Source organism: Limnospira sp. PMC 289.06 (assembly GCF_032350395.1).
Classification (GTDB): domain Bacteria; phylum Cyanobacteriota; class Cyanobacteriia; order Cyanobacteriales; family Microcoleaceae; genus Limnospira; species Limnospira platensis.
This window is the reverse complement of record NZ_JARPLC010000018.1, coordinates 1-55,767: the sequence shown is the minus strand read 5'-3', so window position 1 is coordinate 55,767 and position 55,767 is coordinate 1. Positions and strand designations below refer to the sequence as shown.

Here is a 55,767-nt window from a genome sequence, read left to right as displayed (position 1 = left end):
ACTATTCATCCCCTCCCTGCAAGCGAGGAAGGGGAATTCCGCAACATTTTGTTAAAATAACTAATCCACTATACTCGGATAATCTCGATGGCACAGACTCTACTTTTTAATGCACTGCGTCAAGCCACTGACGAAGAAATGGCTCGCGATCCTGCTGTATTGGTTCTAGGGGAAGATGTAGGTCACTATGGTGGTTCCTACAAAGTGACCAAAGACTTGCATAAGAAATATGGGGATCTGCGAGTTCTCGATACCCCCATTGCAGAAAATAGTTTTACAGGGATGGCCGTTGGTGCGGCTATGACCGGACTGCGACCCATCATCGAAGGGATGAACATGGGATTCCTGCTGCTCGCTTTCAACCAAATTGCTAATAATGGTGGAATGCTGCGCTACACTTCCGGGGGTAACTTTAAAATGCCTTTGGTAATTCGTGGACCCGGCGGGGTGGGTCGTCAATTGGGAGCGGAACACTCTCAACGCCTAGAGTCCTATTTCCAAGCGGTTCCCGGTCTCAAAATTGTCGCCTGTTCCACTCCCTATAATGCTAAGGGTCTGCTCAAGTCCGCAATTCGGGATGATAACCCGGTTTTGTTCTTTGAGCACGTGCTGCTGTATAACCTCAAGGAAGATCTACCGGAAGAGGAATATTTGGTTCCTCTTGACCAGGCGGACATTGTGCGATCGGGTAAGGATGTGACGATTCTTACCTACTCTCGGATGCGACATCATGTGATGCAGGCAGTCCCGGCTATGGTGAAACAGGGTTTTGACCCGGAAGTGATTGATTTAATTTCCCTCAAGCCTTTAGACCTGAATACCATTGGCGAGTCGATTCGGAAAACTCACCGCGTGATTATTGTGGAAGAGTGCATGAAAACCGGGGGAATTGGGGCGGAACTGACTGCCTCGATTAATGATAATTTCTTTGATGAACTTGATGCTCCTGTGTTGCGACTTTCCTCCCAGGATATCCCTACGCCCTATAATGGGATGTTGGAAAGGTTGACTATTGTACAGCCGGAACAGATTCTCGAAGCGGTTCAGAATATGTTATCCCATCAGGTGTAGCTCCATGGGTTCCGCGTCTGGACTTCTGGGTTGGGTTGGGTGCAGTTCCATAGCTTTCCTGGTAGTTCGACGTGGGATCAGGTTTTAATGGTAAAATGAGTCGTTAATCTTTCCCGATTTTGAATTCAGTATGCGAAAACAGCGATCGCTCCTTTTCCTGATCTTGCTCCTGGTTATCACTTCCCTGATTATCTTGGTCCGGGTTCCTATTCGCCTGGGACTAGACTTGCGGGGTGGTTCTCAACTCACGATTCAGTTGCAAACCTCTGATGAGGTGCCACGCATTGATGAGCGGGTTTTGGAGGGAGTTCAGAGTGTCATCGAAAACCGTGTAAACGGCTTGGGTGTTTCGGAAGCTGTCGTGCAAACTGTAGGAGAGGATCAGATTCTGGTGCAACTCCCTGGTGTCAGTGACCCAGAACAAGCGGAACGGGTTCTGGGAGGGACTGCTCAGTTGGATTTCCGGGAACAAAGACCGGGGACGGAGGGAGAGCTGTTTGCAGAAATACAGGTGAATCGAGCATTAGATGCTGAGTTAAGACAGGCGATCGCCACCGGAGACGATGCTAGACTCGAAGAACTCCTCCAACAACTCAATGAAAGTAATCAGGCGATCGCCTCGTTATATCAAGAACCTATAATTCGCGGTCAGCAGCTACAGGATGCCTTCCCACAACCTACTCAGGGCGGCAATGGTTGGGAAATTGTCCTGCGCTTTAATAATGAAGGTGGCCGAAATTTTGCCGAACTGACCAAAAATTTGGCAGGGACAGGACGCACTATTGGCATCTTTTTAGATGACAGTCTGTTAAGTTCTCCCACCGTTTCCGTGGAATTTGCCGATACCGGAATTACCGGGGGAAGTGCCGTAATTACAGGCAATTTTACCGCCGCCGAAGCTAACGATCTCGCCGTACAACTGCGAGGGGGAGCCCTTCCGGTTCCGGTGGAAATTGTCGAAAACCGCACCGTTGGCGCAACTCTGGGACGTGATAGCATTCAGCGCAGCATTTATGCCGGCAGTGGTGGCCTGATTTTGGTGCTAATTTTTATGGTGGCTTATTATCGCCTACCAGGGGCGATCGCTGATGTCGCTTTGGTGGTTTACGCCTTATTTACCCTAGCCATTTTTGCCCTCTTGGGAGTTACCCTCACCCTACCCGGAATTGCTGGGTTTATCCTTAGTATCGGTATGGCTGTTGATGCTAACGTCCTGATTTTTGAACGCACCCGCGAAGAACTCCGGGCTGGAAAAACTCTCTATCGTTCCGTAGAATCTGGTTTTTATCGGGCTTTTGGCAGTATCCTGGATGGAAATGTTACCACTGGTATTGCTTGTGTGGCTCTGTTCTGGCTGGGAACTGGACTCGTCAAGGGATTTGCTCTGACTCTGGGCTTGGGGGTGGCAGTGAGTATGTTTACCGCTGTTACCTTTAGCCGCACTCTCATGTTTACGGTGATTAGTTTACCTGAGTTCCGCAAGCCTGAATTATTTTGTCCAAATATTCCCAAGACTAATTAGGTTTGATGGTTTTTCTTAACTCTTGTGTTGCTCCTAAATTGTGGCTTGATCTGGAACTATGACTTTTAGTGTGACAAAACGGCGATCGCTTTGGTGGATAATTTCGGCGGCGGTTATCCTCACCGGAATAGTGGGGATGTTACTTTCCTGGACTAATCCTGATATTGGCGCACCAATACGCCCAGGACTCGACTTTGTGGGAGGAACTCGCCTCCAGTTGGAACTTGATTGCACTGTTGCTGGTAATTGCGATGGCCCCATTGAGATTAATCAGGTGCGGGAAGTTTTGCAGGCTCAGGACTTGGGTAGCAGTTCCATTCAACTTTTGGATAAAGACCCCATTCAACGCGATCGCCAAATTGTTTCCGTTCGTACTAAAAACCTCAATGTTGATGAACGAACTCAGCTAGAAGCAGCCTTACGAGAGGCGATCGGAGTTTTTGACCCCCTCGCTACCCAAATCGACACAGTAGGACCAACTCTCGGCCGTCAAATCTTTACTTCTGGACTCAAAGCCTTACTGGTCGCCTTTGCTGGAATTACCCTCTATCTAACTTTCCGGTTCCAGTTTGACTATGCAGTATTTGCATTTGTCGCCCTATTCCATGATGTTATTCTGACTATGGGGGTATTCTCCATTTTCGGTCTCGTTTTTGGCTTAGAAGCCGATACCCTCTTTTTAGTAGCCCTCTTGACAATTATCGGGTTTTCTGTTAATGACACCGTGGTAATTTACGATCGCATCCGGGAAATCTTGAAACAAATGCCTGATGCTTCTACCGGGGAAGTGGTGGATAATGCCGTTAATCAGACCTTGGCGCGATCTATCAATACCACAGTTACCACCATACTACCCCTGTTTTGTATTTTCCTGTTTGGCGGGGAAACTCTCAAATATTTCGCCCTCACCCTGATTATAGGCTTTATTGCAGGTTCCTACTCTAGTATTTTTATTGCTAGTACCCTCCTGGGTTGGTGGCGCGATCGCCAAGCCTCTAAATCAACCATTGTCCCTAATGATGAACCTCAGCCAGTGTCCAGGGAAAAATAAATAATTACAGTCCCATGTCCTATCCTGAACCCTCATTAGATGATCCAGTCCTGAAAAATCAAATGAAACGACTCCACGAGTTGATAGTTTGGAGTCGCTGGCTGGTGATTATCCTATTATGGTTAGTTATTGGCTCACTGAGTTTGTGGGGAATGCGATCGGACATTTCCCTACTCATGGAACATTTTACCTGGGCTACAGTCCGCCATGGCCTATTTCATAATCGCCTATCTGCGATCGGTTTAGGTATATGCTTAGGAATGACTACCAGCACCTTACTTTGGCAAAGTCGCAACATTCTCATCGGTTTCCCCCCCAGTTATCGCCAACGCCTAGAAAGACAAGTCCTCAAAATTCGCCAACAGGGTTCAACTCATCCTCTGTGGCGGTGGGTAATTAATAATTATTAATAATTAGCCCCAATAACTCAGCAGATCAACTACCACCACAAGACTCTCTGAGAATTATTTGCCATCAGTTTGTATAAATTATTACAATTAACCATTTTTGTCAAGTTATGCTTCAGTTAGTTAAGAGATTTGTAAATCATGTGAAATCTTGTGTAATTTGATGGTTGATAGGGTGAGTTTGAGTTATGGTTAACAGTATAAAGAAAAAATAAAGGCGGCCACCACAAATTTAAAATTAGTGTGAACAGGCTGCATATCTAAGACGCTCACCCACTCCCGGTTTTGGGGAGAAAATGAACAAACCATAAGGAGGTCTTATGACTCCAACAATGCTCCGTCAACTTTGGTCTTTAGTTGAAAATACCCAACCTTCACAGTTAGTAAGCCTGGATGATGATAGCCTGGTTCAGTGCTTGATAGGTCGCCTAAAGAGTCAGTCAGGCATCAATGGTCATGATTGGGATATGTTGGATGAGTATATCAACTCTCGTATATCTCTAATTCGTGACCTAGCCGAGGCTCGTCTGTCTGGAGAATCAATGGCTTAATATTCGATTAGGGACGGAGTATGGTGTGCGATCGCTCTATATATTACCCCCCCACAATTTCCCCGAAGATCGCGATATATAGCCAATTTATGTCAAACTCCCTTGAAATTGTCCACGAACGATATCGCCAAATTAAGGTAAGTTTATGAAAATTGTCAACTCCCTTCTCAGGCTGTTGTAAGATAGTCCTGTCCTCGGGTTGCCAATTAATTGGGCTCTCCCTCTTCTCCTAAGTCTCCCTGATAGGTGCAAACCTTAATAGTGGGTGGCTTAGTGGCGATATGTAAACCGATTCAAAGACAATTCAAAAACTATGGGTAAACGAGGTTTTCTATTATTGGTAAGTTGCTTGTCAGCCTTATCACTCACAGCTTGTGAACCCGGAGGATCTCCAGGTTCTGACGGACTAGCCGCCGGAGGCAGCGGTCAAAGTCGCCTAAATGTTGTCAAAAACCGAGGAGTCCTCATTTGTGGGGTAGATGGTGGTATTCCTGGCTTCAGTTTTGTTGATCAGAGTGGCGAATACTCTGGCTTAGATGTAGATGTCTGTAAAGCCGTAGCAGCAGCCTTATTTGATGACCCTAATGCAGTTCAGTATCGGAACTTAGATTCCACAGAACGTTTTGAAGCCATGAGAGCCGGGGAAGTAGATATGCTTTCGCGCAATACTACCTGGACTCTCAGCCGTGATACATCTGTAGGGATGGAATTTGCCCCTACCACATTCCATGATGGTCAGGGTATGATGGTTCGCGCAGATAGTGGAATTACCAGCTTAGAAGATTTTCAGGATCGCGCCGTCTGTGTAGAAGCGGGAACTACCACCGAACTTAATCTTACTGATAATATGCGCGAACGGGGTATCACCTTTGAGACCGTGACATTCCAACAGGCTGACCCCGCCTATGCGGCTTATGCTGAGGGTCGTTGTGAAGGTATGACCTCTGATAAATCTCAACTCCTCGCTCGTCGCAGCACCCTTCCCAACCCCAATGATCATATTATCCTGGATGTTACTATGTCTAAGGAACCCCTCGGACCTGTAACCCTCAATAATGACTCAGCTTGGTTTGATACCGTCAAATGGGTGACATTTGCTTTGTTTGAAGCCGAAGAACTAGGAATTACTCAAGCTAATGTCGAAGAAATTGCCCAAACTAGCGAGAATCCTACCATTCGCCGTTTTCTTGGCGTGGAAGGGGATTTAGGTACAGGAATGGGTTTAACTAATGATTTTGCTGCTAGGGTGATTAGGCACGTCGGAAACTATGCGGAAGTTTACGATCGCAATTTAGGTGCAGGTTCCCAGTTTAATCTTCCTCGCAATGAAAATGAGCTATGGACTAATGGGGGTTTACTCTTTTCTCCACCATTCCGTTAATGACAAAAATTAGGTGAAGGGTAGGATCTTATTAGTTGAGGCGGTTTTTTCGACTACCAAAACTGATCCACCTTTCATCTATCATGGTCAAGCTGAATAACATCACAGCAGCTTATGGGGACATATCAAGATGAAATTTGTGGATGAGTATCGGGATTTGGAATTGTCCCAAAAATACGCTCAGGCGATCGCATCTATTACTAGCCAACCCTGGACAATCATGGAAATTTGTGGGGGACAAACCCACTCCATTGTTAAATATGGCATTGACAAGTTATTACCTGAACAAATTACTTTAATTCATGGCCCTGGATGTCCCGTCTGTGTGACTCCCATTCACATGATTGATCGCGCTGTTGAAATAGCCACCCTTCCTAATACTATTCTCTGTTCCTTTGGGGATATGTTACGAGTCCCTGGAACCGAAAAAGACTTGCTTTCAGTTAAGGCTATGGGGGGAGATATTCGCATCGTTTATTCCCCTTTAGATAGTTTAAAAATTGCTCAGAATAACCCCGACAAACAGGTGGTATTTTTGGCGGTCGGCTTTGAAACTACAGCACCCGCTACAGCTATGGCGGTTTATCAAGCCAAAGAACTCTCAATTGAGAATTTTTCGATGCTGGTTTCTCATGTGTTAGTTCCTCCGGCGATCGCGGCTATTTTATCTAGTTATAACTGTCTAGTACAGGGGTTTTTAGCGGCTGGTCATGTTTGCACAGTGATGGGATACACTGAATATGAGCCGATTGTAAAAAAATATAATATTCCCATTGTTGTGACTGGTTTTGAACCTGTAGATATTCTTCAGGGGATTTATCTATGTATTAAACAGCTAGAAGAGGGACAAGCTACATTAGAAAATCAATACACTCGTTCGGTACAAAGAGAGGGAAATAAGACGGCACAAACCATTATATCACAAGTATTTGAAGTAGTCAATCGTCAATGGCGCGGCATAGGAGAAATTTCCGAAAGTGGTTTAGGGTTGCGATCGCCCTACGCGGAATTTGACGCAGAAAATCGGTTTAATTTGTCACCGCCACAACCGGATAATTATAGCGAATGTATCAGCGGTGAAATTATGCAGGGAATCAAAAAACCCCATCAGTGTCCCGCCTTTGGAAGCCGCTGTAAACCAGAACATCCCCTCGGTGCGCCCATGGTTTCTTCGGAAGGCGCTTGCGCCGCCTATTATCGTTACCGCCACCAGGGAGAAACCGAGTTATTACAGTAGGGTGCGTCAGACACCAGAAACCATCAGAAAAACCCGATAATTTATTTCTGACGCACCAGAATACTTGTTCGGAAATAGCTTAAAATATTACCCTCACCCTAAATCAGAATTAATTAATAATTAATAATTAATAATTAATAATTAATTATTGTAGGGGCGGGTTCTGCTGTCAATTCTCAATTCCCCACGACGATATTAATAAACCCGCCCTACCCCACGGGGGAATTACTTGGAAAGGTATTAGATTATTAGACCAATTATATAGTAGGGTGCGTCAGACAGGGAAAACCAGGAGAAAAACCCGATAATTGATGACTGACGCACCAGACCAATTATAAAGTGAGGATTAAAATTTTAATTGATAGGTAAAATGTCTATCAGGTGTTCCCCTGGAAATAAGTCAATTCCTAAAGCTGATTTGATTAAATATAGCAGCAGAAATATGATAGCACTAATCATCAGGTTTAAGCCGATGAGCAATAAGGAAGCGGCTATGATATTAGCAATTTTATGGGCTTGGGTAAAGAAAGGCGATCGCTTTTTTTGTCGGCGTTCCTTACCCACGAAAACCACCACATAAAACCGATCTATAATCAAATCGACAGTAAATCTCAGATCGACAATTTTCGAGGAAGGTTGGGGTATAGCTGCATCTAAAGTTTGCCGAATTTCTGCCAGTTGTTGGGGGTTAAAACTTGCCAAAACTTCGGGAGTCATTTTTTGTAAATATTCATCAGCATTTGGGGGTTGAATCCGAGGTAAATTTCTCGGATATTGTTGAGATTTCCTGTTCATATTAAATCATCCAACCTAAGCGAAAAATTACCGAACCGACTATGAAAGCGACCCCCGGGATACCCAGTAGTATATAAAAAAGGCGATCGTCATTTAAACCCACCGTAGATAGGATAGTGCGACCCCATGCTAAAGCCATAATTAGCAGTATAGAAAAAGCCCATAATCCCATTAAAATCATCGCCCAAAGGGGTGCATTTTGGAATGGTAAATCTGGCAGCCACACCGTTGGCCATGTCTTGAGAATAGTGCCAATAAACATAATCAACACTAGCCAAGCATTCGCCAAAACAATAGCTTCTTCCCCGACCTTAGCCAAATGTAGGATAACCGCGAAAGTGATTAACCACACCAACCAGGGAACCTCAAACGCCGCCAGGAACCACCCAGCCACAGTATAGCCCAAAAATAAAGTGATAGTATAGATCCAAAATCGGGGATAGCTGTAAAATTTATCAGCCACAGTGTCTTTAACAGTTATCACGATATTGTATATTATACAAGAACATCTGAGCAACAGCAAATTTCAGCCAATTAATTAACCCATGGAAAGCAACCCCGACTTTAATTTAACCTGTCCTATTCCCATTGACAACTATCCCCAAGTTTTATTAGCCCACGGTGGTGGTGGACGATTAATGAATCAATTAATTGAGCAAATGTTTCGTCCCGCCTTCGGCACATCATCAGATATTCCCCATGATGCAACCACCCTGACTTTAACGGGCAAAAAAATCGCAATGACCACAGATTCTTATGTGGTTAATCCCCTATTTTTTCCAGGGGGAGATATCGGTTCAATGGCAATTTATGGAACTGTGAATGATTTAGCTATGGCGGGGGCGCGTCCTTTATATCTTAGCGTGGGATTTATCCTCGAAGAAGGACTACCCATGACCACTTTATGGCAAATCATTCAAAGGATGCAAATGGCAGCTAAAGGGGCTGATATTCAGATTGTTACCGGGGACACCAAAGTAGTAGATCGCGGCAAGGGAGATGGCATATTTATTAATACAGCAGGAATTGGAATTATTGAACATGAATTAAGGATTTGTCCTGAGTCTGTACAGCCAGGTGATATCATCTTAGTTAGTGGTGATTTAGGTCGTCATGGTATTGCTATTATGGCAGTGCGTGAAGGGTTGGAATTTGAAACCACAATTGAGAGTGATTCTGCACCAGTGGCTGACCTGGTTTTAGAATTATTAAATGCAGGGGTAGAAATTCACTGTTTGCGGGATTTAACTAGAGGTGGTTTAGCTAGTGCTTTACATGAAATAGCGACAGCCAGTAACTTACAAATGGAAATAGACGAGAATCAACTACCCATCCGGGAAGATGTCCAAGGAGCCTGTGAAATTCTGGGTTTTGACCCTATTTATGTAGCGAATGAAGGTCGTTTTGTGGCTTTTATACCTGCTAAGGATGTTGAAAAAACCTGCTCAATTTTAACTGCCAAAAATCCCCAAGCGTCTGTGATTGGTCAAGTTCAAGACAAAGCTGGGGGATTAGTGACTATGCGAAGTAAAATCGGATCGACTCGCATTGTTGACTTACTCAGTGGGGAACAACTACCCCGCATCTGTTAAGTTAAACTCTTTCATGGCTGGAATAAAGTTGGCGTTTTCATGGTTAGAACGACTGAGTTTAATCAATGCAAAACGCTGGATAGGTGTGAGTTTTTCCCACTGTTCTACAGAAATTTGTAAATGGGTTTCGGCGGCTTTATTTTGGACGGCTTCAGGAACTTGACTAGCATCTAACCAAGCTGGCTGTGAATCAACTGGCAAATCTTTTAGGGGTATATCTGTATATTTACTCGCGAAATCTTGCAGTAAATTACGATAGGTATTAATATCGTCTTGGGTTTCGGTTGGCTGTTGTACTAATTGTTGACGCACCGACAGGGGAAATTGATTCCAGTGGGCTAGTTTTAATTTAACCCCACAGGTATCGAGTTTGTAGCGAACCGCCATAGGAATACAGCGTAGAGAAGAGACAAAATCATCCTCAAATTTAAACAAGTGACTCATTATTTACCTATTAGAAGTTGACCTACAAAAAATTGACTTCTGCGCCAACAGATTGACTTTGGATAAAATCAGCTAACCACCGTCTAACGTGATAGGTAGCGCGACAATCATCTTCATTATAACGAACGATCGCATCTAATAAAGTGCGATCGCCTGTTTTTAACCATTCCTCATACCAACAAACACATTGCGCGCCATTAGCCTTAGCATCTCGCCACTCAAAACCCATCCAGCGTGCGATCGATTTTAAGGCGTAGCTTTCCACAGGTAATGTGACGGTTTCTACAATTTGATAATGAACATCAACTAAGCGTTTAATCAAAGGTCGCCACAAATAAGATGGAGTCTGATACAGTTTAGCCAAACGGCTAATAGTTTTGGCTTCATAGTCGCAAAAGTGGAAAATTGGCGCAATGGGATATCGCCACACGAGGGTTAAAAAATGCTCCCAGGCTATTTGTTCATCGGCGGTAGTTTCGGCTAATAAGGGATAGAATTTTTCCCTTTGCGATCGCCTATCAACTACCAACACACCATGAAGATAATCTAAGTTTAGATCCGGCTGTGCTTCAATATCAAAATATAGTTCTACAGGTGATTGTAACCAAAAGGGATCTGGCAGATATTTATGGCTGGTTTTTGTCGATAGTTTAACATTAATAATATCATCAATATTTTGCTTGAGAATGGCTTGATTTTTCCAAACAGATTCAGCTTGCCTAATTACTTGGACAGCGACACCATTATCAAACTCTGGATAAGTTTGGAGGATTTCGGGTTGAGTTTGTGCGAGAGACTCAACACTGGTCAAATTTAAACTATTAAGGCGAGTTTGACGAATGGGGGTAATTCCTGGTAATAAACAGATATTTTTTTGGGATTTAGCAATATCATGGCAGTTAGTATACCATTGACAGAGACTGCATTTTTGGCGACTGATAAAAATATCCGGTTCCTGAGCGTTTTTGATCAGAGTCAGATAATCCTGGACAATTTCCCGCATTTGAGGAAGTCGCTGTTTTAGGTCTACGGAATAAGCACCGCGATCGCGTAATAGTAGGATGACTTCTTCTGGCATTACCCCTTGAATAGCCGCCAATATTTCCCCATGAAATACGGCCACAATTTGATAATCAAGTTTGGGACGTTTTCCCAGGCGGATATCTTGGGGAATATACAGCCAATCACCAAACTGAGAAACTCCGGGTTTTTTGACTAATAAATCTGGGCGACTGAGATAAGTTACCTGTTCAGGAAGTTGGTCAAAAAAGGAGCGATCGCCATAATCCGCAGCCGGGGAGGAATGGCTATGATATAACAACACCCCACGGTAAATATAATCTACACCCTGCCGCATCAATTCTAGGGTAGCTTGCATTCCGGCTTCCCAGTCTTGTGGGGGATATTTAGGCTGTGAATAAATGCGATCGGCAATGATAGTTTTTCGATAGGAGACGCTATCAGCTATCAATTTACGGAGAAAATCGCTAATGGGTTCTTTTTGACTCTGATCGCCGTAGACATCCAAAAAGGCCCGTCGATCGCAACGTTGGTAAAATAGAAGCTGTTGATCTTCGATCAGCATTAATATTGGTGAGGATGGGCAAGGTAAATTTATGATTATAGGCTATGGTAGCACCAATTCCGATAGAGATGGGTTAGTTGTTGAAAATTCATGGTAAAAGTGGAACTACAGGCGATATCTGATAGAAATGAACAAGCGATTAGAAACCCACCGACAAAATTTTCCAGCTCTGGAGAATAAGGCATATTTTAACTATGGGGGACAGGGACCCTTGCCGCAAGTCTCGATGGATAAGATTATCAAATCCTATCAGTTTGTCCAGGAGTGTGGTCCTTTTTCCCAAAAGGTAAATAGTTGGGTTCAGCAGGAGTTAGGCTTAACACGGGAGGCGATCGCCTCTGAGTTAGGGGTACCTTCTGCCACTATTACCCTGACGGAAGATGTGACCGTAGGCTGTAATATTGCCCTATGGGGGATTGATTGGCAACGGGGAGATCATCTGTTAATCTCGGATTGTGAACATCCTGGGGTAGTGGCGACGGTAGGGGAATTGGTGCGGCGGTTTCAGATAGAGGTGTCTGTGTGTCCGCTGTTGGAGACTTTAAATGAGGGTGATCCGGTAGAGGCGATCGCATCTCGAATCAAATCCAACACTCGCCTGGTAGTAATTAGTCATATCTTATGGAATACAGGACAGGTTTTGCCTCTCACCGCGATTATGCAAGCCTGTAAAGCCGCTTCAGGAGGGGTTAGGGTATTGGTGGATGCGGCGCAGTCTGTGGGGGTTCTGCCGTTAAATTTAGGGGAATCTGGAGTAGATTTTTATGGTTTTACTGGTCATAAATGGTTATGTGGTCCAGAGGGTTTAGGGGGTTTATATGTCAGTCCTGATGCGGTATCAGATCTGAGTCCTACTTTTATCGGCTGGCGGGGTATTGAAGTTGACGAAAGGGGAACACCGACTAATTGGAAATCTGACGGAAGACGCTATGAAATAGCGACCTCAGCTTATCCTTTGATGGTGGGTTTACGAGAGGCGATCGCTATTCATCACCAATGGGGAACCGCCACCGAACGTTATCAACAAATCTGTAATCTTAGTCAATACCTATGGGAATGTTTATCAGAACTTCCCCAAATTGATTGTTTACGCACTTCTCCACCAGAATCGGGTTTAGTATCATTTAAAGTTACCCAAAGTCTCCCCCACCCCCAGATAGTCAAAGCCTTGGAATCGGAAAATATTTTAGTGCGAACTATCCTCGACCCTGACTGTATTCGCGCCTGTGTTCATTATTTCACTCAGCGATCAGAAATTGATGAACTGATTAGTTGTCTGGCTAAAATATCGGGTGGCGGCTAATTAGAAAGGCGATAGATCCTCATGTTTCAGCGGTATCAAGATGATAGACATACTCTATTTCATGGAGATGCAATTCAGATTTTATCTAGTCAAATTGCTGCTAATTCTGTGAATCTGATTTTTGTAGATCCTCCCTACAATATAGGGAAGAAATTTTCCAATTTTCATGACCAATGGAATTCTGAAGAAGATTATATCAATTGGTCATATCAATGGCTTGATGAATGTGTCAGGGTCTTGAAACCTAACGGAACATTATATGTAATGACTAGCACTCAATCTATGCCATACTTTGATATTTACTTGCGGCAAAAAATGTCAATTCTTAGTCGTATTGTCTGGCATTATGATAGTTCTGGAGTGCAAGCAAAGAAATATTTTGGGTCTATGTATGAACCGATACTTCATTGCGTGAAAGACCAGAAAAATTATATTTTCAATTCAGCGGATATTAAAGTGGAAGCCCAGACTGGCGCACAACGGAAATTAATTGATTATAGAAAACCAGTACCTACTCAATACAACAGCGAAAAAGTACCGGGTAATGTCTGGTATTTTCCCCGTGTAAGGTATCGCATGGCAGAATATGAAAATCATCCGGCACAGAAACCCGAATCATTGTTAGAAAGAATTATTCTAGCAAGTACGAATAAACATGATTTGGTACTTGATCCCTTTGCTGGCACTTTTACCACTGCGGCTGTAGCTAAACGCTTAGGACGATTTTCTCTGAGCATAGAATCTCAGGAAGAATATCTTAAAATTGGTCTAAGGCGGGTTTTAGGATGGCAAGAATACCAAGGAGAAAAGCTATTACCACCATCAAAAAATCAGACCAAAAAAAATACAAATTGTCCCCAAAATCAATTCATTCAACCGAGTATTTTTGATGCCGATACTACAGCATGACTTCACCTTAAAGATTATCGAAATTCTCAATTATCATTTTCCCAATCAGGGAGATAAAGTTTTGATAAATAGTGAGTTTTTGCCATATCTAAATATTAAAACAAAAGCGGCTAATCGAGGCTCTAAATCACGGGCTGGATTTGCTAATCACTATGCTATATATGTATTAGTTGAAGACTATCTCAATAATAAATTTCACATTATAGGTGGCTATGATGATTATGAAGGGGCTCAGTTTATTAATCTTTTACAGAGACAAAGACAACTTCCCTTTGGTAATAAACTACAAAATCATGCCCTGAATCATCGACTAAATCAGGAATTTAAAAAATACTTCCCCACTTTATCTTATGTACCGGTAATCAGGGATACAAAAACTAATAGATACTGGATAAATGAAAATCTGCTTCAGGTTGATATAAATGGTAATAAAATCAACATTGCTGAGGCAATTATAGATATTATAGATGCTTTTGTGATAGCCAGAAGACAGGCTTTTAGTCAGTTTATTATCTATTGTAAACAGATGATTGATATTCAGAAGCAAGAACCTTTAAAAGCCATTAAATTTATTCGCAGTTTGTTAAACAAGGATATAGATGCCAGAGTTTTTGAGATGGTCAGTTATGCGATTTTAAAACAGTATTACGGAGAACAAAAAATCTACTGGGGCTGGTCTCCTCATAGTCTAAATACTGAATATTTAATTTTGTATAAAACTGGTAGGACTAATGCGAATGATGGTGGTATAGATTTTGTGATGAAACCCCTAGGTAGATTCTTCCAAGTGACAGAAACTATTGATGCTGGTAAATATTTCTTAGATATTGATAAAGTACAGAGATACCCTATTACCTTTGTTGTGAAAACTGAACAGCCACCGGAGGAAGTTTTAGATCAAGTTAGGAAACAAGCTACAGCCAAATATAATATAAAAGCTATTGTTCAAAGATATTTAGAGTCTATAGAAGAAGTCATCAATATCCCCGAACTTATGCACCGTTTTGATGAAGTTTTAACACAAGGAAAAGCACCAGATGTAATTGAGGAAATAGTTATACAAAGTCGTATTGAGTTCAACCTGGAAACTGAGGAAAATGCTCTGATCGATTCTCAAGATGATGGGAGACTAATTTAATCAAGTGGCTGGGTGCAAACTGTGATCTAATGATGATTATTGCCTCCCATATCAAAATCTAAGATAACCATTCTGTTTGCTGCTGGAGACAGGCGATCGCTATGGTAGTTTCCACCTGGTCAAATTCTTGGTAAAAACGGCTAACACTCAGGAAAACTTCTGGTGTGGCTAGGATAATTAGTCGATCGCATAATCTTTGTAAAGAATTCACCAACTCCACAGGTGCGAGGGGAACACAAATCCAAATAGCGCCTGGTTGTTGCGATCGCAAAGCCTTAATCGCCGCCACCATAGTCATACCCGTAGCAATACCATCATCAACTACTATAATTAAATTATCCTTAACCGAATTATAAGGACAATAGGCGGCGAATTCCTGCCATTGATTATAGGCTTTTTCTTGTGCGTCACGCAGAATAGAATGGCTTTCCCAAAACTGGCTAGGACGACGGTTAGACCAAATCACATAACCATCAGCAGTAACAGCCCCTAATGCTAACTCGGGATTATCTGGCTGGGTGATTTTTTTAGCTACAATTACACTCAGGGGACAAGCCAAACGGCGGGCTATCGGTTCAGCCACGGGTAAACCCCCCCTGGGTAAAGCATACACCAACGGACTCATAGCCCCCAGGGAGTCGGCGGTAATCTGATCGATAACTACCTTAGCTAGTTCCTCCCCGGCATGGGTGCGATCGCGAAATAGTGGGTTAGGGAACATAATCGGTTCATCCTTAGCAGTCCCATTAGATATATAATGACTGGTGTGGCTCATAGTTGCAACTATCCCAGTTCAGCATATACCAGGATTTGAACTTTTACTTAGAAATTCATGTCTAACCAAGACCAACAACTCAGCCTGTTCGATATTCTTAGTGTTAATCAAGACCCATTACAATCCCCTAAGTCGGTAGATTTTGACCTAGAAGAAATTCCCCAAAATGCCAAGACTCCCATACCGCCGGGAACCTATCAAACTCTCGCACAAATTGCCGATCATTGTAATAGGTGCTCGCGCTGTGAACTTGGAAAAAACCGCACTCATGCTGTGATTGGTCGAGGGAACCCCACCGCCCCCATTATGATTATCGGAGAAGCACCAGGACAACATGAAGATGAACAAGGTCTTCCGTTTGTCGGTAGATCTGGAAAACTTCTTGATAATATTTTAGACTCCGTAGGACTGAGTACAGATACCGAAGTTTATATTTCTAATGCTATCCGCTGTCGTCCCCCGGAAAATCGCACCCCAACCGCTTCAGAACTCCAAGCCTGTAAGCCTTATCTATTAGAACAAATCCGCCTCATTAATCCTCAAATTATCCTCCTAACTGGGGCGACTGCAGTTAAGTCTATTCTAGGAGATAAACGCCCGATTACTAAAATTCGCGGTCAGTGGTTTCAGTGGGAAGGTCGTCAATGTATGCCGATTTTTCACCCTGCATACCTACTCAGAAATTCCTCGCGAGATGTTGGTAAACCTAAATGGTTAATGTGGCAGGATATGCAAGTAGTACGTCAGAGGTTAAATGAGATCCAATCACATTAATTTGACTATAAACCCCCCCACACCCCACCCCCTCAATCGGGAAATTACATAAATTTTACTAATTTATACGGCTAGATAGATTTTATTTTTAAAATATTGTTAAGAATTAATACAATTTTATGGCAAATACCTCGCAAAAAGTTGACGAGATTATGGGGGTTATGGTATGCTCAAGGAAATCGCACCCAAGGGCTTACTGTGTCTATTTCCAAAAATAAAGGCTAAAACCCTTATTTTGTCGCGGTTATAATTATTATCTTACCAAAAAATAAAACTGGCGATGCACGAGTTTTGGGGTTAAAAGCGGGGTCCATTTTTCGGCTTATTGACAAAAACGCCATTTTGTGCATATACAGTTACAGAGACAGATCCCCCACCCTAGACGAGAGGGGGGGGAATACGCTCTAATCCTGTTCTAGCCACATTTGCAGCATAGCGGTAGGGATGTAGATAGTAGGGTGATTAAACATATTTCGGATCGCCTGAGTTCCCTGAGACTTAAAAAGCATCTGTAAACGACGCTTGAGGTTAGGATACTGTCGCAAAGCCTGGGCGATCGCCTCTTCAGCCTCAGCATTATTCTTAGTATTTTGTGCGACATGATCAAGTAGTTGTTTAACCTCGCTCTGTAGGCTTTGTGTAGTATCTTCTGGCTTAGGTGCTGCGCCATTAGTGCGGCGAACAGCTTGACCATTAGTGCGGGAAGATTTGAGACTTTTAGCTGTGGAAGTAGGTTGAGGTTGAGAAGAACCGCCGCCCCAATTTTGAACAGCCGTCGCCACATCAATACCCGTAGTTTGGCGCAACTCTTCCAAAAACGCCGCCATTTTAGAAGCTGTATTCCCTTTATTAGCATCAACAATAGTCACATTATCAACAGTAATTTCAGGAACAGTAGAAGCCATAGTTTTTAGTAAGACTTCCAACTTCTGATAAAGGAAAATTTCCCTAGCATTAGGACCGGCTGCTTTCCAAGACTCAGCCAGTCGTCGTGTCCCTTCAGCTTGTGCTTTCCCATCTTCAATAATTTGGGCAGCATCCCCCCGCGCCCTAGCGATCGCCTTTTTACATTCCGCCTCTGCTGGTGCGACCACATCAGCTTGTAGTTGCTGTTCTACCTGCTTAATCCTTTCTTTTTGAACAGAGACCTCAGCCTGAGTCCTAGCCACCTCAGCCGCTGTTTCCGACTCCGACTCTGCTACCACCGCCGCCCGTTTAGTCATAGCATCAGCCACCCGGCGTTCAGCTTCCGCCTTAGATACCTCTACCTCAGTTTCCAACTTTTTCAACTGAGTCATTTTATGATTTTCCGCAGTACGGATAGCAGCATCAGCCTTAGCTTGTGCTTCAGCGACACGAGAATCTCTAAACAATTCCGCCCGTTGTTGTCGTCCGATGGAGTCAAGATATCCCACGTCATCAGAAATATTTTGAATTTGGAGAGTATCTAAAATCAGCCCCAGTTGTTCTAAGTCATCCTCAGCTTCTTCGAGGAGACTTTTAGCAAAAGCCAATTTATCCCCATTAACCTGTTCAGGAGTAAGGCTGGCTAATACCCCGCGCAGGTTTCCTTCCAGGGTATCTTTAGCAATGCGTTCAATTTCCTGGCGAGTTTTCCCCAACAAACGCTCGATCGCATTATGAATTGTGGGTTCTTCCCCAGCAATTTTAATATTCGCCACCCCATCAACCTGTAAAGGAATGCCTCCTTTCGAGTAAGCATTAGCCACCTTTAACTCAATAATCATATTGGTTAAATCCATGTGAAAGGCTTGTTCTAGCAGGGGTGTCCGAATGCTGCTACCACCTTTCACCAGGCGATATCCCACAGTGCGATCATCTTGTGTAGGGCGACGACCTCCGGCAAAAATCAACACTTCGCTAGGCTGACAAATATAGTAGAGATTGCGGATAATAAATACAGTCGCTCCGGTTCCTAAACCCAGGGCTGCTAATAAGGCGATGATAATTTCCATAATTCCTGTACCTGTGTTTGGTTGCCATCAAATTGACTAATTGTTATTTAATTTCTGCTTGTTATGTTCCCCCAAAGTCCTAGATACATTAATACCCAAAGTGCGATCGACACTTTCGAGGAATTGGCGGAAAATTTCGGGATAGGCGCGAACCAAACCAGCGATCGCTTCCCCGTCTCCACTATCAATAACATTGACATATTCCAGACTAACCCGGCGGGGAATTTGGGCAGCTTCGCGCAAGACCATCTCAATTTGTTGTAAGTAAAACAGTTCCGATGCGTCGTCGCCCATTTCCTGCCAAACTGCGTTAATCAGGTCGTTTACTTCCGCCGCCGCGCGGGAATTTTCCGCTAAAGCGGCCGCATTACCTCTGGCTTGCAGTTCTCTGGCTTCTCGCTCCGCCTCTGCAGGTAGGACGGTATCAGCTTCGAGTCGCAACCTTTCCAACTCAGCGCGGACAGTTTGCAGGAGTTGTTCAGCCCTGGCGCGGGCTTCTTTACCAGCAGCTATGGTGCGTTCTTCTTCGGACCTAGCTTGTTGTTCAAGTTCGGCGCGAATTTTCCGCAGTTCGTTTTCTTTTTGTTGAACAAAGGTTCTGGCTTGGCTTAGGGCGACTTCCGATTGGCGACGACAGTCGGCTTCTACCTGTTCAGCTTGAGCCACAGCGTTAGATTCGGCAATTTCGGCATCTCTGGCAATGAGAGCAATTTCGCGGCGACCGATGGAGTTAAGATAATCGACATCATCGGAGACACTCTGAATTTTGAGGGTGTCTAATTGTAATCCTAATCTGGCTAAATCCCTGGAAACATCCTCAGCGATATGTTCAGCGAACCGTAGGCGGTCTTCGTTAAGCTGTTCAGGGGTGAGGGTGCTAACAACTCCCCGCAGGTTTCCTTCTAGGGTTTCGCGAGCAACGCGGGAAATTTCGGAGCGATCGCGGTCTAAAAATCTTTCGATCGCATTTCCGACCACTTCAGGATCGTTGGAAATTTTCACATTGGCGATCGCTTGAATATTTAGGGGTGTTCCCCCTTTGGAATAGGCGTTTTTGACTTCAACGGGAACTGGCATTGTCCGCAAGTCCATAGTTTTGACAGTTTCCAGAATCGGAATACAAATAGCCCGTCCGCCGAAAATCACCCGATAACCTACCTCTCGTCCGTCTTTGGTACGGTGTTTGCGACCAGACAAAATCAGGACTTCGCTGGGTTTGCAAATCTGCATAAAGACGTTGAGAAACCAGATTAAAACCAATACTCCAAAAATTGATAGGGCTATGGGTAGGGCAGTTATAATCTGATCACTTAGCTGATTTGTGTTTCTTCCTGGAATGGGAATTTGTGCCTGGGCTACCTCTACGACTATTTCTTGGTTCTGTTTGTCTAAAGATGCAACAAATTTCTGATTCATAGTTTTTCCCCCAAAAGGGTTTGAGCAAACATTTAAAAGGTGAAATGTCGGATCTCTACTACCGCTTACCCTGACTTGGGACTTGTCGATTATGCTTCTGAGACTCCGAAGGATGCTTCTGAGACCACCAAAACTTTATTTTTCTCCATTCCTACCACAAAAACGCGATCGCCCTGGGAAAATTCCTGATTTTCTTCAGTAATTGCGCTCAAATACAGCACCGACCCTCCGGCGCTGAGGCGTACTTTTCCACGACTGTCTCGATTAAAGGGAATTTCCACGGTGGCCCATAGACCAATTAAATCATGGGATTGAACTAAACTGTTAGCTTGTTGCGATCGCAGAATATCAAAGACCCACACGACAGCGGTTCCGCAGGACACCCCAATAGCGATCGCTGCTGTAGCCACAAAAGCCGGGGTTAAGTCGGGGTTCAAAACTGACATAATTGTTCCGGTCAACCCAAAAAAGCACACCCCAAAAGTCCAGAAGCGCACACTCCCAAAAGGCAGCCTTAACCGCAGATTTTTTCTTTTGGATCTATAGCTGGGCTGGTTTTCGGTCTCACCCCTGCCATGTTCTAATTCTACATCGCTATCAAATTCGCCCTCAAACTCTACACCGTCTAATCCCTCCACAGCGGCTAATATGACACATACTCCACCCACCGTTAGACAGACAATATATAGGGTTATCATAAATTCATCCCCAGAGTATTAATGCTTAATATGTAAATTGTACCTAAAAATACTTGCTAGGGTCTTAGTCTGTCGGTACTACTGCACCATTCCCCAGGGGCAGGTTCAACAAAACATTCCTGGGGAATTGACAATTAACAGCCAAACCCTCCCCCACGATTATAGCTCAATTATGAATGATCAATTATCAATGATTAAAGATTGACGCATGACTGAGATCGGGATGGGTTGTTGTAGCCAAATTTCCAGGGCGGCGGCTCCTTGTTGAATCAGCATTTCTAAGCCATCGATCGCCACAGCACCTTGATTTTTAGCCAGTTGTAAAAAGCGAGTAGGGCGGGGAGTGTAAATTAAATCGTAGGCGATCGCCCCAGATTTTAAACCCTCAAAATTTTCGGCATCTACAGGAGAGCGATCGATATGGGGAGACATTCCCACCGGGGTAGTGTTTACCAATAAATCTGCTTGCTTAATTAAGGGGTTTAATTCCTGCCAATTATGAACATTAACCTTAATGGGAAGGGGCGAATTTAGCCAACTTTGCTTAAATTCTTCCAACTTTTGGGGGTTTCTACCGACTATATGAATTTCTGCCATTCCCAATTCAGCACAACCAGCGACTACCGCCCTAGACGCGCCGCCATTACCTAAAATTACGGCTATTTTTTCATGCCAATTGGGGCAGTTTAATGCCTTGAGGGGAGCCAAAAAACCGGCAACATCTGTATTAGTACCACTCCAGCCTTTATCACTGTACCAAACCGTATTAACTGCCCCTACAGCCGTGGCTAATTTTGAGACATTATCTAGTAGGGGAATAATTGCTTGTTTGTGGGGAATAGTGAGATTAAATCCCTGAATACCGATAGCTTGAAAACCTCGATAAGCTGATGCTAACTGGTCAGGAGCCACTGGAAAGGGTACATAGACATAATCAACGCCGAGATGAGCGATCGCGGCGTTGTGCATAATTGGGGACATAGAATGTTCGACGGGATAGCCAACAATTCCTAACAGTTTAGTTGTGCCTTTAATCATCAAAGTTTACCAGTATTGACATCGGGAACATTTTACGATAAAATCGGTAGATTAATACTAACTAACTATTAACGGTCAACCATTTTAAATTGATGGGCTTCGGCGATAACTGGATTAATATCAAACCAATATTCATCCTCATGGCGATATTCAAAGACCCATAAACTGCGTAATAGGGTTTGATATTCCCTGAGACCCATAATTTTTTTAGTTTGGGCGACCTGACGTAAAAGTTGCCATTCTTCTGATGATATAGCCAACAGTAACTGATGACAACGTTGGCGGATCACATTTTCCAAGATACCCCTGACAATGGGTGGATCTTCTTGTTGTAAACAACTATACAGGAGGGCGAGTAAAGTGCGGACGTGACCACCACTCATAATACAAAGGCGATCGAGAGTTTCTGGACTATCAAAAACCTTAGTAATTAAATGAGTATAATTATCGAGGTCAATACCGGGAAAAGCTCGGACCATGACCATTTTTCGGAGATGTTCAATGCCTTCTGGGTAGGGTGTACCATCAGGAAATTTAACCGGAACCATGGGTAGTGTTTTAGGTTCACTAGCAAATCGGCTGGTTAGTCGTCCCAAGTCACTGGAGAAAATTAACCCGATGGGAATAGTATAAACGACATGGCACTGAAGTTGATTGAGTTGGTCGCCGCGATCGATAAATAAATATTCTGGTTGGGGTCGTCCGGTGGCGCTTTTGGAATTCATGATCCGGTCGAGGTTATCAATAATGACTACTAAGCCGGCTTTTCCCTGTTGTTTGAGTTGTTGAATGGCTGGAAGTAGTAATTCTTTATTGATGGCTTCTAGGATATTGTTGGTGCGGGGTTCGAGGTATTGTCGTAAGAGCGATCGCAGGTCGCGGGAGTCTTTGGCTTTAGCGGTGAGTTTCCCAATTCCTAGAGTGAGGGAAAATTCCCCCGGTTCCGAGAGTCCAGGGATGCCTAATTCTGCTTTGACATTAATTTGGGTGTTGATGACATCAAGTAAACCCTGAATCAGGTTTTTAAAGCCTGTGGGATTAAGTTTGATGTTCATTGATTCGACACTTTCGCTGACCTGACGGGCGATCGCCAAGAGGATATCAGTAATATCGACATCAGCCATATCTAAGTCTTTGGAGGACTCGAAATAGACTACATGAAATTCTTGCTGTTCTAATTCGGCTTTCAGGCGCAATAATTCTGTGGATTTTCCCGAACCGATATGTCCGGTAAATAGTTGACAGGTGGGGCTATCGGGGGAGAGGCGAGAAATGGTGCGAGCAATTTGTTCGATGAGTGTACCTCCGCGAACCCGGGAAAAATTGATGTAATATTTTCGCTCTTCCGGGTTCCCTACGTCTATGGTTTTGGCGGGGTTACACGCCCGAAAAAATTGGCGTAAATCTAGTTTCATTGTTGTCCACTCAATTTAAAGATTTTGACCCTAGTTTTCTTTTCGGGTGGTGATTGTACTAATCCGTAGGTTATGGGGAAAATTGACGTTAATTTGCCAGAAGTTTACCTAATGTCAATCCTAAGCCAGAAATAGAAACTAATATCAAGGCGGTATAAAATTTGTTGAAGGAAACTAATAATTTTTCCCCGGCTACCATTTGCGCGACTACGCCAAAAATAATGGCAATGGCTCCCCAAGCGCCGACGATCGCATCAAGTCCGGTGTTGGCGATCGCCTCTCTGACCGCCCCAGACCCGGCTCCTGACCAAGCTCCTAACCACGCTCCTAATTGAAATCCGAACCAACTACCAACACCGCCACGTTTTTTGACTTGAAACATAGCATCAGAAATAATGCCAATTATCCACCCAGTCGAAGAACCAATTATTCCCCCAATTAACGATCCTAAACCATTCCCGGTTTCAGCCCCAGCTACCCAACCAGCGATCGCTAAAATTCCGGTGAAGCTAAACCCCCAAATAATCGTGCGTGAGTTACTATCGGAACCGATAATTGACCCTAAAGCAGTTCCGGCTATAGCCCAGGCGATCGCAGTAATTAGCCCCCCCGCTTGACTTCCGGCTATTCCTCCCGCTATTCCTCCGGCTATCATCAGAGAAATTAACCAAGGATACTGGGTTTGCGAGCCATAACTGGCTTCTAGGGATAGTCCTACCCAAACCAAGGCGACTAATAACCATGTTCCTGGGTAAATTTCTAAATATCCTAAAATCCAACCTACTAGGGTATAGCTGAAAAATGCCCCGGTTAACCAACCCCAGGGGATGAGTTCGTCACTGGTCTCGGTTTCCCTAGGATTGACTTTCGGCGGTTTTGGTGGGCGCTGAATAGGTGTGGCGGTTACTGGTGGGGTTGGTGGCGGCGGGGAGATGACTGGGTAAGGGGAGAAGTTGGGATCGTTTAATAGGGTCTGTAGGCGATCATAAGCATAGTTGATCTCTTTGAATTTTTCTGTGGCTTGATACTGAATATGGGAGTCGGCGGGATAGCGATCGGGATGCCATAATAATGCTAGAGTCCGGTAAGCCTGTTTGATTTCCTGTAGGGAAGCACCAGGTTTGACGTTCAGAAGTTGGTAGTAGCGATCGATATCGTCCACAATTAGGGATTTTAGGGCTTCGGTAGTGTATGGAATTCTGAGAATATATTAGGACATTCCACTAATTTAGCACCACCACAGCCAGACACCCGCACAATGTTAAGTTCATGGCTGTAAGTTTGGCATTTCAGGTCAATCAGGGTTACAATTGACTATGGATTTTTTCCCTTTGATAACTAACTGTTAGAGTCCCGGTTATGGCTTTTTTTCGTCAATATATCGCGCCACTGTTGGTGGTTATGATTTTTCTGTTGGCTTTGGTGGCGGTGAGTGCGCGTATTTTCCTACCGGGTGATATGCAAGCACCAGCACCTATGGGAGTCATTAACTATTCAGGGGAGATGGCCCCCATTGTTCATCAATTAATGATCCGTGTCTGAAATTTTGGTCTCTGGTTATACTATCCGTTCTGGATCTACTCGCGATCGCTCTTTGTTGGTTAAGTTCATGAATCGCACCTATCGGGAATTGTACCCCGATCAGGATTTCTCTCACCTGGCGAACACTGTAGAACAGTATTTTTCACCCCTAACCCCTCTGTGGTGGGTGGAAATCTCCGGCGGTAAAAACATTACCCCGATCGCCTGTTTATGGATGGGAAATGCTATTAATCAAGTCACGGGCGATCGCATTTCTCATGTCTTTCTGGTTTATGTTCACCCAGAACATCGACTACAGGGAATTGGGGCGGCTTTGATGAATTACGGGGAAAAATGGACTAAAACTAGGGGCGATCGCCAAATCAGTTTACAGGTTTTTACTAACAATAAACCCGCTCTGAGTTTGTATGAAAAATTGGGCTATCAACCTCAATCTTTGGGTTTAGTTAAGCAGCTCTAAATCCGAGAAATGATATCCTCTACATTTTGGGAGGGCGCGTCACACTCAATAAATAATATAAATAATCACCCGACAATTGACAACTTAGGCATCTTAGTAAATATCAATTATGACTATCAATTGTAAATTGTCAGTCATTCTCTAGGGCGGGTGAGGATTAAGGCGGCGCTAACCTGAACCCAGAGAGAATGGGCAAATGTTCATCAAAGGGCAGGGCCACTGTATAATAAACCCCCCACCCCCCCGATCGCCAGACTAATTATCAATTTAGTATGGGGATTATAGAAAACCCATTTTTTGGTAAAATCGAAATTATGGAGGATCAAGATCTGAGTGTAGTTAATTTTGAGCAAACCGCTGAGAGTCCCCTGGACCATTGGCAAGAGGAGGAAGCCCCTAAGCCAGATCCAGAGGAAATGTTGCCGTTGCTTGAGTCCCCGGAACCGCAACACCGGATGATTGCGGCGCGGGCTTTTTGTGAACTTCAAGACCAACGGGCGATCGCACCTTTGATAGGTTTATTAGAGGACTCGTGCCCCCTCGTGCGGGTAAGTGTCGCCTATGCTTTGGGGCGTAATCCTAGCCCGGATGCCGTGGAACCCCTCATTAGACAATATAATTGCGATTGGAATGGTTATGTCCGCAAGGGGTTGGTTTGGGCTCTGGGAAATTGTCGCGATCCGAGGGCTTTAGATACTCTGCTAGAAGCCATTAAAACTGATATTCCCGCCGTGAGACTCTGGGCGGCGAGTTCCTTGGGTCAAATGGGGAAGGTGGGATATGATGGGGTGGTGAAAGCTATTCCCCCCGTGATTGAGGCTTTGCGTGGGGATGAGGTGGCCGCAGTTCGCAGTAATTGCGCTTGGTCTTTGGGACAGTTAAGCCGGGAATTACCTTCTAATGTGGTCTATGCTGGGGCGATCGATGCCTTAATTGAAGCCCTAGAGGAGGATGAGGATTTGAGTGTCCGCGATGATGCTAAGTCTTCTCTGCTACGGGTTGGTGATCCGCGCGGGTTACAGATTATTGAAGAGTTACAGATGGATGGGCTGATTTAGGTCTTTGGAGATGGCTGATGATTTCCTGGTGGCTTTAATTCTGGCGGGGGGACGTAGTTCTCGCATGGGTCGCGATAAGGCTTTAATTCCGGTGGCGGGGGTTCCCCTACTGCGCCGGGTGGTTGAGGCGGCGGGGAGTTGTTGTCAGCAGGTCTATGTATTAACACCTTGGCCAGAACGTTACCAGGCTGTGGGGGGTAGTTATAATCTGCTGATGGAAACTAACCCCGGTCAGGGTCCGATGGTGGCTTTGGCTACTGGGTTGAGTCAAATTGACTGTGTTTGGCTATTGTTGCTGGCTTGCGATTTACCTCAACTACAACCCGATATTTTGCGAGGCTGGAAGGAGCAGTTAACTTTGGTGCCGCCATCCCATTTGGCTATGATTCCCCGTCATGGGTCGCGGTGGGAACCTCTCTGTGGATTCTACCGCCACCAGGCTTTAGAGTCTTTACAGGAATTTATGGCAACGGTCGAGCGATCGCTACAACGGTGGCTAGATCAGGTTCCCGTAACACCTATATCAGTCGGAACTGTGGAATCTCAGATGCTCCTCAATTGTAACACGCCGGAAGATTTGAGGGCGATCGCATCTGAGGGAACATCTGCAAACCTTTGATAATTTCTGATAAGATTATACATAACCGCTAATATCACTTAAATTAGGCAAGCAGAGTCATATTATGAATGTCCTAATTCCGATCGCACTATTAATCGTCTATGTTGGTGGAGTCTGGAAGTTTTGGTCTGGGTTTGGGCGCACCAACTTTGAAAAGAGTTTTGGAAATCGTGTCTCCTTATCATTATTATGGCCGATTTTGTTGATCTCTAATCGTTCCTATCGCCAAAACTTTTCTAAAGCCCTAAAAGGATCGAAGCGCTAATTTCTATCAGCTATAATGTCTAAAAAACCAGACTCTAACCCTTCCTTGGGATTTTTCGGATTATCAACTGGCGGGACTGCTGACCAGTGGCAGTCCCCAATTACTTCCGTAGCCAGCCGTTTTAACCAGGAATATCAAGGAGAACCTTTTGAACTCCCCGAAGAAGTGGAAAATATGCCGATTTTTCGCGATCGCATTTCGGGAACTCTTCAACTAAAACTCACTTCTCCATTTTGGGAGTTAGCCCAACCTAAGAAAAATCAATATTGTTTAGATATTGGTTGCGGAGTAAGTTTTTTAATTTATCCCTGGCGAGAATGGAATGCTTTATTTCATGGTCAAGAAATTAGTTCCGTGGCTAGAGATGCTTTAAATTCCCGAGGTCCTCAGTTAAATTCTAAGTTATTTAAGGGGGTTGAACTAGCCCCCGCTCATCAGTTACAATATGAAACCGGAAAGTTTGATTTAGCTATAGCCACTGGGTTTAGTTGTTACTATCCCCTGGAATATTGGCTAGAAGTTATGGCGGAAGTTAAACGAGTCTTAAAACCACAGGGAATTTTGGTATTTGATGTTCTCAATGGGGAAGTGCCCCTAGCAGAAGATTGGGCGATTTTAGAGACTTATTTGGGAACAGAAGTTTATTTAGAATCTATGGAAAATTGGGAAAGTTTGATTAAAAAAGCTGGGGCTAAGATTGTTAAAAAACAGTCGGGGGAATTGTGGGAAATGTATAAGGTCAGATTTTAATTATTCGGTGAGTTGGTTGCTGCTATACCATCACTAAGTTAACAGATGTGCCCAAATTTGGAGATAAAACTTCTCCCTAATCACCTCCAAATTGAGTAACTGTCAATTATTAAACCTGGGTTCCTGTGATTCTGGGGGTTTTGGGGTGGCTGACCTCTGCGGCGATCGCCTACTTTGTCAAGAAATATTACGATTGCGTAAAAGCTGCGAAATTTGCCGATAACTCGATAGAACATTCGAGCAGAGGTGAGCAATGGCCTATTCCAGTTTGCGATCGCGACCACATCTCCCAGGTCACAACGAGATGAAAACCATCAGCCACAGGACGATTTTGGGTCTGATACTGTCGGCGATCGTCACAAGCTGCGAAGATATCCTCTATCAAAATTCCCCCGCTTCTAATCATTCACCTCCCCTAGGTCAGTTGTGTGATCAATTCACCAAACTTGGCGATCTAATCGGGGAGGTTTTTCTATGCAGCCCAACGCGACGACACCACAGCTTTTTATATTCGCAGGACACAGGAAACAATTATTTTATTTGAGGGTTTGAATGGTGTTTAAAGAGCAATATGCACTACAACCAGGGGGACCCGAAAGATTGGTTGTTTCCTGGGAGAAGGGATGGCAAAATTTTACCATTTATTTAGATGGACGGGAACTCGGTAAATTTGTCGATCCCCAAGCTATCAAAGACGGACAATGCTTTGATTTGAAAGACGGCACGCAAATTAAAGTTAAGCTGATTCGTGACTTTATTTTTTGGTATTTACAAATTCTGTGGCGCGATCGGCCGGTTCCCGGTTCCGAAACCGATCCTGAAACTCAACTCAGAAAGGCTTATAACATCTTTGCGATCATCTGTAAAATTGGGGGCGCTTGTGTTGGCTTAGTATTCCTTCTGTCTTTATTAGCCATCAGTGAGGTAGGTGCTGGGGTAATTCTTCTGCCTGTCTTTTTACTATTGCCAATATCACCATATTTTCTAATTGCTTATTTTTTGAAACGGAAAGCAAAACTGGCAGCTTATTTCGCCATCTGGTTATTTTTCTTCTTATATATTTATACTTGGTTAATATTTTGGAGTTCAGTATTGATGAGCATTTTCCTAGTGTTAGCGAGTTTAATGGATGGCTTCTTTAGTTTTGTAGGCATGACAATATCAGTTGTAATATTTAATAGAGTGTCACGTTTTTTATTGCATTTATTTTATGCGGGTTTCAAAAGGGTATGGGCTGCGCCGATCGCCATTTATCAACTCGATCCGAAAACGCTATTAAATTCTGAGTTTTATCCTAATTACCAATATCAAGATAATGTCAATAATCCCATTCCCATTCAATCAAATTCGGCTATTTTGACCAATCTTTCCAATCTCACAAATAGACCACCTGCACCACCACCTGCACCACCAACACCAAAACCACCAACACCACCAAAACCACCAAAACCGATGACTCCCCCTATACCGAGGAGGGTAAATAATGCAGCGATCGCCAAAATGCAAACCTTGCATCCAGAGGGTTATAAAGTTTATCAACAAGCCGAACAATCCCAAGATCCTAACATCTTTTTTCAAGCCGGAGAAATGTACGATCGCAGCTATAGTTCATTCTGGGGAGATGGCATTTTTTCGGGCAAATATGATCGCCATTTTATCAGGATGTTGGGGATATCAATTGATGTGGTGGGAATGGAAACAGCCAAACAGGAAGCCACAACGATTATCAAAAATTCCCGCGATTCTTTAGTGATTAGTTGCTTGTGTTATCGGAAAGCGATAAAACTCGATTCTAGTCACTACTGGGCAACCTTAAAATTAGCAACAGCCCTCACCGCAGCATTACAAATTGAGGCATCACTAACCTATTGGCGACAAGCCTTAAATCTTAATCAACGGGACACTTTATCAGCCCTAACTGCGGACTCAATGGGATTTGATAATCGTTCGACTGCCGCCAAAGAAGTCATGTATAAGTTAGGACTCGGCAGCAACCCGCAGCAGTTTGACTCTAATTTTATCAAACAGCAGGCGATCGCCAAAAAACTGCTCTGTGATAACCCTTACTTGAGCGACAATATTCCTAAATTAAGAACTGGATAAATTATGAGGGTTAAGATTTGTTAAAATTTTCGGATAAAACTTGCCAAAATAGCGGAAGACAATTAAAGTATAAATAATCAAGGTTAAATTAATCATGGGAAATATAGTTGGGATCGATTTGGGAACTACCAACTCAGTGGCTGGCTTCAAGTTAGCTGAGGTACAAGTAGTTACGGCGGCGGATAACTCCCCACCTGATCGCAAATTAACCCGGTCAGTGGTAGCGGCTGATCGCAATGGTTTAATCGTGGGAGAACAAGCCTATCGGCAACTGGGAGATGGAGACACGGAAAATGTGATAATTTCCATCAAGCGATTAATCGGACGAGGCTTTAATGATCCGGTGGTGCAAGAACAATTATCTCGCTTCAATTATAAGATTACTCAATCGAGCCAAGGGACGGAAAATAGCCTATCGGTTTGGTTAGGTGGACGGGAATATCTACCGGAAGATATCTCCGCCGAAATCGTTAAAAAAGTAGTGGTAAATGCCCAAAATTATCAGCAGCGATCGGGGCAAACTAGCCAGATTACGGAAGCTGTAATTACGGTTCCCGCCTATTTCAATGATAAGCAGCGATACGCCACGGAAATCGCCGCCCAAAAAGCCGGATTAAAACTGCGGGAACTCCTCCCAGAACCAACAGCAGCAGCTATTTCTTACGGTTATCGTCCGGGGTCGGATGAGGTGAGTACGATCTTGGTTTATGACTTTGGTGGGGGGACTTTAGACTGTTCGATTATTACTTCGGTTGGCAATCAATTTATTGAGTCGGCAAAAGCGGGGGATTTGTGGTTAGGTGGGGACGATTTTGATAACTGTATTGTGGAATTTGTCAAACAGGAAATCGCCCGGATTGAAAAGCTGGATAATGTCGATCGCTTAATTCAAAAAATGCCGCATTATCAACGAGTGCGGCTACTGGCGGAATTGAAAATAAAGACGGAACAGGCGAAAATTCAACTCAGCACCCAAGGAGCAGCGGAAATCATTACCGCGACACCTTTAATTGATGACATGGGAATGGCAATTCCGATTCAAGTTACCATCACTCGCCAAGAGTTTGAAAAACGCATCGAACCGTTAATCGATCGCTCAGTAAAAATTGCTCAGGATGCGATTAAATATTCAGATTATCCCCTCGATCAAATCGATGCCATTCTGTTGGTGGGCGGTTCGGCTCAGGTGCCGATCGTCCAACAAAAAATCCGCCAAGCCTTCCCTCAACATCAAGTTGTAGTTCACGATCGCCCCATGTATGCGGTGGCGGAAGGGGCGGCGATCGTGGCGGCGGGACTGACGGAAAAAGTCACGACTGTTTCCCGTGATTATTGCATCGAATTGGTGGATGAGCCGCGATTTGTAATCATTAGCCAGGGCGATATTCTTCCGGTGCAAAAGTTCCATACTTTTAAAACTGAAGCGGACGGACAATCCCTAATTCACTTTAAATTTTTTAGCCCGGATCGCGTCCGCCAAGAACTCGATCGCCGATCTCAAGATGAGCGGATCGGGGATATGTGGTTAGCCCTGGATCGCCCCTATCCAAAAGGTACGGAAATTTTAGTGACGGTGGAACTTGACGAGGAAAATAACTCGCTCCAAATGACGGCTGCCCTGAAAAATAATCCCCAGGTTAAAGTTAGTTGTTCATTCTCGCGGGGGGGAGTTAATGAGGAGATTTCTCGCCAGGTTGAGGAACGAATTAAACAACTGAATGCGGCGGGTAACTTAACGGAAATTGGGGTAAAACGTGCTAATGAAATCGCGGGGGAAGTGGTGCGATCGGCTAACCAAATTTATTATAATGGTCAAGTCCAGCGCGATCGCCTTAACCAAGCTGAAACTAAACTCAAGGAATTAGAAGAATTTGCTAATGATGAGTTAGATATTGCCAAGATTTTCATACTGCGATTTGAATTGGCGCTGGAAGTGTGCGATCAGCTAATCCATGAAGATCAAAAATATCGGTTGCGGAATTTAGTTGCTCAACTGCAACAAGCCCTAAATACCAAGAATATTTCCAGCTTGCAAAAATTAATAGAAGATAGCAAACGAGAGTTTGATAACTTTCCCGATAGCGTTAAACTGGTCCTGGCAATTCGGGAGGAAATCGCCCGCATTCACCATATTAACCCCAGTCACGCGGGAGGTATGGATGTCAAATTTAATCAATTGTTGAACGCATTACAGCAAGGAAATGGCAGCCAAGCTAATAGCCTGCTGCAAGAACTTCAGGCTGAGATTATTCCCTATTTAGATCGGGAATTACCCACAGGAACTATTGCTACAGGATTGACACGATGACGATTAAACTCACCTGTCCGGTGTGCGATCGCCCGGAAATTGAGGGTAATATTTGCCCCAACTGTGAAACGGATCTCACCCTAATTCGCCAACTGCAAGAACTCCCCCAAGTGGCGGTTGAGGCTGCGGTTATTGCTGCCCCTAAATCACCTCAAAATATCCGACAGTTATTGTTGTTAATGGGCGTGATGATTTTACTGTTGGGAATTGCTTTGGGAGGATTTATCAGCCGTCAATTGCCGGTGGAAACCGCCTCGATAGCGACCACAGAATTGGTCGAAACAGCGGGATTTATGCCCTGGCTGAATAAACAGAAAATCGATAAAAATAGCCGAGAATCGTCATCCTGTGGGGGATTTTATTACTCGGTTCAACGGGGGGATTCCCTGTCGAGAATTGCGCGCAAGTTTTATGGGGAGGGGTCGCGCTGGCCTGAATTAATCGAAATGAACCCGAATTTAAAAGGTAGAGAAAATAAGATCGAAGTTGGGGAAGTTATTTTTATCCAAAACTTACCAGAATACTGCCTATGAATGCAATTATTAATTGGGTTGATACTCTGACATACGCACTGTTTAAGGTAGAAATTGTTGATTTCTGTCAGAAGGTTTCTGTGACTAAGCAGGAAATCAAAACCGCCCAAAAACTTGCTGCCAAAAATAAGCTAATTGAAGCTACCAAAAAGGGTCAATCTACTATTAGCAAATGGTCAAATTCGCCGGCTTTCGTTGAGAAAAAACTGCGACAGCTATTGATGGGCGATTTGTTAACTGATTTTAAGTTGGAGATGAATAGGTGGAAAAGGAATATAAAATTTGCTAAAAGCATGATAGTTTCAGCTCAGAATTTAGAAAAATCTGATGCTGGCGATCCGCTGGATACGACGAATTTATCAAAGGCTTTGTTAACATATAAAAAATGTCGAACAATTCTTGAACTAGATATTGTCAATAAAGCGATCGCTCGCTGTGAACACAAAATGATGAAATACAATCAATTTAGGAGTTTATTTAAAGAAGGTCAAAAATATTGCCAACAAAAAGATTATAAAAGAGGGAAACTGAGTTTTGAGCGAGCCCAAACATTATTTAAAATTCCACTGCTGGAAGAGGCGATCGCCGATTGTTCAGGATATCTTCAGGGACAAATTCAGTATGAAGCAGCTTTAGAAAAAGCGGTAAATTTAGGGAAAAATGGTGAATTTCAGTCCGCCCTAAATGTGATTAATTTAGCCTTAAATAAGTTCGAGCGCGACGATGGTAAAACATTGCGGGCGACACTAAACCGGGTGATGCAAGGAAAAGAATATTATGGTCAGGGACTTTGGGCGGAACAGTCGGGAAATTTAGGACAGGCTATATCATTTTACCAAAAATCATATCAGTTACTCCCGGAATTAACAGAAGCCCCAATTCGCTTGGCAATTGTTTCCCTAAAAACAGGGAATTGGCAACAGGCGATCGCATATTTGCAGGGACATTCAGGAGAAAAAATTAAATATCTGCGTGGTTTTGCTTACGTCCAACAGGGTGATTTTCAACAGGCTGAAGTGGAATGGCGATCGCTATCCCATCCCCAAGTTAAAAGTCAATTGGAAATTGTCCGCACATTAAGGGGGCGCGATCGCTTAAAATTGATGTGGTCTATTCAACAGTTGATTGATAATAATAACCTAGACAATGCTGGTGCTATGAGCCGTCAATTTTTACATACTTACGGCTCAGATTCGGTGGTTGAGGCTAATCTCCATAACCATATTTTACCGCGCCTAGAAGCTCAAATTTGGGAGGGTCAAGATTGGCAAAAAATTGTCCAAATTACGGAACAAGTTTGGTTGAAAAACCCAGATTTTAAATCTCTGCATAATTGGGCGATCGCTACCTATTATAATGCTCAAATTAACAGCAACACGCGCCGGGATTGGGTGGTTTCTTCTACAACGGCTTTAGCGAATTTGGCGGGCGATCCAGCTTTACACAATATTCCTTGGCTGCCGAAAAGTTCCATTAATATTGAGGAAATTTTTAGTCATTTGATGGCTACCCTAGAACGGGAAATTGATAGTTTAAAAGATGAGAACTTAGCGGAGTATATGAAACTGCGAGATCAATTTCGTCTGGATGCGATCGCCCTGAAATTAGTTAAAAAATTCCCCCATCAAGCCGCCCAAATTAATCACCTAATTTTATTACCGGGATGTTACCATCGCTACCAGCATCAATTGGGCAGTATTAATATTCCTCAAACCTCGAATTCTGTATCGACAGAAAGCAATATTTTACCGGCTCTTTATACGTCCTGGGGTGCGGCTGTGGCGGCGGCATTTGACGGAGATGGAGAACGGGCTATGCAACTTAAACCGTCTCGGAGTTACCAATTTAATTATTCTCAACCAAGGGAATATTTTGCCCAAAAATTTCTAGCCTACTCGGAAGGACGGCACTATCTGCAAAAGCAACGGTGGCGAGAGTCAGTGTCGGCTTTAAATGCTCTCAAAAATGAATGGCGATCGCACCCAGAATGGCATCAAGAACTTGAGCGCTTATGTGAGTCTCAGCGTCAGGAGTTAAACAGTTTATCAGAGCATCTGGCTTTTAGTGATTTTTGGTATCAACTATTGGGAACTGAAGCATCTTGTAGCTATTGGGTTGAATCTCGTATTCAAGAAATTGTCGAAAATATGCAGCATAATAAAATTGATAAAAGTCGCGCTTTATCTCAACTTCGAGAACTGCAAAAAACCGATAGTAGAAATCCCCGTTTAATTTATGTCATTGAAGCCTTAGAATTTGAGATTGAGGTTAATGAAATTATTGGTTTGATGAAATATGATCTAGATAATGCCGTCCGACGTGCCAAAAACTGCCATAATCAGAAAGTGAAGCGACATATTGCTGCTATGTTAATAGAAATTTTAATTGCGGCAGTTAATGAAGGTCAAATGAATGCGGAAACAGCAAGAAAATTCGCCAGTTGCGCCCATCAAATTTGCCCCAATGACCCCGAATTTGTGGATATTTATCGTCAATGTGGAATTTATTAAATTATGTCAAATCAACTATCGAATCCTAACCCTTATCAGGTTTTAGAGGTTTCTCCTTCGGCATCAAAAGCCGAAATTACTAAGGCTTTTGCGATGGCAATGAAGCGGAAAAAATACTCCCCCGATTTAATCGCTAGGGCTAGAAAAGCCTTGATGGATGAAAAAGAACGTTTAATTGCTGATTATTTGCATCCGGTTTTACCACCCATTCAGCGGTTGAAGCGACAGGATTTCTCGGAACTTGAAAAACCGATTCCGGTTTTCGAGATGATTTCCGAATTTGATGATCTCTCGTCAGCTATTGGCGCGGACAAATCGGGCGAGGTGGCTCAACAATTGGGGCAAAAAATGTTTATTGAATTTTTAAGTATTTAAGATGATGAATGATTCAAACAAACTGGAAATTACTGCCAAATTTCGTGACGAACTCCAAACAATTATCGGTCAGCTTTTTAAAGAAAAAACTTTAATGCAACAGGAATTAATGGAGAAAGAACAGGAGGAAAATGCACGGCTAGAAACGCTATTTTTGGAATTTTTAGAAGTGGTCGATTCTCTGGATTTTTTGATTGAATATTTGCACAATAACCCAGAACCAGATCCAAAAGCGATCGCCCGTTTTCCCCAGTTAATCGCTACCATTCAGAAGAAACTACTCAATACCCTAGAAAAACGAGAGGTTATAACTATTGATTTTCAGGGGAAAAAACCAGATTTTGAGGTGTGTAAAATTATCGATCGCGAAGTTAATGGCGACCTGGAAAATGAAACGATCACCAAAATTGTCCGGCGGGGATTTCAATATGGCGATCGCCTTTTGCGTCCGGTGGAAGTGATTGTTTCCAAGTCCGAATAATACTGGCGGGTTAAGTGGGAATTTTAATTAATGTCTAAAACTCGCACTAAAAAAGCAAACTGATCGGCAATTTCTTCGATGATTTTAGCCATCGGTTTTCCCGCCCCATGTCCGGCTTTAGTTTCAATCCGAATTAACACGGGGTTGTCGCCACTGTGGGCGGCTTGTAAGGCTGAGATAAACTTAAAACTGTGGGCGGGAACTACGCGATCGTCATGGTCTCCCGTGGTGATTAAAGTAGCAGGATAGGCTGTTCCTGGCTGTAAATTATGCAGGGGAGAATAACTATAAAGAACTTGGAATTCTTCCTGATTTTCAGGGGAACCATATTCAGAAGTCCAAGCCCAGCCAATGGTAAACTTATGGAAGCGTAACATATCCATTACCGCCACTGCTGGTAGTGCCGCCCCAAACAATTCTGGGCGTTGGGTAATACAAGCACCCACTAATAAACCGCCATTACTACCACCGGATATAGCTAGTTTATTTACCTGGGTATAATTGTGGTGAATTAACCATTCAGCCGCTGCTATAAAGTCATCAAAAACATTTTGTTTTTTCAGTTTCATCCCGGCTTGATGCCATTGTTGACCATACTCGCCACCCCCCCGCAGGTTAGCCACAGCATACACACCTCCCATTTCCATCCAAACTAAACGACTTACCGAAAAATTAGGGGTTAAGGAGATGCCAAAACCACCATATCCATACAGCATTGTGGGATTATTCCCGTCGAGTTTTAAGCCCTTTTTATGGGTGATAAACATGGGAACCATTGTACCATCAGGACTGCTATAAAAAACCTGATTTGTCTGGTAATCTTCGGGGTTAAAATCGACAGTTGGCTGTCGATAAAGTTGACTTTCTCCTGTGACTATATTATACTTATAAATGGTGGGAGGAGTCGTAAAACTGGTAAAGGAATAAAAGGTTTCTGTGTCGTCTCGTTTACCATCAAATCCCCCCACTGAACCAATACCCGGCAACTCTACTTCCCGGACTACAGTTCCATCTAGGTTAAAAATATTCACCTGGGAATGGGCATCTTTGAGGTACAGGGCAACAAACTGATTATTTAGGGTGCTGACTCCTTCCAGGGTTTCTATGGCTTCTGGGATGATTTGATGGCTATTTCCGGTGTTAATATCAATGGCTATAACTCGACCCATTGGGGCATCTAAATCTGTCCTAAACCAAAATATTTCTCCTTGGTTATTAATGAAGCTATATTCTGCTTCAAATTCGGATATTAATTCGACGACTGGGCTATCAGGTTTGGTTAAATCCTGATAAAAGACGAGGTTTTTGGGGTCGGTTCCTTGCCATACCGAAATAATCAGATATTGACCATCTTCGGTGACAAATCCATTGAAACCCCATTCTTTTTGGTCAGGACGTTGGTAAATTAAAACATCTTCTGATTGAGGGGTTCCTAGGCGATGATAAAACAGTTTTTGGTAATAGTTAATATCCTCGAATTGAGTTTCTTCGTTGGGTTCATCATAGCGACTATAAAAGAATCCTTGATGGTCGTGAGTCCAAGATGCACCGGAAAATTTAATCCACTTGAGATGATCTTGGAGTGGTTTTCCGGTGTTAATATCCATCACTTTCCATTCTTGCCAGTCGGAACCTGATGCGGAAAGACCATAGGCGATTAAATTGCCATCTTCACTAATGGAAATTCCTGATAAGGCAACGGTTCCATCTTCTGATAGTTGGTTAGGGTCTAATAAAAGTCTGGGTTCGCCTTCCCATGAGTCAATTACATAGAGAACACTTTGGTTTTGTAAGCCGTCGTTTTTAAAGTAAAAATAGCGTTTCCCTTGTCGAAAGGGGATGCTATATCTTTCATAATTCCATAATTTGGTCAAGCGATCGCTTAATTTTTGGCGGCTGGGAATGGTGGAGAGGTAATCAAATGTTACCTGATTTTGGGCTGTTACCCAAGCCTTGGTTTCGTCAGAGTCCAGATCTTCTAACCACCGATAGGGGTCAGTGACTTGGATGCCATGATATTCGTCTACTTGATCACTTTGGCGGGTATGAGGATAAATCAGGGGTTGATTGAGAGCAGACATAATTAATGAATTTGACAACAATATTCTAGTTTAACCTATCATTTCTCTTTTCGGTATAGGCAACTTTTGGGCACAACAATATGTGAGATGCTGGAGCCATCATCTACTGCATAAGATACTGAGTTACTGGGCTATTGACTAACGGGAATCACCCAAGATTTTTTGAGAGAAGAACCGGCCGGACATTGGATTCTGTTTTCCCCGGTTTTGGGAGGGGCGATCGCATCTGATCTGGGCGGTTTACGCAACTGATTAGATGAATGATCTACTAGACAAACTCCTCCGAAATTTTGAGTAACATTTTCATCAGTAACTGCCAATAAAGCACTAGCCAAAGAAATGATTAACTCGGAATCATCAGGACATTCAACCACGGGAGAGTTACCCCGTGATAATTGAATCGGCGCTGATAATTTATCCTGACTTTTACACATTCCCGCCACTGTTTGTATGAGGTTATCTCCAGGAATAATAAATACAGCACCAGCAAAATTAGGCAGACGTGAATTGGTAGGTATAGCATCAATTAAAACCAGGTTTTCATTAACATTAATCGCAAAGTTATACCCAGGTCTACCCTCAGATGTTGTGCGATATAAAGCATCTAAATTGTCGGTGAATCGATTGTAATGAAAAAGCTGTTGGCTTTGGTTTTGCAGTAAGTCGGTTAAGACTTCTCTGGCGACTTTTTCATTTTTTCTATCTCGTCTCTCGATCAATGAGGACCATATCGCAGCTATTATTCCCAAACAACTAATTAGGAAGACCAAGGCAAAAAATGAAAAATAGATGCGCTTAGGATGCCGTTTAATCCAACTTTTAATCATGGCATAAAATTGGGGTAACAGTGTCAACTTCAATTATAGCATTAATAGATTGACGATCGCCACTAATTTAAGACCCATGGCGATCGCAGTTGTCACAATGACCACAGCGAAATGATTGTGCTTCTGTCCCAAAGCCAAACGCCTCTAGTATAAATTTCCAGCGACAGTCACGGGTAGCAAAATAGCGAGTCATTTGGCGAATCGCAACTGTGTTAGAATTTTCAGTTAAAGATAGTGATGTATCTTTAATTTGATAATTAAACAAATCAACCCACTCTAATTTTCCCTGAGAATGCAAAAGAGACAAGGCGATCGCACTGTCGGGAAAACGACTGATCACTGTTTCTAAATTGCCTTTTTGGGGAAGTTTTTTAATCAAGGGTTTAGCGGCCATCATTTGTTGGCGAAAATTATCTTGTAAAAACGACAGCCTTTGTCTATCTTCAGGATACAGCCAGCCCGTCGGTTCACAGAGAATAGTCAAGGCTTCTGCTGGTTTTCCGTCTCGTCCAGCCCTTCCTACTTCTTGGATATATTCTGATAGTAATAGGGGTGGTTGAAACTGAACCACCCACCGGACATTGGGCTTGTTAATTCCCATCCCAAAAGCAGAAGTACACACCACAAATTGCAGCTTGCCTTCTAACCATTGAGATTCAATTTTGCGCCTTTTTTCCGCCGATAATCCAGCATGATAAGGGGCAGTTTTATAGCCAAATTTCTCCAGCCAGGCTGTCAATTCTTGACTATCTCGACGGGTGCGAACATAAATCAAACCGGTTTGCTTTTGATGTTGTTTCATCAAACTTAGCAAGCATTTTCGCCGTCCCATGGGAGTAAAAACTCGGCGAATTTTAAGGTGTAAATTATCTCGATATGGACTCAGTAAAAATTCTTGAGGATCTTGTAACTGTAACACCGTTTTAATAGTGTTTTGGGCCGTGGGATCAGCGGTAGCGGTAAAGGCAGCGATCGCTATTTTGCTACCTGGTGGTTTATGTTTTAATAAAGTGGGACGCACCGCCCCTAAACGGCGATAATCAGGTCTAAATGTATCGCCCCATTGAACTAAACAGTGACATTCATCTAAAATCAAACCATTAATAGAAACCTGGGGTTTATTGATTAAATTCCACACCGGCTTACTTAATAAAGTTTCCGGTGATAAATAGAGCAATCGCAGGCTGTTTGTTTCCAATTGATGCAAAGTGTGCCGCCGTTGCCTGGGGGACATTTGACTATGAATAATACCGGCACTTAAATGGCGATCGTGTAATTCTTTTACCTGATTTTCCATCAAGGCTACCAGCGGCGAAACTATTATGGTTAAGCCATTTTTTAATAACGCTGGCAGTTGAAAACAGATAGATTTACCGCCTCCAGTGGGCAGAACAATCAAGGCATCTTGACCCCTGATAATAGCCTCAACAATTTCCTGCTGAGGGGGGCGAAAATCATCATAACCCCAAAAACGTTTTAGGGCGTTTTTTACTTGTTCAGTTGTGGTGGTTTCAGAAGGTGGAATCATGGCTGTGATTAGGGGTAAAGCGCGAAAATATAACCAAACTGTCGTCAATTTTAGATCATCGACAAATTATCAGTCCCAGATTAGGCAGTCAGCCTAGTTGCCAAAATTGATGATTTCATTTAAGATTACCATTAATCTTGTTCACCAGTAGGGGCAATTCCCAATCCTTAATCAAAATTTGTGATTTCTGCTATGTCACCGACTCGCCAAACCCTAGAATTAAAAACCCTGAAACTTTCCTATTTAGAGTGGAACCCTAACGGTCAACAGCCGTTGTTGCTTCTACATGGACTAGCCGATCATGCCCTAGTTTGGACAAGTTTAGCAGAATATCTGGGCGATCGCTATCATATTATCGCCCCCGACATGAGAGGTCACGGAGACAGCGACAAACCCGATCACGGTTATACATTCGATGAGGCGATCGCCGACCTAGAAGAGTTAATGGATCACCATCACTGGTCAAACGCCCACATTTTAGGTCATTCTTGGACGGGTAAATTACTACCTATTTGGGCCAAAAAACACCCAGAACGTTTCCGCTGTATGATTTTAGTCGATCCTATTTTCATCACTAAAATGCCTGGGTTTCTCAAATTAACCCTTCCCATAGTTTATCGTAAATTAGACTCGTTAAAATGTCTAGGACCTTTTGAGAGTTTCACCGCCGCTGAAAACCAGGCTAAACAACTCAGACAGTTTTCGGGTTGGAGTCCTCAGCAACAACAAGTTTTTGCCGCCGCCATGGAAGCAAAACCTGATGGCAAATGGGGGAGTAAGTTTAGCATTACCGCCCGTAATGAAATCTTTTTAGAAGTGATGAAAATTCCAGGATTAACAGAAGCGATCGCCATACCGACCCTGCTAGTCCAACCGGAAAAGGGAGTTAATCGTATGGAATGGCAATTAAAACCCTATCAAAAGTATCTCACCAATCTAACTATTCAACAAGTGCCGGGGAATCACTGGCCGTTTTTAGTCGCATCAGAATCTTTCAATCAAACCATTTCCGAATTTTTAAACCAGCACAATTAGACCATGAGGATATCACCTTGAGTGTAGAAATAATTGCCCATCGAGGATTTTCTAGTATCGCCCCGGAAAATACCTTAAACGCCTTACTTGCCGCCATTTACAACCAAGCAAATTCCATAGAATTTGATGTACAGATTACCGCCGATAGTGTCCCTGTGGTTTTTCATGACAAAAGCCTAAATCGGATTACTGGAACCGCCGGAACTATCCGCGAAAAAACAATTTCCGAACTGAAAGAATTAGACGCTGGGGCGTGGTTTGGGGAGTCTTATAGGGGAGAACGTATCCCCACCTTAGAGGAGGCCTTAGCAGCCCTAAAATTGATTAAGGGATGGCTGTATTTTGATATTAAACCCCATGCTATATGGTCGGATATAGAAATCAAAACCCTTCTGGGTCTCATCCGGGAAGCTAATTTAGGCGATCGCACTATTTTAACATCCTTTGATGAAGATTTACTATGGCAATGTCGCCAGTCAGAACCCCAAATAAAACTGGGATATTTTGTAGTAAATGAGTCCCAACTACCGGAGCAAATTAGCAAAGCCCAAGCCGCTGGTAATGCAATTTTGAGTAGTCAATATCAAGTGATATTAGACCAACCTAGTATCATCAAGGAAACTCGCGATAAAGGAGTTGATATAGTAGTCTGGACGGTAGACAATATTAACGAATTTGAGAGATTAGTAGATGTAGGAATTGACCGGATAATCACTAACTCTTTGATTGGTGATAATCTTATCAAAAATATCACGAATTAGTTAGGTTTTCACTGTGGATAATCTGTGCTGGCTACGCCCAACTTATTCCATCAGATATAAGCCAAGTTGGGATGAGGTTATTTTGACTAAGTAGCCTCACCAAAAAAGGGCATCAGGTAAGTTATAGCTTGGTCATTCCCCCATCATCATTTGGGCAGTTTTTGAGGTAAATATACTGGTCATAATTCCCTATTTACAGCGTCTTATTTTAGCCGCCTAATGGTCGATTTTAGTAGGGTTAAGCCGACCACATAGAGCAGGCGATCGCCTGAAGTTTAGTTAGTTGGTCTGTACCAACTTTCCACAGTCAAATCGCGCACCCTTTGGATTCGTTGAAAGTCACTATCTGCTGAAACTAAAATCAGATTGTGTTGCCATGCAATTGAAGCAATCCATAGGTCATTATCATCAAAACCAATATCTGTAATTTTAGTTTTTCGTCTTTGGCTTTTTTCTTTCGGAGCAAACTGCTCGAATACCGCTGCTTTAATTTGCCCATAAATAACCGCTGTCGTTTCATCAGTCAGATAAATCCGCAAGTATTGTAGAAAATTATTGACATTAGCTAAGTTTTGTGTATTTTGTGCAGACTTTTCAGCCATAAAAATAAGTTCCCCCTGAACAATCACACAAGTTGCCAAGTTTTCTGTACCGATCGCCAGCGCCTTTTCCCATACGGTCGCTTCTTTTCTGATTAGATAACTACAATGATTCGTGTCTAGTAAATACATACTTTAAAATGGCTGATGGTTGGATAAATTGACCTGGCTACGGCTATCAAAAACCAGTTGCAGACATTCTTCAAAATCATCTCCTACCCATTCTCCTTGGTAATCTACTAGAGATTTTCCCGACCCTTGACGATAAGGTAATTGAGGCACTTTGTTAGATGTTTCTGATGCGTCCTTTGTTGTTTTTTCCGTTGATGAATCCGAGGCGCGAGACTTCAGAAATAGTAGAAATTCTAAAGCGATCGCTAAGATTTCATCGGGGGTTTGTTCAATTTCTTGATGGAATTGTTGTTGAATCGAAACCTGATGAGCTTCCCGATTCGATTCAGGATTGTTGATAATTTTCTGAGTATCCATAAAAAATTTCTCCGTTGGTTTGAGTATGGTCGATATTTAACCATTATAGCAACGGCAATTTGAGGTCGATCGCCTCTAGTGGTCGCTGAACCCACAGTTAATTGAGCATTGATTATAAAACTTTCCCAGTAGCCGGGTCAAAAATCATTAAATAGTTTAAATCTAGGGTAACTGGAATGCGATCGCCAGGACGCACACGCACACTGGGGGAAGCCATCAATTGCAATATGTTTCCCTGCACAGTTTTCTGATCATCCGATGGCCAGGTAGCCCTAACTAAAGTTTCCCGTCCTAGGGGTTCAACCACACTAACTTCTAATTCCAGAGGGACTTTATCCAAAGCCCAAACATCTTGTTCAACCGGATCAGTTTCCGACTCGCTGAGGTTCAATTGCAAATGTTCCGGTCTAATTCCTAACTCAAATCTCTGTCCTTCTTCGGGGTGTATTTTCTCCCGAATAACCATCGGACAAGCCACCGATTGACTCCCCACCCAAAATAAACTATTACCATAGGTAGCCGGGATAATATTCATGGGGGGATTACCCAAAAAAGTGGCAACCATCCTATTAGCAGGCTTACTGTAAACCTGTTGAGGAGTCCCGACCTGTTGAATACGACCTTGTTCTAAAATCACAATGCGATCGGCTAAGGTCATAGCCTCGACCTGATCATGAGTCACATAAATTGTGGTAATTCCTAGGCGCTGGTGAAGTTGCTTAAGTTCCGCGCGCGTATCGTCTCGTAATTGTGCGTCTAAATTAGATAAAGGTTCATCTAAAAGAAACACATCAGGTTCCCTAGCGATCGCCCTACCTAAAGCCACCCGTTGCTGTTGACCCCCCGACAATTGTTTAGGTTTGCGGCTTAACAGATGTTCAATAGATAGCGATCGCGCTACTTCCTGAATCCGTTGGTCTATCTTAGCCCTATCAGTCCCCCGCATTTTTAAACCAAAAGCCAGGTTTTCTGCAACCGTCAAATGAGGATAAAGGGCGTAATTCTGAAATACCATAGCCACATTGCGATCGCGTGCCATAATGTCATTAACTAAGCGATCGCCTATATAAATATCGCCACTGGTAGCTTTTTCTAACCCCGCAATTGTCCGCAAAATCGTTGATTTACCGCAGCCCGAAGGTCCCACCAACACCCAAAACTGACCATCAGGAATATTTAGGCTAATCCCCTCAATCGCCGTAGCGCTATCATAACTACGGGTAATATTTTCTAAACGAACAGTTGCCATTAGCTTTCCAGTAAATTAGGGTTTAATTTGCTTTAACTAGCCGTTCAAGTTCTGAAACCACCCGATCTAATTCATCTACCAAGGGCGTTAGTCCCCCAGTACCAAAAGCAGTTATTAAAGATCGATAATACCACAGCGTGCCGTCCCGCTTCCCACTAAAGCGATCCCATAACTTATCTCCAATTTCTCGATAATCCTTTAAAATCGAACGGGCGTTGTAAAGTTTGTCGCAAGCAGACACTAACTGCACAGAAGCCGAAGCCGTGGGAATATGTGCAATATAAGCCTGTTTACGTTCCCGCCAAGGTGGTGATGGAGTCTGATGGTTATCTGTACAGCCTTTGACAATTTCTGTGACCCGATCGCCAAATTTGCGCCGGATTTCTTTTTCCGTCTCCACTCCCCCTTGGTCTTCGATCGCATCATGAAGTAAGGCGGCGATCGCTTCATCCTCATCAGCCCCATATTCTAAAGCCAAACTCGCCACCCCCAACAAATGCGCCACATAGGGAACCCCAGACCCCTTGCGAACCTGATTAGCGTGTAATTCTGTCGCGTAGGTCAAAGCCTGGGTAAATCGTTTTGATAACTGCATAGTTGCCATTCTAGGGTTTAATAGATAGAGGCGTTTTTTTTAATCATAATGGATCGGTTCCGAGTTGAAGTCATTGCTAAAACCCACAACCCGCAACAGGTAATTTATGCAGCGATGCACCAGGACTATACAGACAAGTTTGTTTTTGATGGTAGAAGCCATTGGCCGTCAGAATTAGAAGCGGGGGAGATAATTGTTAAGCGTCTACTAGCAGGGGAGCGTGGACACTACGGCCCCTTAGAACATCCTAGCATCACATTTAACTGTGGCTATTTTCCCCATAGTGTGATGCAGCAAGCACGTACTCATCGCGTGGGAATTTCCTTCGATGTCCAATGTTTAGCCGGTGATACAGAAGTCACCTTTATTAAAGCCAGTGGGAGTTTGAGAAAAATAAAAATTGCCGATTTATATGATGTTTGGGAAAATGGAGAAAAAGCGATTCGGACTCGCCAAATTATCGATCGCCACAACCAACCACCCGGAGAATACCGCCGCCATGGGAAGAAACGGATTCAAAAAATGTCCCTGCGAGTTCTGAATGAGGAAACCGGAACTTTCCAAATCGGTCATGTCAATAATGTGATGTGTAGTGGTTTGCAACCCGTCTATCAGCTGACCCTTGCCGATGGAAAAACCCTAGATTGTACCGTCAATCACCGTCTCTTAACCAGTGCAGGTTGGCAGACCATGGGCGATGCTTTGGGTTTAATCATTGACGAAAATCACCAAGTTTTGGCGACCACCCAAAATTGTCAGTTGATGTGTAATGGAGTGTGGATAAATGATGCTATTTATACCCCTAAAAGTTTCTGGGTAAATCCTCGGCTGGGGGAAGTTGCACAATTTAATCAGCCCAATCAAAATCCTGAATTGGCTAAGTTTTACCAACCCAGAGGAGAAGTTAAAAGTTTAAAAGCACATCCGGTCAAAGTCACTCACATTGAATATCTGGGAAAACAAATGACTTATGATCTGGAGGTTGATGGACCCTGGCATAATTTCGTGGCTAATGGGATTGTGGTTCACAATTCTTATCGGTACACAGGAAATCAGATCCTCGAACTTGCCGAAAACAAAAAAGACTTGGAAGATATCTTTTATTTGCGTCCGGTCGGATACTATAGCGATCGCCAAGGAAAAAAATACTATTATTCCCCCCAACAGCGACAAGCCGATTTAGACTGGTGTTTAGAAGCAGCAAAACGCTATAAAGCCGATTTAGATAATGGTTTGTCAGAAGAACACGCCAGGGGAAAAATTCCCTTTGACTACCGACAGCATTTTGTGGTTAGTTTCAATCTGCGATCGCTTCTACATTTTCTGGATTTGCGCTATAAAAAAGACGCTCAACTAGAAATCCAAAAACTCTGTGATTTGATGTGGCCCCATGTCCAAGAATGGACTCCAGCCATTGCCCAATGGTATCAAAAAAATCGCCTCGGTAAAAGCCGACTCGCCCCCTAATTAATCCGGTAAAATCAACACCCCCAAGACTTGGGGAAAAAATCACTTAAACTCTCGGAAAATATAGCCATCATGAAACTCCAAGTTCAACAACTAAAACCATCAGCAATTTTGCCTAAATATGCCCATGAAGATGATGCCGGGCTGGATTTATTCTCAGTTGAAAATATAGAAATACCCCCCGGTAAAAGTCATTTAGTCCGCACCGGAATAGCGATCGCTCTTCCCCCCAACACCGAAGCCCAAGTCCGTCCTCGCAGCGGTTTAGCCCTCAAACACCAAATCACAGTCTTAAATAGTCCCGGAACTATTGACGGCGGATATAGGGGAGAAATTGGCGTGATCTTGATTAATCATGGCAATACCTCATTCCAAGTACAAATAGGCATGAAAATCGCCCAGATGGTGATCTCGCCAATTGTACGGGTTGAAGTTGAAGCCGTAGAACAACTCAATTCAACCTTTAGGGGTTATAATGGATTTGGATCGACAGGTTTCGGGGTTTAATGTTATGGAAGATATCGCACCCAATTACCAACCCCCCATCAGACCTAGCTGGGATGAGTATTTTTTGATGTTTGCTAAACTAGCAGCCACCCGATCAACCTGTTTGGCTTTCCCAGTGGGGGCGGTAATTGTCAAAGATAGGCAAATTCTCGCAACTGGTTATAATGGTTCCCCCTCCGGTTCGGTTCACTGTACTACCCAGGGTTTTTGTTATCCTGGACTTAGTAGTTGTGATGCTAGTAAAACCCTACCTTCGCGGGCGGTTCATGCTGAAGCTAATGCGATCGCTCAAGCCGCCAAACATGGTATTTGCTGCGCTGGTGCCAGTATTTATGTCACCCTAGAACCCTGTATTTATTGCCTGAAATTGATTATTTCCACAGGGATTAAGGAAGTCTACTATGAGAAGGTTTTTAATAGTGGGGAAAAAGCTATGCTGCGGGATATGTTCGTTCAGGAAGGTTTAGTCAGCATTAAACAAATTCATCTATCTGAGGAAATTGCTAAACAAGGAGCCATGTTTCTCCTAAATCCCACTTCTGTACCTCGTCCTTGACTGGTGAAATTCCCTAGGTAATGCTGGTTTAAGCCTGATTATCAACCTCTAATAATTAGTGAGGATGACAGCAAAATGATTACTCGCAAATCTTCACCTTGGCTAGTCGGAATTAGCTTGATACCAGTATTGCTAATTGCCTGCTGTGATGATGCCTATAATAGATCCTTACAGTCTCCTCCACGGGAGTTAGCTACCCCTCCCGTAGGGGAAACCCATTTAGATGCAGGTTTAACACCAGCGGCACCGCCACCAATAGCCTTAGAATTTGAGGCCGAAATTCCCAACACAGAAACCTATGATTTAATTGATGAAAATAACTTTCAATTAGTAGCAGCTAATCCTCTGTCTACTTTCTCGATTGATGTTGATACAGCATCCTATAGTAATGTACGCCGCTTTATTAACCAGCGTCAACGTCCGCCCATTGATGCAGTCCGAATTGAGGAATTGATTAATTATTTTTCCTACGATTATCCTCAACCCCAAGGCGAAGAACCCTTTTCAGTTACCACAGAAGTATCCTCAGCCCCTTGGAACCCGCAACATCAATTAGTTCATATTGGGTTACAGGGTAAAACTTTAGCGATCGAAGAATTACCCCCTAGTAATTTGGTATTTTTATTGGATGTATCTGGTTCGATGAATCAGCCCAATAGACTACCCCTATTGAAGGAAGGATTTAAGTTATTAGTTGACCAACTCAGCGAACAGGATACTGTGGCGATCGCTGTTTATGCGGGGGCGGCTGGTGTAGTTTTACCTCCTACCCCTGGTAATGAAAAACAGAAAATTATCGCCGCCATAGATGGCTTACAAGCCCAAGGTTCAACCGCTGGCGGTGAAGGTATTAAATTAGCCTATGAGTTAGCAACCAGGATGCTAAGTGAAGGCAAAAATAATCGGGTAATTCTGGCTACTGATGGCGATTTTAATGTGGGTGTATCCAGTGATGCGGAATTGGTGCGGTTGATTGAATCTTATCGCGATCGCGGTATTTATTTAACCGTGTTAGGCTTCGGTATGGGGAACTATAAAGACTCCAAAATGGAGAAACTATCGAATCATGGCAATGGTAACTATGCCTATATAGACAACCTAATGGAAGCCAAAAAAGTGATGTCTACCGAATTAACCGGAACCCTATTTACCATCGCTCAAGATGTGAAAATTCAAGTAGAGTTTAACCCCGCCCAAGTCCAAGCATATCGGTTAATTGGCTATGAAAATCGCCGCCTGGAAAATCAGGACTTTCATGATGACACCAAAGATGCGGGAGAAATTGGGGCGGGACATTCCGTAACAGCCCTTTATGAAATTATCCCCGTTGGTGTAGAATCAGATGTAAATTTACCGGCGGTGGATCAGTTAACTTATCAGCAAAATGTCGTCAGTTCAGAAGCCTATAATAGCAATGAATTAATGAGGTTGAAACTACGTTATAAACCCCCAACAGAGACGGCATCCCGGTTAATTGAACAACCCATAATTAACCGTAGTCTTCCCCTGAATCAAACCTCGGATAATTTCAGATTTGCGGCGGCTGTGGCTGAGTTTGGGATGCTGTTAAGAAACTCCCAATATCGTGGAAATTCCAGTTTTCAACAAGTCTTACAATTAGCAGAATCATCCAAAGGAGTTGATTTACACGGCTATCGATCCGAATTTATCCAGTTAGTTAAAATGACTCCCCAACGTTAATTGTAAGTAGTTTAACCGGGAGTTTCCATAACCTCGCAGCAGTTTAGGCGATTGTCAATTAAAAGGCGATCGCCACTTCCAACTAAAGGGACTCAATTTTATTTTTCAACTCCAATAGATCAGGATATTGATTAATATTTATTCTAGTAATTCCCCAATCTAAAAATTGTTTTAAAGGAGGGTATCTATTCTCCTGTCTCTGCATTTGTTTGATCAGATCTTTTCCGTGAAACCAAATTAAGTATTGCTGGCGATTCCAAAATTCTTCATCACTAAATTTTTCTTGATAATTTGTCAGATATATTTCCAAATGCTCCGATGTCACTGTATCAACAGCTTGTCGAAATTTGTTAATCATTTCTAAGGCACTAATTTTACACTCCTGTAAAACTAATGAATTCGGAAGAGTGCCACTGCCTCCTGTCCAGGTTGTTTTCAGTGTTTCGCGGGCGCTACTACCAGCTAATAACTCACCTAAAGACCATCGCACAGCTTGATAATCTTGTATATTTCTAGCACTGGTTTCAATCCATTCGGAAATGTTATCTATTCCCGGTGAGTTATTATAACTCCATTTTGAGGAAGGATTTTCTATTTTTTCCTGATACTTTTCCTGCCAATATTTATCAATTAAATCTGCATTCAATAGATAATTTTCCAGACAAGATCTGTAAGTCAAGTATGCCGATACTTTACCCCTTTTATGGCGCAGTGAAAGCAGTTGGGTCTGGGGAGTCGGTTGCTGATCAAAATCCCGATCGCGAAAGACAATATATATATGGTGGATTTGTGGTTTGATTTTGTCCGAAGTAAGCCTGTGCAAAGATGGAAAATCCAAACTTTCCACCCGTGGGTACAATCGTGGGGCGATCGCCTGATATATCCTCAACTAATCGATTGAGGAAACGATAATCTAAGCTGCTTTCCTTCCCCTCGCAAAAAATAGTTTTTCCACCACTAATTACACTCATAACTATATCTCGACTCTGATAATATGTGCATCGGGGACTAGCTGCTCTATATAATCAGAATGAGTAGTAATTATAAATTGATTGTTTTTCCCAAGTTTCGGCAAAGATCTCAGTAATGCTTGTTGCATAGGCGGATGTAAATGCAGTTCAATTTCATCAATTAAAATCACTGAATTATGAATATTCCAACTAGCAAAATCTACCAACATGGGAAAAGTCGATCGCTCTCCTCCCGACATTTCCGAAATTTCGTACTGATTCTTACCATCATACAGGTAAAACCAAGGCTCACTTAAAATGTCATCTACTCCCTCTCGTAGCACAGGACCCTCAAAACTCCGTTCGGGAAAAATAGCTTGATAAGCACGTTCGAGATCTCCATATAAATCTCTTTGTCCTGGTCGTAAATTTTTGATTTTACCCGATTCAATATCTTGATGAAACTGTCGCCACTTAGATAAACGATCACGCAGAATATCATCGGTAATTTCAACTGTTTTATCTGGATCTTCAGTAGTCAAGCTAGTTGAAGTTCTTTGTTCTGTGTACCACAGCACTGTACCCACTCGCTCGAAGACATTAAATCCGTGGGAACGTACCAATTTTCTGGCATATTCTCTACCCTTAAATTGAAAAAGTTCAGCCGCTGTCTCAGCCTGAACTCGTCCATCTCGCCATTTAATAGTTACCACATTTTCTTGAGCCGGAGCATGAGAATAACCAGAGCCTTCCAGATTTTGATAAAACTCTTGAATCGCCTTAATTTCCTGAGATGAAAATTGTACTTTCACGGCAACCCCTGGCTCAAACTTTCCCCAATTACTCCCTAATAATTCATAGTTAAATCCCAGCCATTTTAAGTCATGAAAGTGATTGATCCGACCCGTTGCCATCCCTAAAGTTGCTGCTAGAGCTTGTAAAATGCTGGTTTTGCCAGCACCATTTATTCCGATCAAAACAATCAAATCTTTTGCTAATCCGGTTTCCGAGTCCGTAAAATCTAACACCAGGTTCCGAAATTTTTTAAAATACTGCAAGTTAATCGATTGAATTTTCATCGGTTTGACCCATTCACAAAAGTTCTGGAATATGGCATAATTAAAGATTCAGTTAATATCGCCATAGCCCAACCGGATATTTAATGGTCAAGCCATGGCGATTAGAAATGAGCCGCCAACAAATCCGAGGGTTATTTGTTATAATAAAACTCGATTTCTTTATCTTTTAGGGGTGCAAAACCTGCCGCTTCTAGCATCTGGTTTAGTTCCGACTGGGCGATATGTTTGGCTCCAATGCGGACGATGCGCGATCGCATAGTATTACTAACCCCACTGCGCTGGCGCTGTCCTTCCAAAGCCATCACTTTATGATATAGTTCCAGCTTTTCCGGGGGAATGGGACTCCCATCAAAATCGGTTCCTTGGGCGATCGCCACATCAATAGCATCGGCTCCGGTATTGGTAGAATTTGCACTCATGAGAATTATAACTGCCATATTTGATCAGCATTATTATAGCAGTCATTTATAGGCGTATAACACCATTACTAGCCCTGAGTTTAAATTTGATCATCTAATCCCGGTCTAGGTGTCGGTTGAATTTTCAGCTTTGATAAATGTCGTAACCAGACACCACCGACAACCGCCACAATTAGTGATATCCAAGCGATCGCCTGTTGTAGGAGTAGAAATCCTCCCGTCGCCAATAGTAACCCCAGCAATAAAAATATAGAGGCTAAAACCCGTTGTAAATCTAAGCCTAAATCCTGGGCAGGAAATAAACCAGTTTTCATCCTTTCCCGACTCCAACCTGGTCCGCCTGGTCGCACTTTTTGATAAAATGTTTCTAGGGTAGTTTCCGACTCTGGGGGGGTGAATAATAACACAATTACCCATAAACAAGTGACGCTAATGGTAATAAAAATAATCCGCCAACCAAAGTCTTCAATTTTGAACCAAGGGGAAAGACTCGTGACCATTCCCACCAAGAAACTACCCACGATCGCACTTAATTCCGCCGCCGCATTTACCCGCCACCAAAACCACCGCAATATCAACACTAAACCCGACCCGGTACCAATGGCAATCACCAGGCGAAAAACTGTGGCTACATCGGTGGCTAAAAAGGCAGCTATCGCCCCTAAAACGGTCACTAAAACGGATGATAACCTCCCCACCAATACCAACTCAGTTTGAGTGGCTGTGGGCTTGACAAAGCGCAAATAGAGGTCATTGGTAATAAACGATGCACCCCAATTAATCGAGGTGGAAACCGTACTCATAAACGCCGCCAATAAGGAAGCAACCACCATCCCCAAAATTCCCACGGGGAGGAAGTCTAACATTAACTTAGGATAGCCTAATTCCTTATCAGCCAAATCAGGATAAAGCACCACAGAAGCCAAAGCCACCAAAATCCAAGGCCAGGTTCTGATTACATAGTGCATAATATTAAAAGTCCAAGCCGCCTTTTCTGCGTCGGCCTCATTTTTGGCGGCTGCAAATCGTTGGACAAATTCCCCGCCGCCGTCACTGCGTCGCCAAGACCACCACTGAAGAAAGATATAAGCAAAAAATGTACTGGCGGTAATTCCCGCCGTTTTACTAAAACTAATCCAACCCTCGCCGCCACCAAAATTAACGGGAAGTAGAGACAAAATATCTTGGTCAGGATAAGCGATCGGCACCTGTTCAACTAGGGAATGAATCCCCCCGACACTTCCCAGGGCAAAATATGCGACAATTATCGCCCCGAATAATGCCAGAAAAAACTGGAAAAAGTCCGTGGCTACCACTCCCCAAAGTCCAGCCAAACCGGCATAAATCAATACAAAAATACTGACCCCAACCACACTAAAAAGTTTAAGGTTATTGTCTCCCGCCTCAATGCCCAAACTTTGCCAAATTTCCAAAGCATCAACTACTTTAACCATGGCTAACATGGCATAACCGATCGCAATACAATTCATGGGGATGGCAAAAATAAACGCCTTCACGCCCCGCAAAATTGCGCCCATATCACCGCCATAGCGTAATTCTGTCAATTCCGCATCCGTGAGAACTTCCGATCGCCGCCACATTTTGGCAAAAATGTAGATCATAATCACGTGGGAGATGCCAAAAGTCCACCATTCCCAGTTTCCGGCAATTCCCCGGTTAGCGACAACTCCGGTAATATAGAGGGGGGTATCGATGGAAAAGGTAGTAGCAGCCATACTGATACCAGCTAACCACCAAGGAAGCGATCGGCCAGAAACAAAGAAATCCGCCAAACTTTTGGACCCTTTCCGCGACAGGTAGAGTCCCATCGCCATGGTCAAGATTAGGTAAACTAGGACAATTAGCCAATCAACGTGGTGCATTAATTTTCAGTTAATCTCAGTGAACAAGGCAAAATATCGGTTAGCCATCGCTGAGTTACTGGAGAAAGCGATCGCCCAGTTACAAACCTTACCTGAAAATGAACCCGATGCGATCGACTAAATCTGATCTGAGACTTCTCACGTCAAACCCCTCTCCCAAAAAGGGCGAGGGGCTTCAATGGCGATCGCACTCGATTTCGCACTCCATTTAATTTTGACATTGATTAGGCTTTTTGACCCTTGCGGACTTTGCTACCCATGAAAGTCACACCCAGCAAAGCTAAACCAGCAAGAGTACCGGGTTCAGGGACAGAGGCCCCCGCCAAGGCTACACCATCATTACCACATTCTAGGAATAGGCTGGCTAAATAGTCACCACTACCAATCAAAGACTTATCGAAGCTGAAACCAAAGGTATGGGTTCCCGCTCGGTTAAAGTTAGCAAAATCTAAGCCAGCATTTAACAATTCCTGTTGGGAGTGCATATTAATACCACCAACCAAGTTACCAGAGGCGATCACGTTATCGATAGAAGTTCTTTGACCGAAATAGTCGTAAGCCTCCTGTCTGGTGGCGATGTCAGTACCCATGGTGTTCTCGCGATAATACCCAGAGTTGTAGTAGTGTTGCAGGCTGTTGTATCCGTTATTAATGCTAGTCACACTTTGAGCGCGAACATCACTATAGACACCTAACTGGGATGCGCCAGAATCATTAGTTTCGGCAAAACGCACACCAAAGAGAGCGTTATTTTGGCTGGCGGTGAGGAAATCATCTCCGGTGAAATTGAAGAACAAGTCACCCCAACCAATTACACCACTTCTGGCATCTCTAGTGTTAACTCCCGCCAATGGTGTACCACCAGTTAAGGCAACCCATATAGTATCGGAGGTTTCCATGGTTGCCATACCGTAGATATCATATTGGGCACCACCGGAACCGTCGCCAATGGCATCAATTGCATAGTTCCAGCCATTGTGAAACTGTCCAGCAGTGGCGGTGGTAGCAGTGGCGGCGATCATGCAGGTGGCAGCGATCGCACTTCCGACTAATGTTTTGGTATAATTAAATTTCATAACCCAAACCCCGCTAACTTTTTTTCATCCTTTGCCTTCTCAACATAACTGGGTTTATGTAAAGGTTGCTACCGCAGTGAGTGGAATTACGGTAAAGTTTCTGTAAAGAGGGAACATTTTTATTAGTGAAATTACTGGCTGATTTAATTGCGTGAAAATACAGATGATTTATATATTGATTCTCACTACCCAACTGTGAATATATGGAGATGGTAGCCTCCCCAACGCCCAAGTCCACCACCACGGAGAGTTTCCTAACCCATAAGCTGTAACCCCTATTCTACCGTTACTTAGGTGTTACTCAAAACCATAGCAGGATAACAAGTGAGTAAAAAATGAGTAACGATATCAATACCCCTACAGTAGGGGGAAAGGGTAACTATGAGGGGGGCTATGCTAGATTCTTGAAAGCCTATCAGGAGTTTAAGGGGGAATGTCCCAAAGGAGTGACACTCAAGTTACAAAAGTCCGGGACTAAGTATAATTTGCTATTGCAGTTTAAGCAGCCACCTACCGGAAAACGACTACCCAAAACGGCTAACCTTGAGTGTACTCCAGAAGGGGTGATAGACGGCGTTAAGAAAGCTAAGTTGGTATCTGAAGCCCTGGGAACTATCAGCAGCGCTAGTGAGTTCTGGGATTGGTACGATGCGACTATCTTAGGAAAGAACCAGATTGAGGATAATCTGATAACTTACCGGGACATCTTTAAACAAATTGAGGATGAGTATTTTGCGGGTTACAACCGCAACACAGGAAGACCGCGTTCCCGCGATATCGCTAGCGACTTAGCGTCTTACGAGTCTACTAAAGGAGTATATTTCAGGTTGTTCCCTAACTGGGATGAATATCCTAGCTGGGAGAGTTTCAAGGCTATGCTATA

Annotated in this window: 56 protein-coding genes and 1 pseudogene; 33 read left to right on the top strand and 24 right to left on the bottom strand. The window is 43.4% G+C overall.

The genetic code is table 11. The features are described 5' to 3' along the window. Positions 1 to 87: 87 nt before the first annotated feature. The 7 genes from P5674_RS06520 to hypD all read left to right on the top strand — a co-directional run bounded on the left by P5674_RS06520 (position 88) and on the right by hypD (position 7,220). Entirely contained in the window at positions 88 to 1,071 is a 984-nt protein-coding gene (locus tag P5674_RS06520) for an alpha-ketoacid dehydrogenase subunit beta (RefSeq protein ID WP_006616827.1), read from the top strand. 130 nt (positions 1,072 to 1,201) lie between these two features. Continuing rightward, a complete protein-coding gene (gene secD, locus P5674_RS06515) occupies positions 1,202 to 2,593 on the top strand; it encodes a protein translocase subunit SecD (RefSeq protein ID WP_014277396.1) in 1,392 nt (463 codons plus the stop codon). A gap of 58 nt (positions 2,594 to 2,651) precedes the next feature. After that, entirely contained in the window at positions 2,652 to 3,644 is a 993-nt protein-coding gene (gene secF / locus P5674_RS06510) for a protein translocase subunit SecF (protein WP_014277397.1), read from the top strand. Positions 3,645 to 3,658: 14 nt separating this feature from the next. Then, on the top strand, positions 3,659 to 4,054 hold the full coding sequence (locus tag P5674_RS06505; RefSeq protein ID WP_006616824.1) for a hypothetical protein: 396 nt from the start codon (positions 3,659 to 3,661) through the stop codon (positions 4,052 to 4,054). Between the two features lie 317 nt (positions 4,055 to 4,371). Continuing rightward, positions 4,372 to 4,602 carry a hypothetical protein gene (locus tag P5674_RS06500; protein ID WP_014277398.1) on the top strand — a complete coding sequence of 77 codons (231 nt, stop codon included), beginning with the start codon at positions 4,372 to 4,374 and terminating at the stop codon, positions 4,600 to 4,602. Positions 4,603 to 4,915: 313 nt separating this feature from the next. Continuing rightward, positions 4,916 to 5,983: an amino acid ABC transporter substrate-binding protein gene (locus P5674_RS06495; protein ID WP_006621910.1), complete on the top strand. Its 1,068-nt coding sequence runs from the start codon at positions 4,916 to 4,918 to the stop codon at positions 5,981 to 5,983. Between the two features lie 130 nt (positions 5,984 to 6,113). Further along, positions 6,114 to 7,220, top strand: coding sequence for a hydrogenase formation protein HypD (gene hypD / locus P5674_RS06490; RefSeq protein ID WP_006621911.1), 1,107 nt, complete (start codon positions 6,114 to 6,116; stop codon positions 7,218 to 7,220). A 354-nt stretch (positions 7,221 to 7,574) separates the two neighbouring features. Here hypD and P5674_RS06485 read toward each other — a convergent pair whose 3' ends face one another. After that, complete coding sequence (locus P5674_RS06485; RefSeq protein WP_006621912.1) at positions 7,575 to 8,015, bottom strand: hypothetical protein; 441 nt, start codon at positions 8,013 to 8,015, stop codon at positions 7,575 to 7,577. 1 nt (position 8,016) lies between these two features. Further along, a complete protein-coding gene (locus tag P5674_RS06480; protein ID WP_006668883.1) occupies positions 8,017 to 8,499 on the bottom strand; it encodes a hypothetical protein in 483 nt (160 codons plus the stop codon). A gap of 61 nt (positions 8,500 to 8,560) precedes the next feature. Between P5674_RS06480 and hypE the strand changes: the two genes are divergently transcribed. Beyond that, positions 8,561 to 9,607 (top strand): hydrogenase expression/formation protein HypE, encoded by a 1,047-nt coding sequence (hypE, locus tag P5674_RS06475; protein WP_006621914.1) that lies wholly within the window; start codon positions 8,561 to 8,563, stop codon positions 9,605 to 9,607. On the opposite strand, the gene P5674_RS06470 is transcribed toward hypE, so the two are convergent. Then, the gene (locus P5674_RS06470) at positions 9,590 to 10,051 is read right to left on the bottom strand and encodes a nitrate reductase associated protein (RefSeq protein ID WP_006621915.1); all 462 of its coding nucleotides are present in this window, start codon (positions 10,049 to 10,051) and stop codon (positions 9,590 to 9,592) included. The two genes, hypE and P5674_RS06470, sit on opposite strands and share 18 nt — an antisense overlap. Before the next feature lie 22 nt (positions 10,052 to 10,073). Then, positions 10,074 to 11,636: a TM0106 family RecB-like putative nuclease gene (locus P5674_RS06465; protein WP_315669869.1), complete on the bottom strand. Its 1,563-nt coding sequence runs from the start codon at positions 11,634 to 11,636 to the stop codon at positions 10,074 to 10,076. A gap of 127 nt (positions 11,637 to 11,763) precedes the next feature. On the opposite strand from P5674_RS06465, the gene P5674_RS06460 reads away from it, so the two are divergent. The 3 genes from P5674_RS06460 to P5674_RS06450 are packed head-to-tail and all read left to right on the top strand — an operon-like array spanning position 11,764 to position 14,986. Then, complete coding sequence (locus P5674_RS06460) at positions 11,764 to 12,939, top strand: aminotransferase class V-fold PLP-dependent enzyme (RefSeq protein ID WP_315669868.1); 1,176 nt, start codon at positions 11,764 to 11,766, stop codon at positions 12,937 to 12,939. A 21-nt stretch (positions 12,940 to 12,960) separates the two neighbouring features. Then, positions 12,961 to 13,848 (top strand): adenine-specific DNA-methyltransferase, encoded by an 888-nt coding sequence (yhdJ, locus tag P5674_RS06455; RefSeq protein ID WP_014277405.1) that lies wholly within the window; start codon positions 12,961 to 12,963, stop codon positions 13,846 to 13,848. Then, a complete protein-coding gene (locus tag P5674_RS06450; protein ID WP_014277406.1) occupies positions 13,829 to 14,986 on the top strand; it encodes a hypothetical protein in 1,158 nt (385 codons plus the stop codon). Before yhdJ ends, P5674_RS06450 begins: the two co-directional genes overlap by 20 nt. 58 nt (positions 14,987 to 15,044) lie before the next feature. On the opposite strand, the gene P5674_RS06445 is transcribed toward P5674_RS06450, so the two are convergent. After that, a complete protein-coding gene (locus P5674_RS06445; protein WP_006620238.1) occupies positions 15,045 to 15,761 on the bottom strand; it encodes a phosphoribosyltransferase in 717 nt (238 codons plus the stop codon). A gap of 57 nt (positions 15,762 to 15,818) precedes the next feature. Here P5674_RS06445 and P5674_RS06440 point away from each other — a divergent pair, with 57 nt between their 5' ends. Continuing rightward, the gene (locus P5674_RS06440) at positions 15,819 to 16,535 is read left to right on the top strand and encodes a uracil-DNA glycosylase (RefSeq protein WP_006620237.1); all 717 of its coding nucleotides are present in this window, start codon (positions 15,819 to 15,821) and stop codon (positions 16,533 to 16,535) included. Positions 16,536 to 16,939: 404 nt separating this feature from the next. On the opposite strand, the gene P5674_RS06435 is transcribed toward P5674_RS06440, so the two are convergent. From P5674_RS06435 to P5674_RS06410, 6 genes are all read right to left on the bottom strand, one after another. Beyond that, the gene (locus tag P5674_RS06435; protein ID WP_014277408.1) at positions 16,940 to 18,511 is read right to left on the bottom strand and encodes a flotillin family protein; all 1,572 of its coding nucleotides are present in this window, start codon (positions 18,509 to 18,511) and stop codon (positions 16,940 to 16,942) included. A 36-nt stretch (positions 18,512 to 18,547) separates the two neighbouring features. Beyond that, on the bottom strand, positions 18,548 to 19,927 hold the full coding sequence (locus P5674_RS06430) for a flotillin family protein (protein ID WP_014277409.1): 1,380 nt from the start codon (positions 19,925 to 19,927) through the stop codon (positions 18,548 to 18,550). 89 nt (positions 19,928 to 20,016) lie between these two features. Further along, positions 20,017 to 20,625 carry a hypothetical protein gene (locus P5674_RS06425; RefSeq protein WP_006620234.1) on the bottom strand — a complete coding sequence of 203 codons (609 nt, stop codon included), beginning with the start codon at positions 20,623 to 20,625 and terminating at the stop codon, positions 20,017 to 20,019. A gap of 180 nt (positions 20,626 to 20,805) precedes the next feature. Next, positions 20,806 to 21,663, bottom strand: coding sequence for a shikimate dehydrogenase (locus tag P5674_RS06420; protein ID WP_014277410.1), 858 nt, complete (start codon positions 21,661 to 21,663; stop codon positions 20,806 to 20,808). 68 nt (positions 21,664 to 21,731) lie between these two features. After that, positions 21,732 to 23,078 (bottom strand): P-loop NTPase fold protein, encoded by a 1,347-nt coding sequence (locus P5674_RS06415; protein ID WP_006620232.1) that lies wholly within the window; start codon positions 23,076 to 23,078, stop codon positions 21,732 to 21,734. Between the two features lie 88 nt (positions 23,079 to 23,166). Beyond that, complete coding sequence (locus tag P5674_RS06410) at positions 23,167 to 24,240, bottom strand: J domain-containing protein (protein WP_315669867.1); 1,074 nt, start codon at positions 24,238 to 24,240, stop codon at positions 23,167 to 23,169. 197 nt (positions 24,241 to 24,437) lie between these two features. On the opposite strand from P5674_RS06410, the gene P5674_RS06405 reads away from it, so the two are divergent. From P5674_RS06405 to P5674_RS06340, 14 genes are all read left to right on the top strand, one after another. Continuing rightward, the gene (locus tag P5674_RS06405) at positions 24,438 to 24,620 is read left to right on the top strand and encodes a hypothetical protein (RefSeq protein ID WP_006620230.1); all 183 of its coding nucleotides are present in this window, start codon (positions 24,438 to 24,440) and stop codon (positions 24,618 to 24,620) included. Continuing rightward, positions 24,613 to 25,080 carry a GNAT family N-acetyltransferase gene (locus P5674_RS06400; RefSeq protein WP_014277412.1) on the top strand — a complete coding sequence of 156 codons (468 nt, stop codon included), beginning with the start codon at positions 24,613 to 24,615 and terminating at the stop codon, positions 25,078 to 25,080. The genes P5674_RS06405 and P5674_RS06400 overlap by 8 nt, the downstream gene beginning before the upstream one ends. A gap of 314 nt (positions 25,081 to 25,394) precedes the next feature. Then, on the top strand, positions 25,395 to 26,138 hold the full coding sequence (locus P5674_RS06395; protein WP_006620228.1) for a HEAT repeat domain-containing protein: 744 nt from the start codon (positions 25,395 to 25,397) through the stop codon (positions 26,136 to 26,138). A gap of 10 nt (positions 26,139 to 26,148) precedes the next feature. After that, a complete protein-coding gene (locus P5674_RS06390; protein ID WP_043468751.1) occupies positions 26,149 to 26,757 on the top strand; it encodes a molybdenum cofactor guanylyltransferase in 609 nt (202 codons plus the stop codon). 64 nt (positions 26,758 to 26,821) lie between these two features. Continuing rightward, the gene (locus P5674_RS06385) at positions 26,822 to 27,022 is read left to right on the top strand and encodes a hypothetical protein (RefSeq protein ID WP_006620226.1); all 201 of its coding nucleotides are present in this window, start codon (positions 26,822 to 26,824) and stop codon (positions 27,020 to 27,022) included. A 15-nt stretch (positions 27,023 to 27,037) separates the two neighbouring features. After that, positions 27,038 to 27,772 (top strand): class I SAM-dependent methyltransferase, encoded by a 735-nt coding sequence (locus P5674_RS06380; protein WP_006620225.1) that lies wholly within the window; start codon positions 27,038 to 27,040, stop codon positions 27,770 to 27,772. A gap of 91 nt (positions 27,773 to 27,863) precedes the next feature. Then, the gene (locus P5674_RS06375; RefSeq protein ID WP_286131418.1) at positions 27,864 to 27,995 is read left to right on the top strand and encodes a hypothetical protein; all 132 of its coding nucleotides are present in this window, start codon (positions 27,864 to 27,866) and stop codon (positions 27,993 to 27,995) included. Between the two features lie 30 nt (positions 27,996 to 28,025). Next, the gene (locus tag P5674_RS06370) at positions 28,026 to 28,316 is read left to right on the top strand and encodes a hypothetical protein (protein WP_315669866.1); all 291 of its coding nucleotides are present in this window, start codon (positions 28,026 to 28,028) and stop codon (positions 28,314 to 28,316) included. A gap of 8 nt (positions 28,317 to 28,324) precedes the next feature. Next, entirely contained in the window at positions 28,325 to 29,875 is a 1,551-nt protein-coding gene (locus P5674_RS06365; protein WP_315669865.1) for a hypothetical protein, read from the top strand. Positions 29,876 to 29,969: 94 nt separating this feature from the next. Beyond that, positions 29,970 to 32,183: an Hsp70 family protein gene (locus tag P5674_RS06360; protein ID WP_006620223.1), complete on the top strand. Its 2,214-nt coding sequence runs from the start codon at positions 29,970 to 29,972 to the stop codon at positions 32,181 to 32,183. Then, a complete protein-coding gene (locus P5674_RS06355) occupies positions 32,180 to 32,716 on the top strand; it encodes a LysM peptidoglycan-binding domain-containing protein (protein WP_006620222.1) in 537 nt (178 codons plus the stop codon). Before P5674_RS06360 ends, P5674_RS06355 begins: the two co-directional genes overlap by 4 nt. Then, positions 32,713 to 35,226, top strand: a complete 2,514-nt coding sequence (locus P5674_RS06350; RefSeq protein WP_006620221.1) for a tetratricopeptide repeat protein — start codon at positions 32,713 to 32,715, stop codon at positions 35,224 to 35,226. The genes P5674_RS06355 and P5674_RS06350 overlap by 4 nt, the downstream gene beginning before the upstream one ends. 3 nt (positions 35,227 to 35,229) lie before the next feature. Further along, the gene (locus P5674_RS06345; protein ID WP_006620220.1) at positions 35,230 to 35,601 is read left to right on the top strand and encodes a molecular chaperone DnaJ; all 372 of its coding nucleotides are present in this window, start codon (positions 35,230 to 35,232) and stop codon (positions 35,599 to 35,601) included. Between the two features lies 1 nt (position 35,602). Continuing rightward, positions 35,603 to 36,082, top strand: coding sequence for a nucleotide exchange factor GrpE (locus P5674_RS06340; RefSeq protein WP_286167394.1), 480 nt, complete (start codon positions 35,603 to 35,605; stop codon positions 36,080 to 36,082). Positions 36,083 to 36,105: 23 nt separating this feature from the next. Here P5674_RS06340 and P5674_RS06335 read toward each other — a convergent pair whose 3' ends face one another. The 3 genes from P5674_RS06335 to P5674_RS06325 form a co-directional block, all read right to left on the bottom strand. Beyond that, positions 36,106 to 38,163 carry a prolyl oligopeptidase family serine peptidase gene (locus tag P5674_RS06335; protein WP_006620218.1) on the bottom strand — a complete coding sequence of 686 codons (2,058 nt, stop codon included), beginning with the start codon at positions 38,161 to 38,163 and terminating at the stop codon, positions 36,106 to 36,108. A 131-nt stretch (positions 38,164 to 38,294) separates the two neighbouring features. Beyond that, on the bottom strand, positions 38,295 to 38,990 hold the full coding sequence (locus P5674_RS06330; protein WP_006620217.1) for a type IV pilin-like G/H family protein: 696 nt from the start codon (positions 38,988 to 38,990) through the stop codon (positions 38,295 to 38,297). Between the two features lie 67 nt (positions 38,991 to 39,057). Continuing rightward, complete coding sequence (locus P5674_RS06325) at positions 39,058 to 40,518, bottom strand: RecQ family ATP-dependent DNA helicase (RefSeq protein ID WP_035737916.1); 1,461 nt, start codon at positions 40,516 to 40,518, stop codon at positions 39,058 to 39,060. Positions 40,519 to 40,710: 192 nt separating this feature from the next. Here P5674_RS06325 and P5674_RS06320 point away from each other — a divergent pair, with 192 nt between their 5' ends. Together P5674_RS06320 and P5674_RS06315 are read left to right on the top strand one after the other, a co-directional pair. Next, entirely contained in the window at positions 40,711 to 41,553 is an 843-nt protein-coding gene (locus P5674_RS06320; RefSeq protein WP_006620215.1) for an alpha/beta fold hydrolase, read from the top strand. A gap of 17 nt (positions 41,554 to 41,570) precedes the next feature. After that, positions 41,571 to 42,314: a glycerophosphodiester phosphodiesterase gene (locus P5674_RS06315; RefSeq protein WP_006620214.1), complete on the top strand. Its 744-nt coding sequence runs from the start codon at positions 41,571 to 41,573 to the stop codon at positions 42,312 to 42,314. Positions 42,315 to 42,589: 275 nt separating this feature from the next. Here the strand turns inward: P5674_RS06315 and P5674_RS06310 are convergent, their stop codons facing one another. The 4 genes from P5674_RS06310 to P5674_RS06295 form a co-directional block, all read right to left on the bottom strand. Further along, on the bottom strand, positions 42,590 to 43,045 hold the full coding sequence (locus P5674_RS06310; protein WP_006620213.1) for a type II toxin-antitoxin system VapC family toxin: 456 nt from the start codon (positions 43,043 to 43,045) through the stop codon (positions 42,590 to 42,592). Positions 43,046 to 43,048: 3 nt separating this feature from the next. Beyond that, positions 43,049 to 43,402, bottom strand: a complete 354-nt coding sequence (locus tag P5674_RS06305) for a hypothetical protein (protein WP_006620212.1) — start codon at positions 43,400 to 43,402, stop codon at positions 43,049 to 43,051. 112 nt (positions 43,403 to 43,514) lie between these two features. Continuing rightward, entirely contained in the window at positions 43,515 to 44,651 is a 1,137-nt protein-coding gene (locus P5674_RS06300) for an ABC transporter ATP-binding protein (protein ID WP_006620211.1), read from the bottom strand. A 22-nt stretch (positions 44,652 to 44,673) separates the two neighbouring features. Continuing rightward, positions 44,674 to 45,246, bottom strand: a complete 573-nt coding sequence (locus P5674_RS06295; protein WP_006620210.1) for an HD domain-containing protein — start codon at positions 45,244 to 45,246, stop codon at positions 44,674 to 44,676. Between the two features lie 48 nt (positions 45,247 to 45,294). Here P5674_RS06295 and P5674_RS06290 point away from each other — a divergent pair, with 48 nt between their 5' ends. The 4 genes from P5674_RS06290 to P5674_RS06275 all read left to right on the top strand — a co-directional run bounded on the left by P5674_RS06290 (position 45,295) and on the right by P5674_RS06275 (position 49,477). Then, the gene (locus tag P5674_RS06290; RefSeq protein ID WP_006620209.1) at positions 45,295 to 46,713 is read left to right on the top strand and encodes an FAD-dependent thymidylate synthase; all 1,419 of its coding nucleotides are present in this window, start codon (positions 45,295 to 45,297) and stop codon (positions 46,711 to 46,713) included. Between the two features lie 72 nt (positions 46,714 to 46,785). After that, positions 46,786 to 47,220 (top strand): dUTP diphosphatase, encoded by a 435-nt coding sequence (dut, locus tag P5674_RS06285; protein ID WP_006620208.1) that lies wholly within the window; start codon positions 46,786 to 46,788, stop codon positions 47,218 to 47,220. Continuing rightward, a complete protein-coding gene (locus tag P5674_RS06280) occupies positions 47,189 to 47,776 on the top strand; it encodes a deoxycytidylate deaminase (protein ID WP_006620207.1) in 588 nt (195 codons plus the stop codon). The genes dut and P5674_RS06280 overlap by 32 nt, the downstream gene beginning before the upstream one ends. A gap of 75 nt (positions 47,777 to 47,851) precedes the next feature. Further along, positions 47,852 to 49,477 carry a vWA domain-containing protein gene (locus tag P5674_RS06275; RefSeq protein WP_006620206.1) on the top strand — a complete coding sequence of 542 codons (1,626 nt, stop codon included), beginning with the start codon at positions 47,852 to 47,854 and terminating at the stop codon, positions 49,475 to 49,477. A gap of 82 nt (positions 49,478 to 49,559) precedes the next feature. Here the strand turns inward: P5674_RS06275 and P5674_RS06270 are convergent, their stop codons facing one another. The 6 genes from P5674_RS06270 to P5674_RS06245 all read right to left on the bottom strand — a co-directional run bounded on the left by P5674_RS06270 (position 49,560) and on the right by P5674_RS06245 (position 54,884). Further along, entirely contained in the window at positions 49,560 to 50,123 is a 564-nt protein-coding gene (locus tag P5674_RS06270; protein WP_231852046.1) for a hypothetical protein, read from the bottom strand. A 100-nt stretch (positions 50,124 to 50,223) separates the two neighbouring features. Next, positions 50,224 to 50,448, bottom strand: a complete 225-nt coding sequence (locus P5674_RS06265) for a hypothetical protein (RefSeq protein WP_014277423.1) — start codon at positions 50,446 to 50,448, stop codon at positions 50,224 to 50,226. Positions 50,449 to 50,450: 2 nt separating this feature from the next. Further along, the gene (locus P5674_RS06260) at positions 50,451 to 51,506 is read right to left on the bottom strand and encodes an AAA family ATPase (RefSeq protein WP_006620204.1); all 1,056 of its coding nucleotides are present in this window, start codon (positions 51,504 to 51,506) and stop codon (positions 50,451 to 50,453) included. A gap of 131 nt (positions 51,507 to 51,637) precedes the next feature. Continuing rightward, positions 51,638 to 51,925, bottom strand: coding sequence for a small RNA NsiR4-regulated ssr1528 family protein (locus P5674_RS06255; RefSeq protein WP_006620203.1), 288 nt, complete (start codon positions 51,923 to 51,925; stop codon positions 51,638 to 51,640). A gap of 80 nt (positions 51,926 to 52,005) precedes the next feature. Further along, entirely contained in the window at positions 52,006 to 53,808 is a 1,803-nt protein-coding gene (locus tag P5674_RS06250) for a sodium:solute symporter family protein (protein ID WP_006620202.1), read from the bottom strand. A 224-nt stretch (positions 53,809 to 54,032) separates the two neighbouring features. Next, complete coding sequence (locus P5674_RS06245) at positions 54,033 to 54,884, bottom strand: PEP-CTERM sorting domain-containing protein (RefSeq protein WP_006620201.1); 852 nt, start codon at positions 54,882 to 54,884, stop codon at positions 54,033 to 54,035. A 335-nt stretch (positions 54,885 to 55,219) separates the two neighbouring features. Here P5674_RS06245 and P5674_RS06240 point away from each other — a divergent pair. Continuing rightward, positions 55,220 to 55,767, top strand: a pseudogene (locus P5674_RS06240) (recombinase); the annotation flags it as partial.

Excerpts from the sequence above, each read along its gene's own strand:
- P5674_RS06520 (WP_006616827.1), top strand. The coding sequence starts at position 88 with ATGGCACAGACTCTACTTTTTAATGCACTGCGTCAAGCCACTGACGAA.
- secD (WP_014277396.1), top strand. The coding sequence starts at position 1,202 with ATGCGAAAACAGCGATCGCTCCTTTTCCTGATCTTGCTCCTGGTTATC.
- secF (WP_014277397.1), top strand. The coding sequence starts at position 2,652 with ATGACTTTTAGTGTGACAAAACGGCGATCGCTTTGGTGGATAATTTCG.
- P5674_RS06505 (WP_006616824.1), top strand. The coding sequence starts at position 3,659 with ATGTCCTATCCTGAACCCTCATTAGATGATCCAGTCCTGAAAAATCAA.
- P5674_RS06500 (WP_014277398.1), top strand. The coding sequence starts at position 4,372 with ATGACTCCAACAATGCTCCGTCAACTTTGGTCTTTAGTTGAAAATACC.
- P5674_RS06495 (WP_006621910.1), top strand. The coding sequence starts at position 4,916 with ATGGGTAAACGAGGTTTTCTATTATTGGTAAGTTGCTTGTCAGCCTTA.
- hypD (WP_006621911.1), top strand. The coding sequence starts at position 6,114 with ATGAAATTTGTGGATGAGTATCGGGATTTGGAATTGTCCCAAAAATAC.
- P5674_RS06485 (WP_006621912.1), bottom strand. The coding sequence starts at position 8,015 with ATGAACAGGAAATCTCAACAATATCCGAGAAATTTACCTCGGATTCAA.
- hypE (WP_006621914.1), top strand. The coding sequence starts at position 8,561 with ATGGAAAGCAACCCCGACTTTAATTTAACCTGTCCTATTCCCATTGAC.
- P5674_RS06470 (WP_006621915.1), bottom strand. The coding sequence starts at position 10,051 with ATGAGTCACTTGTTTAAATTTGAGGATGATTTTGTCTCTTCTCTACGC.
- P5674_RS06465 (WP_315669869.1), bottom strand. The coding sequence starts at position 11,636 with ATGCTGATCGAAGATCAACAGCTTCTATTTTACCAACGTTGCGATCGA.
- P5674_RS06460 (WP_315669868.1), top strand. The coding sequence starts at position 11,764 with ATGAACAAGCGATTAGAAACCCACCGACAAAATTTTCCAGCTCTGGAG.
- yhdJ (WP_014277405.1), top strand. The coding sequence starts at position 12,961 with ATGTTTCAGCGGTATCAAGATGATAGACATACTCTATTTCATGGAGAT.
- P5674_RS06450 (WP_014277406.1), top strand. The coding sequence starts at position 13,829 with ATGCCGATACTACAGCATGACTTCACCTTAAAGATTATCGAAATTCTC.
- P5674_RS06445 (WP_006620238.1), bottom strand. The coding sequence starts at position 15,761 with ATGAGCCACACCAGTCATTATATATCTAATGGGACTGCTAAGGATGAA.
- P5674_RS06440 (WP_006620237.1), top strand. The coding sequence starts at position 15,819 with ATGTCTAACCAAGACCAACAACTCAGCCTGTTCGATATTCTTAGTGTT.
- P5674_RS06435 (WP_014277408.1), bottom strand. The coding sequence starts at position 18,511 with ATGGAAATTATCATCGCCTTATTAGCAGCCCTGGGTTTAGGAACCGGA.
- P5674_RS06430 (WP_014277409.1), bottom strand. The coding sequence starts at position 19,927 with ATGAATCAGAAATTTGTTGCATCTTTAGACAAACAGAACCAAGAAATA.
- P5674_RS06425 (WP_006620234.1), bottom strand. The coding sequence starts at position 20,625 with ATGATAACCCTATATATTGTCTGTCTAACGGTGGGTGGAGTATGTGTC.
- P5674_RS06420 (WP_014277410.1), bottom strand. The coding sequence starts at position 21,663 with ATGATTAAAGGCACAACTAAACTGTTAGGAATTGTTGGCTATCCCGTC.
- P5674_RS06415 (WP_006620232.1), bottom strand. The coding sequence starts at position 23,078 with ATGAAACTAGATTTACGCCAATTTTTTCGGGCGTGTAACCCCGCCAAA.
- P5674_RS06405 (WP_006620230.1), top strand. The coding sequence starts at position 24,438 with ATGGCTTTTTTTCGTCAATATATCGCGCCACTGTTGGTGGTTATGATT.
- P5674_RS06395 (WP_006620228.1), top strand. The coding sequence starts at position 25,395 with ATGGAGGATCAAGATCTGAGTGTAGTTAATTTTGAGCAAACCGCTGAG.
- P5674_RS06390 (WP_043468751.1), top strand. The coding sequence starts at position 26,149 with ATGGCTGATGATTTCCTGGTGGCTTTAATTCTGGCGGGGGGACGTAGT.
- P5674_RS06385 (WP_006620226.1), top strand. The coding sequence starts at position 26,822 with ATGAATGTCCTAATTCCGATCGCACTATTAATCGTCTATGTTGGTGGA.
- P5674_RS06380 (WP_006620225.1), top strand. The coding sequence starts at position 27,038 with ATGTCTAAAAAACCAGACTCTAACCCTTCCTTGGGATTTTTCGGATTA.
- P5674_RS06370 (WP_315669866.1), top strand. The coding sequence starts at position 28,026 with ATGGCCTATTCCAGTTTGCGATCGCGACCACATCTCCCAGGTCACAAC.
- P5674_RS06365 (WP_315669865.1), top strand. The coding sequence starts at position 28,325 with ATGGTGTTTAAAGAGCAATATGCACTACAACCAGGGGGACCCGAAAGA.
- P5674_RS06360 (WP_006620223.1), top strand. The coding sequence starts at position 29,970 with ATGGGAAATATAGTTGGGATCGATTTGGGAACTACCAACTCAGTGGCT.
- P5674_RS06355 (WP_006620222.1), top strand. The coding sequence starts at position 32,180 with ATGACGATTAAACTCACCTGTCCGGTGTGCGATCGCCCGGAAATTGAG.
- P5674_RS06350 (WP_006620221.1), top strand. The coding sequence starts at position 32,713 with ATGAATGCAATTATTAATTGGGTTGATACTCTGACATACGCACTGTTT.
- P5674_RS06345 (WP_006620220.1), top strand. The coding sequence starts at position 35,230 with ATGTCAAATCAACTATCGAATCCTAACCCTTATCAGGTTTTAGAGGTT.
- P5674_RS06340 (WP_286167394.1), top strand. The coding sequence starts at position 35,603 with ATGATGAATGATTCAAACAAACTGGAAATTACTGCCAAATTTCGTGAC.
- P5674_RS06335 (WP_006620218.1), bottom strand. The coding sequence starts at position 38,163 with ATGTCTGCTCTCAATCAACCCCTGATTTATCCTCATACCCGCCAAAGT.
- P5674_RS06330 (WP_006620217.1), bottom strand. The coding sequence starts at position 38,990 with ATGATTAAAAGTTGGATTAAACGGCATCCTAAGCGCATCTATTTTTCA.
- P5674_RS06325 (WP_035737916.1), bottom strand. The coding sequence starts at position 40,518 with ATGATTCCACCTTCTGAAACCACCACAACTGAACAAGTAAAAAACGCC.
- P5674_RS06320 (WP_006620215.1), top strand. The coding sequence starts at position 40,711 with ATGTCACCGACTCGCCAAACCCTAGAATTAAAAACCCTGAAACTTTCC.
- P5674_RS06310 (WP_006620213.1), bottom strand. The coding sequence starts at position 43,045 with ATGTATTTACTAGACACGAATCATTGTAGTTATCTAATCAGAAAAGAA.
- P5674_RS06305 (WP_006620212.1), bottom strand. The coding sequence starts at position 43,402 with ATGGATACTCAGAAAATTATCAACAATCCTGAATCGAATCGGGAAGCT.
- P5674_RS06300 (WP_006620211.1), bottom strand. The coding sequence starts at position 44,651 with ATGGCAACTGTTCGTTTAGAAAATATTACCCGTAGTTATGATAGCGCT.
- P5674_RS06295 (WP_006620210.1), bottom strand. The coding sequence starts at position 45,246 with ATGCAGTTATCAAAACGATTTACCCAGGCTTTGACCTACGCGACAGAA.
- P5674_RS06290 (WP_006620209.1), top strand. The coding sequence starts at position 45,295 with ATGGATCGGTTCCGAGTTGAAGTCATTGCTAAAACCCACAACCCGCAA.
- dut (WP_006620208.1), top strand. The coding sequence starts at position 46,786 with ATGAAACTCCAAGTTCAACAACTAAAACCATCAGCAATTTTGCCTAAA.
- P5674_RS06280 (WP_006620207.1), top strand. The coding sequence starts at position 47,189 with ATGGATTTGGATCGACAGGTTTCGGGGTTTAATGTTATGGAAGATATC.
- P5674_RS06275 (WP_006620206.1), top strand. The coding sequence starts at position 47,852 with ATGATTACTCGCAAATCTTCACCTTGGCTAGTCGGAATTAGCTTGATA.
- P5674_RS06265 (WP_014277423.1), bottom strand. The coding sequence starts at position 50,448 with ATGAGTGTAATTAGTGGTGGAAAAACTATTTTTTGCGAGGGGAAGGAA.
- P5674_RS06260 (WP_006620204.1), bottom strand. The coding sequence starts at position 51,506 with ATGAAAATTCAATCGATTAACTTGCAGTATTTTAAAAAATTTCGGAAC.
- P5674_RS06255 (WP_006620203.1), bottom strand. The coding sequence starts at position 51,925 with ATGAGTGCAAATTCTACCAATACCGGAGCCGATGCTATTGATGTGGCG.
- P5674_RS06250 (WP_006620202.1), bottom strand. The coding sequence starts at position 53,808 with ATGCACCACGTTGATTGGCTAATTGTCCTAGTTTACCTAATCTTGACC.
- P5674_RS06245 (WP_006620201.1), bottom strand. The coding sequence starts at position 54,884 with ATGAAATTTAATTATACCAAAACATTAGTCGGAAGTGCGATCGCTGCC.